Origin of the sequence: Culturomica massiliensis (assembly GCF_900091655.1) — a bacterium.
GTDB classification, from domain to species: domain Bacteria; phylum Bacteroidota; class Bacteroidia; order Bacteroidales; family Marinifilaceae; genus Culturomica; species Culturomica massiliensis.
Genome location: NZ_LT594621.1, coordinates 3,307,933 through 3,365,603, shown reverse-complemented (window position 1 = coordinate 3,365,603; position 57,671 = coordinate 3,307,933). Strand labels below are relative to the sequence as shown.

General features: G+C 42.3%; 49 protein-coding genes, 1 tRNA gene and 1 pseudogene (2 of these 51 only partly in view). 27 read left to right on the top strand and 24 right to left on the bottom strand.

The window, feature by feature from the left end; genetic code table 11:
• Together BN8908_RS15050 and speA are read left to right on the top strand one after the other, a co-directional pair.
• On the top strand, positions 1-663 hold the 3' portion of the coding sequence (locus BN8908_RS15050; protein WP_021987824.1) for a hypothetical protein. It extends 798 nt beyond the left edge of the window; only the last 663 of its 1,461 coding nucleotides appear in the window; its start codon lies off the left edge, out of view; it ends in the stop codon at positions 661-663.
• Positions 664-863: 200 nt separating this feature from the next.
• Positions 864-2,759 (top strand): biosynthetic arginine decarboxylase, encoded by a 1,896-nt coding sequence (speA, locus tag BN8908_RS15045; RefSeq protein WP_021987823.1) that lies wholly within the window; start codon positions 864-866, stop codon positions 2,757-2,759.
• Positions 2,760-2,876: 117 nt separating this feature from the next.
• Here speA and BN8908_RS15040 read toward each other — a convergent pair whose 3' ends face one another.
• From BN8908_RS15040 to BN8908_RS15005, 8 genes are all read right to left on the bottom strand, one after another.
• Entirely contained in the window at positions 2,877-3,740 is an 864-nt protein-coding gene (locus BN8908_RS15040) for an AraC family transcriptional regulator (protein WP_021987822.1), read from the bottom strand.
• Positions 3,741-3,831: 91 nt separating this feature from the next.
• Positions 3,832-4,431: a rhomboid family intramembrane serine protease gene (locus tag BN8908_RS15035; RefSeq protein WP_021987821.1), complete on the bottom strand. Its 600-nt coding sequence runs from the start codon at positions 4,429-4,431 to the stop codon at positions 3,832-3,834.
• A 75-nt stretch (positions 4,432-4,506) separates the two neighbouring features.
• Positions 4,507-5,106, bottom strand: coding sequence for a TlpA family protein disulfide reductase (locus tag BN8908_RS15030; protein ID WP_161945886.1), 600 nt, complete (start codon positions 5,104-5,106; stop codon positions 4,507-4,509).
• A 136-nt stretch (positions 5,107-5,242) separates the two neighbouring features.
• Positions 5,243-5,527: a YciI family protein gene (locus BN8908_RS15025; protein WP_021987819.1), complete on the bottom strand. Its 285-nt coding sequence runs from the start codon at positions 5,525-5,527 to the stop codon at positions 5,243-5,245.
• Positions 5,528-5,600: 73 nt separating this feature from the next.
• On the bottom strand, positions 5,601-6,623 hold the full coding sequence (locus BN8908_RS15020; protein WP_021987818.1) for a 1,9-bis(guanidino)-5-aza-nonane synthase: 1,023 nt from the start codon (positions 6,621-6,623) through the stop codon (positions 5,601-5,603).
• Positions 6,624-6,737: 114 nt separating this feature from the next.
• Positions 6,738-7,592: an agmatinase gene (gene speB, locus BN8908_RS15015; RefSeq protein ID WP_021987817.1), complete on the bottom strand. Its 855-nt coding sequence runs from the start codon at positions 7,590-7,592 to the stop codon at positions 6,738-6,740.
• 179 nt (positions 7,593-7,771) lie between these two features.
• Positions 7,772-8,650, bottom strand: coding sequence for a DUF3078 domain-containing protein (locus BN8908_RS15010; protein WP_021987816.1), 879 nt, complete (start codon positions 8,648-8,650; stop codon positions 7,772-7,774).
• Positions 8,651-8,723: 73 nt separating this feature from the next.
• Entirely contained in the window at positions 8,724-10,028 is a 1,305-nt protein-coding gene (locus tag BN8908_RS15005; protein WP_021987815.1) for an amidohydrolase family protein, read from the bottom strand.
• 110 nt (positions 10,029-10,138) lie between these two features.
• On the opposite strand from BN8908_RS15005, the gene BN8908_RS15000 reads away from it, so the two are divergent.
• The 5 genes from BN8908_RS15000 (at position 10,139) to BN8908_RS14980 (ending at position 16,945) form a co-directional block, all read left to right on the top strand.
• A complete protein-coding gene (locus BN8908_RS15000) occupies positions 10,139-11,647 on the top strand; it encodes a discoidin domain-containing protein (RefSeq protein WP_068691455.1) in 1,509 nt (502 codons plus the stop codon).
• Positions 11,648-11,658: 11 nt separating this feature from the next.
• Positions 11,659-12,834, top strand: a complete 1,176-nt coding sequence (locus BN8908_RS14995; RefSeq protein ID WP_068691453.1) for a M24 family metallopeptidase — start codon at positions 11,659-11,661, stop codon at positions 12,832-12,834.
• 45 nt (positions 12,835-12,879) lie between these two features.
• The gene (locus tag BN8908_RS14990; RefSeq protein ID WP_068691452.1) at positions 12,880-13,935 is read left to right on the top strand and encodes an OmpA family protein; all 1,056 of its coding nucleotides are present in this window, start codon (positions 12,880-12,882) and stop codon (positions 13,933-13,935) included.
• A 43-nt stretch (positions 13,936-13,978) separates the two neighbouring features.
• Positions 13,979-15,343 (top strand): MFS transporter, encoded by a 1,365-nt coding sequence (locus BN8908_RS14985; protein WP_068691451.1) that lies wholly within the window; start codon positions 13,979-13,981, stop codon positions 15,341-15,343.
• A 234-nt stretch (positions 15,344-15,577) separates the two neighbouring features.
• On the top strand, positions 15,578-16,945 hold the full coding sequence (locus tag BN8908_RS14980) for a TrpB-like pyridoxal phosphate-dependent enzyme (protein WP_021987810.1): 1,368 nt from the start codon (positions 15,578-15,580) through the stop codon (positions 16,943-16,945).
• A gap of 87 nt (positions 16,946-17,032) precedes the next feature.
• Here BN8908_RS14980 and BN8908_RS14975 read toward each other — a convergent pair whose 3' ends face one another.
• From BN8908_RS14975 to lepA, 3 genes are all read right to left on the bottom strand, one after another.
• The gene (locus BN8908_RS14975; protein WP_068691449.1) at positions 17,033-17,752 is read right to left on the bottom strand and encodes a gamma-glutamyl-gamma-aminobutyrate hydrolase family protein; all 720 of its coding nucleotides are present in this window, start codon (positions 17,750-17,752) and stop codon (positions 17,033-17,035) included.
• A gap of 27 nt (positions 17,753-17,779) precedes the next feature.
• Positions 17,780-18,412 (bottom strand): putative quinol monooxygenase, encoded by a 633-nt coding sequence (locus BN8908_RS14970; RefSeq protein ID WP_021987808.1) that lies wholly within the window; start codon positions 18,410-18,412, stop codon positions 17,780-17,782.
• Between the two features lie 299 nt (positions 18,413-18,711).
• The gene (lepA, locus tag BN8908_RS14965) at positions 18,712-20,499 is read right to left on the bottom strand and encodes a translation elongation factor 4 (RefSeq protein ID WP_021987807.1); all 1,788 of its coding nucleotides are present in this window, start codon (positions 20,497-20,499) and stop codon (positions 18,712-18,714) included.
• A gap of 410 nt (positions 20,500-20,909) precedes the next feature.
• On the opposite strand from lepA, the gene BN8908_RS14960 reads away from it, so the two are divergent.
• Positions 20,910-21,788: a YicC/YloC family endoribonuclease gene (locus BN8908_RS14960; RefSeq protein ID WP_068691447.1), complete on the top strand. Its 879-nt coding sequence runs from the start codon at positions 20,910-20,912 to the stop codon at positions 21,786-21,788.
• A 224-nt stretch (positions 21,789-22,012) separates the two neighbouring features.
• Complete coding sequence (gmk, locus tag BN8908_RS14955; RefSeq protein WP_021987806.1) at positions 22,013-22,579, top strand: guanylate kinase; 567 nt, start codon at positions 22,013-22,015, stop codon at positions 22,577-22,579.
• A gap of 180 nt (positions 22,580-22,759) precedes the next feature.
• On the opposite strand, the gene BN8908_RS14950 is transcribed toward gmk, so the two are convergent.
• The gene (locus tag BN8908_RS14950) at positions 22,760-23,368 is read right to left on the bottom strand and encodes a trimeric intracellular cation channel family protein (protein ID WP_021987805.1); all 609 of its coding nucleotides are present in this window, start codon (positions 23,366-23,368) and stop codon (positions 22,760-22,762) included.
• Positions 23,369-23,577: 209 nt separating this feature from the next.
• Between BN8908_RS14950 and nadD the strand changes: the two genes are divergently transcribed.
• The 3 genes from nadD (at position 23,578) to BN8908_RS14935 (ending at position 26,414) form a co-directional block, all read left to right on the top strand.
• On the top strand, positions 23,578-24,147 hold the full coding sequence (nadD, locus tag BN8908_RS14945) for a nicotinate (nicotinamide) nucleotide adenylyltransferase (RefSeq protein WP_068691445.1): 570 nt from the start codon (positions 23,578-23,580) through the stop codon (positions 24,145-24,147).
• Positions 24,144-25,103, top strand: a complete 960-nt coding sequence (locus BN8908_RS14940) for a hypothetical protein (RefSeq protein WP_068691443.1) — start codon at positions 24,144-24,146, stop codon at positions 25,101-25,103. Before nadD ends, BN8908_RS14940 begins: the two co-directional genes overlap by 4 nt.
• Positions 25,104-25,523: 420 nt before the next feature.
• Entirely contained in the window at positions 25,524-26,414 is an 891-nt protein-coding gene (locus BN8908_RS14935; RefSeq protein WP_068691441.1) for a YitT family protein, read from the top strand.
• Between the two features lie 181 nt (positions 26,415-26,595).
• On the opposite strand, the gene BN8908_RS14930 is transcribed toward BN8908_RS14935, so the two are convergent.
• Positions 26,596-27,963: a dipeptidase gene (locus tag BN8908_RS14930; protein ID WP_068691439.1), complete on the bottom strand. Its 1,368-nt coding sequence runs from the start codon at positions 27,961-27,963 to the stop codon at positions 26,596-26,598.
• A 401-nt stretch (positions 27,964-28,364) separates the two neighbouring features.
• Between BN8908_RS14930 and BN8908_RS14925 the strand changes: the two genes are divergently transcribed.
• The 6 genes from BN8908_RS14925 (at position 28,365) to leuS (ending at position 36,421) form a co-directional block, all read left to right on the top strand.
• On the top strand, positions 28,365-29,303 hold the full coding sequence (locus tag BN8908_RS14925; RefSeq protein ID WP_021987800.1) for a ribose-phosphate pyrophosphokinase: 939 nt from the start codon (positions 28,365-28,367) through the stop codon (positions 29,301-29,303).
• Between the two features lie 104 nt (positions 29,304-29,407).
• Positions 29,408-30,268, top strand: coding sequence for a VIT1/CCC1 transporter family protein (locus BN8908_RS14920; protein WP_021987799.1), 861 nt, complete (start codon positions 29,408-29,410; stop codon positions 30,266-30,268).
• Between the two features lie 82 nt (positions 30,269-30,350).
• The gene (locus BN8908_RS14915) at positions 30,351-31,718 is read left to right on the top strand and encodes a PCMD domain-containing protein (protein WP_021987798.1); all 1,368 of its coding nucleotides are present in this window, start codon (positions 30,351-30,353) and stop codon (positions 31,716-31,718) included.
• Positions 31,719-31,819: 101 nt separating this feature from the next.
• Positions 31,820-32,623, top strand: coding sequence for a porin family protein (locus BN8908_RS14910; RefSeq protein WP_021987797.1), 804 nt, complete (start codon positions 31,820-31,822; stop codon positions 32,621-32,623).
• A 157-nt stretch (positions 32,624-32,780) separates the two neighbouring features.
• Entirely contained in the window at positions 32,781-33,497 is a 717-nt protein-coding gene (locus BN8908_RS18855) for a hypothetical protein (protein ID WP_021987796.1), read from the top strand.
• A 155-nt stretch (positions 33,498-33,652) separates the two neighbouring features.
• A complete protein-coding gene (gene leuS, locus BN8908_RS14900) occupies positions 33,653-36,421 on the top strand; it encodes a leucine--tRNA ligase (RefSeq protein ID WP_021987795.1) in 2,769 nt (922 codons plus the stop codon).
• Between the two features lie 98 nt (positions 36,422-36,519).
• Here leuS and BN8908_RS14895 read toward each other — a convergent pair whose 3' ends face one another.
• The 4 genes from BN8908_RS14895 to BN8908_RS14880 form a co-directional block, all read right to left on the bottom strand.
• Entirely contained in the window at positions 36,520-37,974 is a 1,455-nt protein-coding gene (locus tag BN8908_RS14895; RefSeq protein WP_021987794.1) for a SusD/RagB family nutrient-binding outer membrane lipoprotein, read from the bottom strand.
• 16 nt (positions 37,975-37,990) lie between these two features.
• Positions 37,991-41,194: a SusC/RagA family TonB-linked outer membrane protein gene (locus tag BN8908_RS14890; protein ID WP_068691437.1), complete on the bottom strand. Its 3,204-nt coding sequence runs from the start codon at positions 41,192-41,194 to the stop codon at positions 37,991-37,993.
• A gap of 372 nt (positions 41,195-41,566) precedes the next feature.
• Complete coding sequence (locus BN8908_RS14885; protein ID WP_021987792.1) at positions 41,567-41,941, bottom strand: YbaN family protein; 375 nt, start codon at positions 41,939-41,941, stop codon at positions 41,567-41,569.
• Positions 41,942-41,973: 32 nt separating this feature from the next.
• Positions 41,974-42,918: a tRNA-dihydrouridine synthase family protein gene (locus BN8908_RS14880; protein ID WP_068691435.1), complete on the bottom strand. Its 945-nt coding sequence runs from the start codon at positions 42,916-42,918 to the stop codon at positions 41,974-41,976.
• Between the two features lie 121 nt (positions 42,919-43,039).
• Here BN8908_RS14880 and BN8908_RS14875 point away from each other — a divergent pair, with 121 nt between their 5' ends.
• Positions 43,040-43,558: a TlpA family protein disulfide reductase gene (locus BN8908_RS14875; protein ID WP_021987790.1), complete on the top strand. Its 519-nt coding sequence runs from the start codon at positions 43,040-43,042 to the stop codon at positions 43,556-43,558.
• A 245-nt stretch (positions 43,559-43,803) separates the two neighbouring features.
• Here the strand turns inward: BN8908_RS14875 and BN8908_RS14870 are convergent, their stop codons facing one another.
• Genes BN8908_RS14870 through BN8908_RS14860 form a run of 3 tightly spaced genes read right to left on the bottom strand, consistent with a single transcriptional unit; the run spans position 43,804 to position 46,850 of the window.
• Positions 43,804-45,378 (bottom strand): S41 family peptidase, encoded by a 1,575-nt coding sequence (locus BN8908_RS14870; RefSeq protein ID WP_235837444.1) that lies wholly within the window; start codon positions 45,376-45,378, stop codon positions 43,804-43,806.
• A 53-nt stretch (positions 45,379-45,431) separates the two neighbouring features.
• Entirely contained in the window at positions 45,432-45,869 is a 438-nt protein-coding gene (locus tag BN8908_RS14865; RefSeq protein WP_021987788.1) for a deoxycytidylate deaminase, read from the bottom strand.
• A 6-nt stretch (positions 45,870-45,875) separates the two neighbouring features.
• Entirely contained in the window at positions 45,876-46,850 is a 975-nt protein-coding gene (locus tag BN8908_RS14860; RefSeq protein ID WP_021987787.1) for a polyprenyl synthetase family protein, read from the bottom strand.
• Positions 46,851-47,015: 165 nt separating this feature from the next.
• Here BN8908_RS14860 and BN8908_RS14855 point away from each other — a divergent pair.
• The 5 genes and pseudogenes from BN8908_RS14855 (at position 47,016) to BN8908_RS14835 (ending at position 51,247) form a co-directional block, all read left to right on the top strand.
• Positions 47,016-47,087: transfer RNA gene (locus BN8908_RS14855), tRNA-Arg, on the top strand.
• 451 nt (positions 47,088-47,538) lie between these two features.
• Positions 47,539-47,799: pseudogene (locus tag BN8908_RS14850) on the top strand (Fic family protein); the annotation flags it as partial.
• A gap of 143 nt (positions 47,800-47,942) precedes the next feature.
• A complete protein-coding gene (dtd, locus tag BN8908_RS14845; RefSeq protein WP_068691429.1) occupies positions 47,943-48,395 on the top strand; it encodes a D-aminoacyl-tRNA deacylase in 453 nt (150 codons plus the stop codon).
• Between the two features lie 57 nt (positions 48,396-48,452).
• Positions 48,453-48,776 carry a nucleotide pyrophosphohydrolase gene (locus BN8908_RS14840; protein WP_021987783.1) on the top strand — a complete coding sequence of 108 codons (324 nt, stop codon included), beginning with the start codon at positions 48,453-48,455 and terminating at the stop codon, positions 48,774-48,776.
• 68 nt (positions 48,777-48,844) lie between these two features.
• A complete protein-coding gene (locus BN8908_RS14835; RefSeq protein WP_068691427.1) occupies positions 48,845-51,247 on the top strand; it encodes an efflux RND transporter permease subunit in 2,403 nt (800 codons plus the stop codon).
• Positions 51,248-51,279: 32 nt separating this feature from the next.
• Here the strand turns inward: BN8908_RS14835 and deoC are convergent, their stop codons facing one another.
• Together deoC and BN8908_RS14825 are read right to left on the bottom strand one after the other, a co-directional pair.
• Positions 51,280-52,149, bottom strand: a complete 870-nt coding sequence (gene deoC / locus BN8908_RS14830; protein WP_021987781.1) for a deoxyribose-phosphate aldolase — start codon at positions 52,147-52,149, stop codon at positions 51,280-51,282.
• A 27-nt stretch (positions 52,150-52,176) separates the two neighbouring features.
• On the bottom strand, positions 52,177-52,533 hold the full coding sequence (locus BN8908_RS14825) for an MmcQ/YjbR family DNA-binding protein (RefSeq protein ID WP_068691425.1): 357 nt from the start codon (positions 52,531-52,533) through the stop codon (positions 52,177-52,179).
• Between the two features lie 123 nt (positions 52,534-52,656).
• Here BN8908_RS14825 and mutS point away from each other — a divergent pair, with 123 nt between their 5' ends.
• Complete coding sequence (gene mutS, locus BN8908_RS14820) at positions 52,657-55,272, top strand: DNA mismatch repair protein MutS (protein ID WP_068691423.1); 2,616 nt, start codon at positions 52,657-52,659, stop codon at positions 55,270-55,272.
• Between the two features lie 22 nt (positions 55,273-55,294).
• On the opposite strand, the gene BN8908_RS14815 is transcribed toward mutS, so the two are convergent.
• The gene (locus tag BN8908_RS14815) at positions 55,295-56,107 is read right to left on the bottom strand and encodes a peptidylprolyl isomerase (protein WP_021987778.1); all 813 of its coding nucleotides are present in this window, start codon (positions 56,105-56,107) and stop codon (positions 55,295-55,297) included.
• 2 nt (positions 56,108-56,109) lie between these two features.
• The gene (locus BN8908_RS14810) at positions 56,110-56,904 is read right to left on the bottom strand and encodes a peptidylprolyl isomerase (protein WP_021987777.1); all 795 of its coding nucleotides are present in this window, start codon (positions 56,902-56,904) and stop codon (positions 56,110-56,112) included.
• Between the two features lie 152 nt (positions 56,905-57,056).
• Between BN8908_RS14810 and BN8908_RS14805 the strand changes: the two genes are divergently transcribed.
• Together BN8908_RS14805 and BN8908_RS14800 are read left to right on the top strand one after the other, a co-directional pair.
• Entirely contained in the window at positions 57,057-57,461 is a 405-nt protein-coding gene (locus BN8908_RS14805; RefSeq protein ID WP_021987776.1) for an SPOR domain-containing protein, read from the top strand.
• Positions 57,462-57,543: 82 nt separating this feature from the next.
• Positions 57,544-57,671, top strand: the start of a protein-coding gene (locus tag BN8908_RS14800; protein ID WP_021987775.1) for an SPOR domain-containing protein. Its footprint extends 325 nt past the window's final position; only the first 128 of its 453 coding nucleotides appear in the window; its start codon is at positions 57,544-57,546; the stop codon falls past the right edge of the window.

Sequence of the window (57,671 nt, the reverse complement as noted above, 5' to 3'; positions counted from 1 at the left end):
CAAATGGCAGAGCAGGTTTATTACAGCATTGCCGCAGGTATTTCGATGATATTCGCTACCGCTATCGCATTCTCATTCCAGCAAAAATACGGAAACTTTACGATGCCTTTGTTTGTCGCTCTGGTCATCAGTTATATGTTGAAAGACCGGATCAAAGAGCTGGCCCGTTTTTATTTTGTACATCGGTTAGCTAAAAAATATTTCGACAACAAAACGGTTATCAGTATAAAAGACACCCCGGTAGGATGGATAAAAGAAGGCGTCGACTATATCACAGAAGACCGGGTTCCGGATGAGGTCATGGCCATGCGTGACCGTTCGGATTTGCTGGAAGCAAATAACCGGCACACGGCTGAAAAAATAATTCTTTACCGTAAACTGGTCAGAATTAACGGACAGGTATTAGACGAAAATAACCAATACGACATATCGGGAATAAACGATATTCTGAGCTTCAACATATCCGGATTTATTTTAAAAATGGACAACCCTGAAGTGCCGTTAGCCGTACCGAAAAAAGACAAAGGATATGAAATCATACGAGGAGAACGGATCTATTATCTGAACTTTTTAATTCAGCTTCGGTATGAAGACAAAATCGATTACAAACGCTTCCGGTTAGTCATGTCGAGAAACGGAATCGAAGGCATTGAAAAATTTTAAATACGCCGGGAGAGACAAAAGCCCGAAAAGAGACTGTTTTACAACAAATCTCATAATCGATAGTCGCCCACGCATCTATCGGGTAACTTCCTGAAACTGAAATATTAATAAATTTCGGATTCCACTTTCAATTTTCAATTAATTCCCGTAGATTTGCATCGATTTATAAACACAAATATTATCGATTTCAACACACAGAAATGAGAAAATGGAGTATTGACGATTCAGCGGAACTGTACAATATCAACGGTTGGGGGCTGAACTATTTTTCTATCAATGAAAAAGGGCATGTTGCAGTTACCCCGAAAAGTGACGGACCTTCTATCGATTTGAAAGAATTGATGGAAGAGTTACAGGTTCGTGACGTAGAAGCCCCGGTATTATTACGTTTTCCGGACATCTTGGACAATCGTATCGAAAAGATTTCCAATTGTTTTGAATTTGCAGCCCGTGAATACGGTTATACGGCAAAAAATTTCATTATCTATCCTATAAAAGTCAATCAAATGCGACCTGTGGTTGAGGAAATCGTCAGCCACGGCAATAAATTCAATATCGGACTCGAAGCCGGCTCGAAACCGGAACTCCATGCCGTGCTTTCCATTGACATCGACGATGATGCAATGATCATTTGCAACGGCTATAAAGATGAAAGCTACCTTGAGTTAGCCCTTCTGGCCCAAAAAATGGGAAAACGCATTTTTCTGGTGGTGGAAAAACTGATGGAACTGCGGACAATCGCCAAATTATCCAAAAAAATGAATATCCGTCCCAACATCGGTATCCGTATCAAATTAGCCAGTTCAGGCAGCGGAAAATGGGAAGAGTCAGGGGGGGATGTCAGCAAATTCGGTGTCAATTCGAGTGAACTTCTCGAAGCTCTGGATATTCTCGACAAACATAAAATGAGAGATTGCCTCCAACTGATACATTTCCATATCGGTAGCCAGGTAACCAACATACGCCGCATCAAAACAGCCTTGAAAGAAGCTTCCCAATTCTATGTACAGTTACAAAATATGGGATTCAATATCAGCTTTGTAGACATCGGCGGCGGACTCGGAGTAGACTATGACGGTACCCGTTCGGCAACCTCAGGAAACAGCATGAACTATTCCATACAGGAATATGTAAATGATGCCGTATCTTCCATTGTCGATGCCTGTGAGAAAAACGAGCTTCAGCAACCCAATATCATTACGGAATCCGGTCGTTCATTGACGGCACATCACTCGGTATTGATATTCGAAGCATTGGCCAGTACACATCTTCCGGTTTTCGATGAAAATGAAGAGATCTCCGAAGACGCTCATGAATTGGTCAAAGAATTGTACGACTTATGGGAAAATTTAAACCAACCCCGTTTGCTGGAGACCTGGCACGATGCCGTACAATGCCGGGAAGACGCTTTAGGCTTATTCAATCTCGGACTGATAGACCTTCATACCCGCGCACAGGTAGAACGGTTGTTCTGGTCGGTAGCACGGGAAGTATACAACATGGCCGAAGCCACGAAACATGCACCCGATGAATTAAAAAAGATTTCCAAGATGTTACCGGATAAATATTTCTGTAACTTCTCATTATTTCAATCTCTTCCGGATTCATGGGCCATCGATCAGATATTTCCGATCATACCGATCAGCCGGTTAAATGAACAACCGACGAAATCTGCAACAATTCAGGACATTACCTGTGATTCCGATGGAAAAATCGACAATTTTATCTCTACCCGCAATTTTTCATACCATTTGCCGGTACATGAACTGTCAGGGAAAGACCCCTACTACTTCGGTGTATTCCTGGTGGGTGCCTATCAGGAAATCCTGGGCGATTTGCACAACCTTTTCGGAGATACGAATGCCGTACACATCAAGGTAAAAGGAAACGAATACGTCATTGATAAAATCATCGAAGGGGAAACCGTTGCCGATGTCTTGGAATATGTACAATTTACGCCTAAAAAGATGGCCCGTACTGTCGAAGTATGGGTAACCAGTTCTGTTAAGAAAGGCATCATTTCAGCAGAAGAGGGCCGCGAATTCCTTTCCAACTATCGTTCAGGCCTATACGGTTACACTTATTTGGAACAATAACCTCATATCACACTACCGCTGCGATTTTTGCAGCGAGCGAATAAAAACAAAGTCGTTGATTTGAAAAGTACAAAGTTACTTCCAGATCAACGACTTGTTACTACAAGGATACCCGTTTTAACTTTCTATAGGAATATAAAGTTCTGTCTTTAGTTTCCCGGGCTCTGTCTTATCCGGATGATTCAGGTATTTTTCAAATCCGGGAGTCATTCCCAGGGTATATCCGCTTTCAGGCAACCATTTCCCATATATCGTATCATACACAACCCCCAAATCAGCATAAGGTCCCTGATAAGAGAAAACGGCATATTTACCACCTTCGATACATTTTACGCCGACTTCTCCTTTGGCTACAGCCGGTTTCCGGACAACCAGGCATACATCTGTTCTCAACTTATCCGCTTCCGTCACTTTGGGATCGTCATGATACACACAAAGATGCTCTATGCCGGCAGAAAACAATTTGTGCTCTTTTACAAAAGCCCATAAACGGGTCCAGGCACCGGCATAGTCGATATTCATATAAGCACCGGTCAACCGGAGATAGATCACACTTTTCGGCTCCATCTCTATGATCTTGGGAGCTTTTAATTTTAAATCGGGATTCAATAAAACAGGTCTCATAATCGTATAATTTTTATTGTTACGGTAATCATTCGGCGTAATGGCATAATATTGCCGGAAAACTTTCGATAAAGAGGATGGTGCATCGTAACCAACCCGCCAGGCAATTTCCTGAACCGGGAGTTCCGTATACCGCAACAAACGGGCAGCGGTCTCCAACCTCATCCGTACAATAAAGGCACCGATCGGCTCACCCAAAAAAGCTTTTAATATACGATGAAAATGGCAGGGGGAAAAATGAGACATTTCTGCCAAGAATCCCAAATCAATCGTTTCATCCAAATGATTGTTGATGTATTCAACGATTATATTGATTCGTCTTTGATATTCTTCTCTGGTAGATTGTTTAGGTTGCATACACTCTCTTTTTATTTCGAAACAAAAATACAGGATGTAACCTATCCTCTCTTTTCCGATCTTGCTATCTTAAAAAAATGATATGATATTTTTATCTCTGGAAATGATTTAAAAAAACAGAAAACAACCCGGGGTTCATAAAAAGCGGAAAGATAAAGCCGTAAACGGCTCCGTAAAAGTGGGCATTATGATTGATGTTGTCCCCACCCCGCTTAGCCATATACTGACAATAAATCAGATAAACCACCCCGAAAAGAATTCCCGGAACAGGTATTACCGCAAACAATAGTATCTTATCCCACGGATTCAGGAATATGGAGGTAAACAAAATGGCCGAAACAGCACCCGACGCCCCGATAGAACGATACCAGGAAGCATTGCGATAGCGTATCAAATCCGGAACGGATGCTATCACCATCGCACCGAAGTAAAGCAACAGATAATATCCCGTTCCCCAATCTGCGACCTCAAATACCTTCTCAATATAAGTACCGAATGACCAATACGTAAACATATTCACGAAGAGATGTGTTCCGTCGGCATGCACGAAGCCATGCGTAATAACACGGTACCATTCGTGAGCGTGGACAACCCGGTAAGGATTAAGCGCCAATTTCTCAAATAACTGCCGGTTATTGAAGCACAGGAAAGATACCACAACCGTAATGGCAATAATAGCATAAGTTACCATCGTTTCAAATTTTGTATTTCTACAAAGTTTATAAAAATTATCCTGGCAAAAAAATCTGCCGTAAACAAAAGTGCATTATTCCGCATTCATCCGGTCTAACGCATCTTTCAAACGCTTATGCGTTTCTGCATCTCCCCCATACAAAACGAAACGCACAATTCCCTTTTTATCGATGATTAAATCGACAGGAAATGCCGTAAGGTGATTGTCATCTAAAAACTGTTTTCCTTCCGTCAACTGCGTAAAATGAAAAGGTGTATTTTCTACAATCTCTTTTATTTCCCGGGAAGTATTGGGAGAAATAGCCCAAAACTGGTAATCGGGATAGTTTTTCATCAATTCATTTAAAGCCGGCATCTCCTTTTTACAAGGTCTGCAAGAGATTTTCCAGGTATTGATCAATGTTACCTTCCCTTTCAGATCTGAATTTTTCCAGACTTTTCCCGAAGGATCCGGCAAAGCAAAATCCGGAAATGGCTTCCCGACGAAAAAAGCAGAGAGCTGTTGTTCATACTGAGCTTTATACGTCCGTGCAGCTTGCTTAAATTGAGCCGTATCTATCACCGTGCGCCCCTGCGCATCCTTTTTCACCTCTATCTTTATGTTAGGCATCCGAAAAGTATCAGCAACAAACAAATCCGCAGGCATATCGACGGTTTGTCTTATTCCGTTCATCCCGGAAATCATTTCATCCGGTAAACGATTCCCGGTCACCCGGGTCACAAATACGAATCCACAAAATACCGGCAATAAAAAACATATCCCCGCTTTTCATAAATCTGGTTATTACAGTTAAACAATATAAACTACCTTAAAGAAATTTTTCAAATCCTTCGGCATATTTGGTCAATGTAACATCTATCACCTGATAATCGGCTATCCCTTTATAATAAAAAGGATCCTCTTTTATGATTTCATTCACTTCTGCCTCACTAACCGCATTACAAAGAATACAACCTCCGGTACGCGGGTTTCTCCTTCCTGAGAAAATAAATTTACGAAGAGCATAATATTTATCCAAATACGCCCTGTGCGCGTCCAGATTTTCCTCCACATCCCGAAGAGTTTTTTTATAATTGACTAACAATACAAACATCACACAATAATATAAACCACAGAATTAACTCATATACACAAACAAAAAAAGGGCTTTATAAAGCCCTTTTTCATCATTTCTTCTCGTACAACTTCGCCCAGTTTTTATATTCCCGGTCTTTCCAGGCGTTACTGTGATATACATAACTGGCGATCAGCGGAATAACTGTCGTACCTTCTGCATATACCATCTGTTCGTAAGTTACGTCTACCTTACCCCAGGAACAAGCTTCTTTCAAAGTAGAAGAAGAACAGGCTCCGTCACGCACATCTGCTACCGTAATCTGTACGGCATATTTGTGCATCGGTACTTCGTGACCTAAAATTTCAGCACATACAACTGTATCCTGAGCAAAATTTTTCGGCGTACCGCCACCGATCATAAACAAACCGGTTGTCGGGGCATTCATTTTAATCATCGTCAATTCGATAAAATCTTTTACAGAATCGATCGACAAATGTTTATCCGGATGTTCCCATTGGTGTTTGCCGATACCGAAACCGGCACTGCAATCTGAAAATGCCGGACAGAAAATGGGCACTCCGCATTCGTAGCATGTCTGAATCAGGCTATCCTTTTTCTTGGAATGTTTGGTCAGCCATTTACCGATTTCCCATATAAACTCACGGGAAGAATACGGACGCGGCTCTAAATTATTAGCAATCTCATAAGTCGTATGATCGCAAACCTGCAATTCTTCTTCATCGATAAATGTATCGTAGATACGGTCGATATACAAATCTCTCAACTGCATGTCAGGAACGTCCTGATGTCCCTTGTAGTGCTTAAAGCCCAAAGCTTCAAACAAATCCATATCGATGATGGAAGCTCCGGTAGCCACCACAACATCTATCATCTTGTTGCGGACCATATCCACATAAACCTGCATACATCCGGCTGCACTCGTACTACCGGCAATGGTAAGAATATTAGTACACTCTTTTTCCTTCACCATTTTCATCAGGATATCGGCAGCACGGGCCGTATCGCGGGAGGTGAATGACATATCGCGCATAGCGTCAATCAACTGGGTTGAGTCGTAAGACTTAATGTCGATGTGCTTAATCGTGTCTTTTAATAAATCTTTCTTTTCCATTTTTATATTTAAACAATGTAAGGTACAGATATGAGGACCTTACTGACTCAATCAGATTAATGTATAGCATCCGGCAACAACGTCACCCCTTCCGGATGAGACTGGATTTACAGATCATCGATTATTGAATTTCATACTCAAAATCTGATAAATCAATTTAGATGCCAGAAAATCCGGGGCTTTATTCGTTTCATTCGGACACAATTCCACAACATCCAGACCGATGATATTGTGACGTTCATTGATCAGTTTCAAAAAATTCATCACTTCCCGATAGGTCAAACCGTCCGGTTCAGGCGTACCGGTCGAAGGCATGTACGCCGGATCAAAAACATCCAGGTCTATCGTCACATAAACATTATCACTCAACTTTTCAGATACATCGTACATCCAGTTCGAAGACTCTTTAATTTCATGTGCATAAAAAATCCGGTCCGGATCGATGTTGTGTTTTTCTTCAATACAGGAACTGCGGATTCCCACCTGAGCCACAGACGCCATTTCTTTAGCGCGTGCCATAATACAGGCATGATTGTGATCGGACCCTTCGTATGAGTCACGCATATCCGAATGTGCATCTAGTTGTAACACCGAAAAATCTTCATAATGCTTGGCAAAAGCACGGATAGAACCGATACTGACAGAATGTTCCCCACCCAACAAAACCGGAAATTTCTTATCTTTCAGAAGGGTATCCACCTGCATTTCAACGGCATCCGACATGGCTTCCGGAGAAGAGGACTCGGTTACCGGGTCCAGAGTAGCTATTCCCTGCGTATAAACTTCCGAATCCGTTTCAATATCATACAATTCCATGTTAGCAGAAGCTTCCAAAATAGCGTCCGGCCCCTTATCAGCACCCTTCAGCCAGGTACTGGTACCGTCATAAGGAACAGGCAACACTACAATTTTAGCATCTTTGTAGCTTGTAAATTCATTATCCAATCCTCCGTAATTCTGTTTTTCCATATCCATTACTTTTATAAATAAAGTCCGACAATCGCTAACCATCAAAATCTCTACGACTTACAGACCAAATAACGATACAAAACTACGCTATTTAATTGAATTTAAAAACGACTGTGTAAAAAAATTCAGAATAGATACGCTATCCCCCGAAATATTTCGGTAAAAATACCGGTCGAATCTTAGAAATTCACTTGAAAACCGACACCCAAAACCTCCTTGAACTGGAGGCGTGGTCCCTTGGAACCGTCTTTTTGTACGATTTTCGTATCGTTATCATAAATCATATTTGTGGAAATATTGGCAGAGAACCATTTATTCACTTTCATATTTAACAACACATCCCAACGGACATCCACATTTTTTGTATCTTCCAGATAATTTGAGAAAAAATCAACCCGGGAATAAATTGTCATATTTTTCATGAATTCATAATTTACCTCTAGCTTCAAATTACCTCCCATCTCCGAGAACAAATGCTCTCCGGGCTTTACTCCATAAGCTCCTTGTTCAGAAAGCACATCGCTGGTAACAAACGTTCCTCTCCACGATATCGCCGATAAAGTTGCCGTAAAATAAACCTTCGGATTCCAGGTCAGACCAAGACCTCCCATCAAATAACCGGGTGCCATAAAGCGGGAAATCAATACTCTCGGGTCCGGCTTATAGTCATAACCTTTTGCAAACTGCGAATTAAAACTCACCATACTGCTGACATACAAACTTTTTGTCAGCCCATAACCATAGGTTGAAGAAATATAAATTTTATCATTCGTCTTTTTCGATCCGTCTGTTTCTGTCCGGTTCAACCCGTAAGCCAGCTCCAGACGATTTTGCCAAAGATGTTTTGCTTTTTTATAGTCTGCATTGTATGCAAACTGTACATTAAAACCGATAGCGTCCTCACCTCCCGCCGACCAATTGCTGAGACTGACCTGCGATAAAGTCAAAGCCGACATTCCGGAGAGGGACCAACTGGAATCTTTTTTGACAGTCTCTTCTCCCCGAAGAGACAAACACACCGTATTCAACACCAAACAAACGATTATTAATTTTCTCATAACTGATTTATTTATAAGATTTAGCTAAAAAACTGCCTATGCAGCTTAATCATTTATGAGACAAAATTAAGGTTTATTTGTTATTTTTTACAATGATATTTTTTAAATCTTCGATAGCCTCGTCTTTATCAATACGCAGAACGACACGGTCCAACATGATCCATTCTCCATGTACCATGGAAGAACGAATATTTTTACTGTTCATGGCATAAACGACAGCCGAGTAATCGTTATATACTGGTATCATATTACTGGCAGCTATATTCACCGTTATCAGGTCGGCACTTTTTCCGACTTCCAAAGAACCGGTTACATCCTCCAAACCCAATGCCCGGGCTCCGTTTATAGTTGCCATTCGTAAAGCCTGCGCAGCATTTACTGCTTCCGGGTCATAATGCATGGCTTTAGGAAGTAAAGCTGCAAAACGCATTTCTTCCACCATATCCAACGTATTGTTACTGGCCGTACCGTCGGTACCGATACCGACCGTTATACCTGCCTTCAAATAAGTATCCGTATCGGCAATTCCACTGGCCAGCTTCAAATTACTTTTCGGACAATGGCCGATAGAAGTCCCGCATTCTGCCATCAGTCGCACCTCACGGGCATTCAACCATACACAATGCGCAGCAATAACGTTCCGGTCGAGCAGGCCGATCGAATACAAGTATTCGGCAGGAGGCATTCCGGTACGGGCAGTAATATCTTCGACTTCTTTCCGGGTCTCCGCAACATGAATTTGCAGCAAAGTAGTATAACGATCGGCCAGACATTTAGCTTTCTGTAAAGTTTCTTTCGAACAGGTATAGGGAGCATGCACCGTAACAGAAGGATGAATAAGAGGATCTCCCTGCCATTCCCGAATCAGTTTCTCGGATATTGCCAGTCCCTCATCTACAGACTTAAAGCTGGAGGTCGGGAAATCGATAACCGACTCGTTCATAACACCCCGTATTCCAGCCTTTCTAGCCTCGTCCGCAATCACATCCTCAAAAAAATACATATCGTTAAAACAAGTCGTTCCCGACTTGATCATTTCCACAAAAGCCAAACGGGTAGCGATCCTTACATTTTCAGGCGTCACCAATCTGGCTTCCGCCGGAAAAATATGTTCCGTCAACCAGGTATGCAAAGGCAAATCGTCTGCGTATCCCCGCAACATCGTCATCGGCACATGTGTATGTGTATTCACAAATCCCGGCATTACCAACATGCCTCGAACATCCTTTATTTCTCCCGGAAAATTCTCTACATGACATTCTTCCATCGGGCCGATAGCCTCAATCTTTCCGTCTTTAATCCGGATATATCCGTCAGCAATAACATCCATGCCGGCATTCATCGTCAGTATCCGGGCATTACAGATTAATTTTTCCATTCAGTCTTTCTTTTGATACCTTAACAAAGGTACATAAATTACAGACATTCCCCCGCCATTTCCCTACTTTTGGTTTAAATTTATAACTTTGCCCGCCAAACTAAAAGACCATGAAAAGACCGTATCTGAAGCCCCTTTACATTCTCATATTATTACCCTTATTGGGGTATGGTTGCAAAACCGCAAAAAAAGAATACCAACCTGCTTACGCCTTGAACATCGTATATTTTTTACCCAAAGACAAACTACCGATAGAAAACTACCGGCAACGGTTAAGCGATATCCTGCTTTATACACAGGATTTCTACCGCCAAGGGATGAAAAATAACGGTTTCGGAGATAAAACCTTCGGACTTCGAAAAGATTCCGACGGGAAAGTAAAGATATCAGTCATTCCGGCACAGCAGAATGCAGACTATTACCCATATGAAGGAGGTGGATGGAAAGCGGTCCGGGAAATCGACGCCTGGTTCGCAGAACACCCGGAAGAAAAAAGCAGCGAACATACTCTTGTTTTTATGCCGACCATCACGGAAGATACAAATCCGGGCGGGGTTCCTTTTTACGGACTGGGTAAAATTTGTTTTGCCTTGGATTATAAATATTTTGATTTAAAACACCTGGGAGATCCGCTGTTAGCCAAATGGTTGGGCGGCATGGCCCATGAACTCGGGCATGGCCTGAATTTACCCCACAACAGCGAAACAGTATCCACGCGGCAAAGTCACGGTACAGCCCTCATGGGGAACGGTAACTACACATTAAGTATAAAACCGACCTTCCTGACAAAAGCCAGTTGTGGGATTCTCAACAATTGTCAGGTATTTTCTTCCGTTAAGCAAGACTTTTATTCCCAACCGGATACGGCGGGCCCTGTCATCCGGAACTTACACATCGAATTCAAGGAACATACCATAGATATTCGTAGCGGATTCAATATACCGCTTCCGTTTAACGGCATCAATATTTATTACGACAATGCACCCTACGGGGAAGTAAACACGGACTACGATGCAGAATCATTCTTTGTAAAACCACAGCAACAAGACAGCCTCGCTTTCCGTATTCCGAAAAACGAACTTTTTAACTTTGCAGGAGCGGATTTTCAAATCAGAATTATTTTTCTTTGCACCAATGGCTCCACATATTACATCACAGTTCCTTTCAACAAAAACTCCCCGGCAGATTTTCATTTTATCAAAAAAACAGAACTAAATAAATCAAAATGGTCTGTAACGGCATCAGATATGCAACCCGACTCTCCAGTTTCAAATATTTTAGATGGAAATATCCAAACCTTTTGGCATTCATCCTGGTTTCCTTATAAAAAAGATTTTCCGCACAACCTGACCATTACGCTGGACAAAACACAAAAAATCCGGGGTCTAACCTTTACGCAACGAAATAATTTACACGGAGCGATAAAAGAAATCCTTATTCGTATCCGTACAAAAGGAAAATGGAAAAAGATCGGGTTATACACCCTCAAAGCCGAACACTTCCAAGAAATTGATTTTCCACAACCCGAAAACGTAGAAGCATTTTCGATAGATATTCTATCCAATCATACAGAAAATGATCCGAAAATTGCAACGTTGGCTGAAATCGGAGCATACTAAAACGCAACAACATGAGAAATACACAGCAACAGGACCTGCAACTGAAACAGGAACGACTTCAGAAAGCCATACGAAATGCAAAAGCAGACGGCTGTTTAGTAAGTACAAATATCAACCTGTACTACCTCTGCGGTTGTGTATATAACGGCTATTTTTATATGCCGGCAGAAGGAGAACCTCACTTTTTTGTCAAACGTCCGAACGATTTTTCCGGTAAAAATATCCACAATATCCGAAAACCCGAACAACTGCCGGACTTATTCAAAGCCGCCGGTATACCCCTGCCGGAACATCTCCTGCTGGAAGCCGATGAGTTAAGTTATACCGAATATATACGGCTTCAACACATCTTCAATCCCCGGATAACAAGTAATGCCACCCGTTTGCTCCGGGAATTGAGAACCATCAAAACACCATGGGAAATCGGACAAATGCGGATAACGGCAAAAGCCCATGCTTTGACATACAGTCAGATCCCCGAATGCTACCGACCGGGCATGACTGATTTGGAATTACAATACGAAATTGAATACCGGATGCGAAAAAACGGCTCGGTCGGTTTTTTCAGGGCATTCGGGAACAACATGGAAATCTTTATGGGGAGTCTTTTGGCCGGAGAAAATGCAGAAATACCTTCTCCTTTCGATTTTGCGCTCGGAGGAGCAGGTATACATCCCTCTTCACCTCTGGGAGCCAACGGAACGCTTTTAACTCCGGGGACTTCTGTCATGATCGATATGTCCGGAAACTACACGGCTTATCAAACAGACATGACCCGGGTATATGCCATCGGGAAACTACCGGAAAAAGCTTATAAGGCCCATGAAACATCCCAGCAGATACAAGAGAAAATAATCGGTATGGCCCGCCCCGGAACCCCCTGTAGCCAAATATATAAAATAGCAGAAGAAATTGCTGTCCAAGCCGGTCTCTCGGCAAATTTTATGGGAACCCGGCAAAAAGCCAAATTCGTAGGCCACGGTGTCGGATTACAAATCAATGAACCGCCGGTATTGACTCCGCGATCTGTAGAAATACTGTCCCCCGGCATGACATTCGCATTGGAGCCTAAATTCGTCATTCCGGGAACCGGAGCCGTAGGAATCGAAAATACATTCTTGGTCACAGAAAACGGATTAGAAAAAATAACCCGGTTTCCGGAAGATATTGTAGAACTGACAAAATAAAATTAACCTTTTTTTTTATTTCCCGTTTATATCTGAAAAAAAGATATGAAACGGACATTTATAATTCTATGCATTTTTCTATCCATAGCATGGTACGGATATTCCAGTGATAGTCTAAAATTTACGGCTATTCCGGAAAAACTGGAATTATTCGTCAATCAAAAAACCGATCCCTATACAATTCACGTCGAATATACATTGAATATTCCTCAGGGATTTATCGGGGACAAACAACGTTTAATCTATATTCCCCGTTTTACAACGCCTGAACACGAATATTTACTTCAACCCCTTGTAATCACCGGAGAAAAATTCCGGGAAAAAGACAGCCGGACTCAATTACCGGAAGAAGATCAGACAGCCCTCGCTAAAGCACGGAAAATTCAATATACAAGAAAGGCTATGCAGATCAAGATCAATGAAGATGTTCCTTTTCAACTCTGGATGCCGCAGGCCCGTTTGACCGCAACCAGTGTGTTACAAAGCCGGAAAAGCGAACAGACTTTCACTCAAATACTGGCTGAAGGAATCGTTTATTTGCCTTTAGGCCCCGGTCCGGTAAAAGTCAAATATGTAAAAAAAGAAGTCTCCATAGAGAAAAATACCGATTTCCGTTTTTTATACCCGGCAAATGTATCTTATCTGCGTCCGGAGTTCTCGGACAATTCCTCTCAATTGAAAAAAATGAACAATTTCCTACAACAGATTTCAAACAATCCGGATTATAAAATAGAGCAAATCGTCATTACCAGCTATTGTTCTCCTGACGGTTCCTATACTTACAACCAACGGTTAGCCAATAAAAGAGTACTCAATTTCATCCACGATTTGGGATTTCCGGACATGAAAATTGAATTCAAAACAGTTCCTTACGATTGGCAAGGCCTGGCAGCAGCAGTTGAAAAATCAAATCTTTCCGACAAAACGACCGTTCTTTCCATCATCCGGAGCAACCGTAACGATATACAACGGATTAGCGCACTCCGGCAATCCCACAATTACCACTATCTCCTTACTTACATATATCCCCGGCTACAACGTACTGTTTGTGACATACAGTATACAATCAAAGAAATGCAAACTGTACCTGTCCCGGAATAAACACATGAATCAACTGTAATTCAAAATATCCCTATCAGCATTTATGGTAACCACACAAATACCTGACGGACTCCCCAAGCCCCAACGTAAATGGGCGATGACAGCAATTGCCATCGGTATCTCTGTCGCCGTACTGGACGGTGCCATTGCCAATGTAGCTCTGCCGACCATCGCCCAGGACCTGAATGTGAACCCGGCCAGTTCGATATGGGTGGTCAATGCCTTTCAACTAGCGGTTACAATTTCCTTATTGGCTTTCTCTTCATTGGGCGACCTCTGGGGATATAAAAAAGTATACGTCGGCGGCCTGTTACTATTCAGCATCACTTCACTGATCTGCGCCCTGTCCGACTCTTTCTGGACACTCGTCCTTGCCCGTGGCCTGCAAGGATTCGGTGCTGCAGCCATCACCAGCGTAAATACGGCCTTATTGCGCATCATTTATCCGGGCCGGCTTCTTCCCCGGGGAATGGGTACCAACGCCCTCATCATCGCCGTTGCTGCCGCAGCCGGCCCGACCGTTGCAGCAGGAATCCTCTCGGTAGCACCCTGGCCCTGGCTATTTGCCATTAACGTCCCTATCGGATTGACGGCCTTTATTCTAAGTGCCAAGTTTTTACCCCACAATCCGGTAAAAGTCGAAGGACAACGTTTCGACGTTCCGAGTGCCATTCTCAACGCATTAACTTTCGGCCTCCTGATTTCATGCATTGACGGATTCGCTCACGATATCCGTCTGTATATCCTGATTCCCGGAATTCTAGTTATGCTCTCTTTCGGATACTTCTTCATCCGGAGACAATTGCATCATCCGTTTCCCCTGCTTCCGGTCGATCTCATGAAAAACCGGACATTCTCGCTTTCAGTCGTCACTTCCGTCGTTGCTTTCATCGCTCAAATGCTGGCTCTGGTATCCGTACCTTTCTTCTTTCAACGGATATTACACCTCAATGAAGTGGAAACCGGACTTTTACTGACACCCTGGCCCATTGCCACTATGATTTCCGCTCCATTGGCAGGCCGGCTCATGAGTCGTATGAATGCAGGGCTATTGGGAGGCATCGGTCTCGCCATTTTCGGTGCAGCCCTCTTTCTGCTGGGAAACATCCCGGATCATCCCACCAACTTCGACATTATATGGCGGATGGTATTGGGAGGCATCGGTTTCGGAACTTTCTTAACACCCAACAACAGTACTATCATCGCCTCAGCTCCCCCTAACCGCAGTGGAGGAGCCAGCGGTATGCTGGGCATGGCCAGGCTCTTAGGACAAACCATAGGAGCAGCGGCAGCAGCCATTATGTTTGCCGTTTTCCCTACAAACGGAATGCGGATTTCTTTGACTTTCGGAGCCGGATTTGCTATTCTGTCCGCCATTATTAGCAGCCTCCGAAGAAAAAAGACCTAAAATTATTTTGAGTTTTCAAAGTTTTTCACTTGCTTTGCTTCCACATTTCAGAAAAAAAGCATGAAACAGATGTTAAATATATGGTGGTGGCGTAATTCATTTGTCAAAACAGGTGGATGGGCGTAGCTATTGTATTTAATTAAATAGTCTAAAGACCGCAGGTAATCCGCCTGCGGTTTTTTATTTATCCGAATTTTTACACAAAAACAATAGAAACATTAAAATCACAGAATTATGGACACAAAAAACAAAAGATTTATCTTAACAGAAAGCGAAATTCCTACAACATGGTATAATATCGTGGCAGATATGAAAAACAAACCACGCCCGATTTTACACCCCGGAACCAAACAACCGATGAAAGCCGAAGATCTTTACCCGATTTTCGCCAAAGCCGTATCCGATCAGGAGATGAACCAGACCGATGCCTTTATCGAAATACCGGAAGCTGTTCGCGAAGAGTACAAAAAATATCGGTGTACCCCCCTCGTTCGCGCCTATGGCCTGGAAAAAGCACTGGATACTCCGGCTCACATCTATTTCAAAAACGAAAGCGTTAGTCCCGTAGGCTCTCACAAACTGAACTCGGCATTGGCACAAGCCTACTACTGTAAACAAGAAGGTATTACGAATATTACGACAGAAACCGGAGCCGGTCAATGGGGGGCTGCCCTATCTTATGCAGCCAAAGCATTCGGCCTGGAACTGGCTGTATACATGGTAAAAATCAGCTACGAGCAAAAACCTTACCGCCGTTCCATCATGCAAACTTTCGGCGCACAGGTAATTGCCTCCCCGAGCATGTCCACCAAAGCAGGAAGACAGATACTGACCGAACATCCTTATCACCAGGGAAGTCTGGGAACAGCAATCTCGGAAGCCATCGAACTGGCGACACAAACCCCGAACTGTAAATACACCCTGGGAAGTGTACTCAACCATGTATCGCTCCACCAGACTGTCATCGGACTGGAAGCCGAAAAACAGATGGAAATGGCCGGCGAATACCCGGATATTGTCATCGGATGCTTCGGCGGAGGTTCTAATTTCTCCGGCATCTCTTTTCCCTTTATGCGGCACACCATTCTGGAAGGACGTCAAACCCGCTTTATCGCAGCAGAACCGGCTTCCTGTCCCAAACTCACCCGGGGTATACTCCAATACGATTTCGGGGATGAAGCCGGCTATACCCCCCTGTTGCCGATGTTTACCCTCGGCCATGACTTTGCACCTGCCAACATTCATGCAGGCGGATTACGGTATCACGGAGCCGGAACCATCGTCAGCCAACTGAAAGAAGACGGATACATGGAAGCCGTAGACATTCCGCAATTGGAATCTTTCAAAGCAGGAACACTCTTTGCCCAGGCAGAAGGCATCATTCCCGCACCGGAATCCTGTCATGCCATTGCATCCACTATCCGTGAAGCTTTAAAAGCCAAAGAAGAAGGGGTAAGGAAAACGATACTTTTCAATCTCTCCGGCCACGGCCTGATCGACATGGCAGCGTACGACCAATACAATGCCGGCAATCTCGTCAACTACGAACTACCGGACTCTACCATTCATGAAAGTATCGACAAATTGGAAAAGTTAATCTGAAATTACAAAAATCAGAAAAGCAAAGGGGGCATAATAGAAACTGCCCCCTTTTTCATTCAACGCCCCGGGCTCCGCCCGAAGTAGATATCATTTACAGGAATCTATAAACTTACAAAATAAAGGTAACATTTCACCAGAAGCAACCAACATCATTTCCGGATGCCATTGTATGCCCAATACGAAAGATTTTTCATCCGATTGCACAGCCTCGACGATACCGTCAGAAGCAACGGCAACTACCCGCAATCCTTTTCCCAACTCTTTAATAGATTGATGATGAAAACTGTTCACCCACAACTGATGTCCGAACAAACTACCGGGGATAGAATCTTCCGTCAGGGCAACAGCATGAAACCGATCGCCCCGGGGAGCAATCTGACTATGCAACATGACCGGAAACGGCACCTCGCTCATGTCCTGGTACAAAGTACCTCCCAAAGCGACATTCAACAATTGAGCCCCGCGGCAAATCGCTAATAAAGGCTTATCCGTCTTCAATATCTCCGACACAAGTAACAATTGCAGCTGATCAAGCCCGGTATTGACAGCTTCCAGTTTAGGATGCGGCGTACATCCGTACAGAAGCGGATTAATATCCCCGCCACCCGAAAGAATAAACCCATGACACAAGCGGACATATTCCTGTATAGCCTCCAAACCGGATACCGGGGGTAAAAGCAGAGGAATTCCTCCGGACTTTTCAACCGCTTCGATATAGTCCTTATTGACATATACCTGTTCCATGCCGATGAATTTACCTCCATCCACCGTCCGGAAATTCGTACTGATACCTATCAAAGGTTGCATACAATATATAAATAAAAACCTCTGAAATCAGGCTATCGGTCTGGTTTTGATAACCGTAATACCGTTCACCGTATAATCATTGATAATCTCCAGTAAAGCGGTCAAATGAGGAGCAACCATGTGGTCGTTCCAGGTCCCGACTGTTTTCCAGGTTTCGTGAAACATAAAATCCAACGGGTCTTCCTTGCTGATATGCAATTCATAATGTAAAGCCCCTTTCTCCGCCAGAGTCGGAGCAATCAAGTCTTCCAGTATCTTTTGCCACTTTTTTTCTACTCCCGGTAACGAGCGGTTATAGGCAAACAAAACCAACGAATCGGGCTCGATAACCGGATTCGGAGCCACAGAACGCTGCCAACGCTGAATAACCGGTTCTTCGGCGAACAGTTCATCGGCAGCAGCCAGTAAATGAACGATATGTTCACTCTGCATATGCTTCTTCCACAGAGTCTCATTGGCCCAAATTTCATGGAAAATAAAACGATCCGCATCTTCACGGTCTTCATAAAGATGATAACTCACCGATCCTTCTTCAGCCCGGGTCTTATCGATCAAAGATATCAAAGCTTGTCTCAGGACATCCCTTTTACCCGGTTTGGCTTTAAAAACAGCCACCAGAGTCAATTGTTCCGCAGTTTCTTTATTGAAATATTCCATCATAAAAAGATTAAATTTATAGCGAATGGGTATTATCTATACTTCTCACCGGGCATTTCGATCGTCCGGTTGAGAAATTGTAATACCGTACAATGGTCTCCTCCGTTTGCTTCGATCTGCTGTATGCCCTCAAACCAACTCTTTATCCCGGACTTGCTGAATCAAAAAAGAAGCCTTCAGCATTTCCAAAGTATCATCTGTACATTCCGTATATGAAAAGGAACTTTAAAACATAATCACCTGCCCTCCCGGTCATCAACTTTCTTATCGTTTTTTCATACACGGCTTGTCAGAAATTATCATTAATCGAGTTTCAACACAGCCAGGAAAGCTTTTTGGGGAACCTCGACATTACCGATCTGTTTCATCCGTTTCTTTCCTTTCTTCTGTTTTTCAAGTAATTTACGCTTACGGGAAATATCACCTCCGTAACATTTGGCCGTCACATCCTTCCGGACAGCCTTTATCGTTTCACGGGCAATGACTTTTGCACCGATAGCCGCCTGTACCGCAATATCGAACTGCTGGCGGGGAATCAATTCTTTCAGTTTTTCACAAATCCGCCGGCCGAAATCATAAGCATTGTCGAAATGGATCAAAGCCGAAAGGGCATCGACCGATTCCCCATTCAGCAAAATATCCAGTTTGACCAGATTTGCCTTCCGGTAGCCGATCTGATAATAATCGAAAGAAGCATATCCTTTCGTTATACTTTTCAACTTATCGTAAAAATCGAATACGATCTCTCCCAACGGCATTTCATATGTAATCTCGATCCGGTTTCCGGTATGATATTGCTGATTGAGCAAAATACCCCGTTTTCCAAGACAAAGGGTCATAATCGGGCCGATATACTCCGTAGGCGTAATGATCTGGGCCCGGATAAACGGCTCCTCAATAAAATCCAGGGCATTGGCTACCGGCATATCCGACGGATTGTGCATCTCATATACTTCTCCTTTAGTCGTATGAGCAATATACATTACGTTGGGAACCGTCGTAATGACATTCATATCGAATTCCCGGTCAAGACGCTCCTGTACAATTTCCATATGAAGCATACCCAAAAATCCGCAACGGAAACCGAAACCAAGAGCTGCCGACGATTCAGGCTCGAAAGTCAATGAAGCGTCATTCAACTGCAATTTCTCGATCGAAGCCCGTAAATCTTCATAATCTTCGGCATCTATCGGATAAATACCCGCGAAGACCATCGGCTTTACTTCCTCAAAACCGTCAATCGCCACATCACACGGTTCATTCACATGCGTAATCGTATCCCCGACTTTCACTTCCGAAGAAGTCTTGATACCGGAAATGATATAACCCACATCTCCGGTTTTTAACTCCTTGCGGGGCTCCGGCTTCAGACGAAGCACCCCGATTTCATCCGCTATATATTCTTTTCCGGTATTGACGAACTTTACCTTATCCCCGGTTTTCAAACTCCCGTTGACAATACGGCAATAGGTAATGATCCCCCGAAAAGAATTGAACTCCGAATCAAAGATCAGAGCTTGTAAAGGCTGGCTCGGAAAGCCCTCCGGATGCGGGACACGCTCCACAATTGCGTGCAAAATCTCTTCTACCCCCAATCCGGTCTTTCCGCTGGCTTCAATAATATCTTCCCGCTTGCATCCGATCAGTTCCACAATCTGATCCTTCACCTCCTCGGGCATGGCATTCGGCATATCCATTTTATTCAATATCGGAATAATCTCCAGGTTATTCTCTACCGCCAGATAGAGATTGGATATGGTCTGGGCCTGAATTCCCTGAGTAGCATCGACAATCAACAAGGCCCCTTCACAAGCAGCGATAGAACGGGAAACCTCATACGAGAAATCCACATGTCCCGGAGTATCAATCAGGTTCAATACATATTTTTGCCCCTTATACAGATAATCCATCTGTATGGCATGACTTTTAATCGTAATCCCTCTCTCTCTTTCCAGATCCATATCGTCCAGCACCTGCGCCTGCAAATCTTTTCCCGTCACAGTTCCCGTATACTCCAGCAAACGATCTGCCAGTGTACTCTTCCCATGATCGATATGTGCTATAATGCAAAAATTGCGGATATTTTCCATATATTCTATTTAAATTTTAAGCGACTCCTTTGTTCATGTGAATATCCCGGACAGCCATTTTCCATACTTATCCGGCTCTTTTTAACCGTAATCCTTTCTCCCTAAACGACAAAAGAATTTTCAGACCGTAAAGATAATGATTTTTATTTTACAGAAATATACCCCTAAAATCAACTTCCCTAACCGTTATCCGATATAGAAAATCATAAATTCAACCGAAAGCAGTTCCCCCGCACCCGTCAATAACATAATTTCCAATCTCCGGCAGTTTATCCGGCAAAAAAGTTATTTTTGTGTTTCGAAACAAGTCTATTGACTGATTCGGAAATTTTATAATCTTTTTAATCAAAAATTATAAAAGTCTTTAAACGGAAAACTAATTTAATAAAGTACATAGAAATCAATACATTATGATAAAATCCATGACCGGTTTCGGTAAAGCGACGGTTGAATACAATCAGAAGAAAGTCGTTATCGAAGTAAAAAGCCTGAATTCCAAACAATTGGATATCAACCTCCGGATGCCGAATCTTTATAGAGAAAAAGAAATGGACATCCGTAATCTTGCGAAAACTTACCTCGAACGGGGCAAAGTCGATGTGAGCATTTATTTCGATAATTCGGAAACCGACAAAACGGTTGCCCTCAATCGCCCGGTAATAGAACAATATTTCCGGCAAATGACAGAAATCGCTGGTACATTAGGCATAGATACCGATAACAACGAATTACTCCAAACCATTATGCGCTTTCCGGATACCTTAAAGCAACAAACTGAAGAGTTGAACGAGGAGGAATGGCTGGCTTTAAAAAGCGGTATCGAAAAAGCATTGAAAGCTCTCGATACTTTCCGGATTCAGGAAGGCGAAGTACTGATCCGGGATATTCTGCATCGTATCGATCTGATCAAAAGTTTTGCTGCCGAAGTGCCTCAATACGAAGGGCGCCGGATAGAGAGCGTACGTCAACGGCTTATGGAAAAAATGAAAGAATGGGAGGAAATCCGTAATGTCGATCAAAACCGCATGGAACAGGAAATCATTTATTACCTCGAGAAACTGGACATTACCGAAGAAAAAGTACGTTTGAATAACCATTGCAAATATTTTATCGAAACGGCAGAAAAAGAGGAAGCTCCCGGACGTAAGCTCGGATTTATTTCCCAGGAAATCGGAAGAGAAATCAATACGATGGGTTCAAAAGCCAACGATCACGACATACAGAAATTGGTTGTACGTATGAAAGACGAACTTGAAAAAATCAAAGAACAAAGCTTGAATATTTTATAAAAACACGGTTATTAATTTCAGATTTACGATCAGACATACAGAGCGGCCTGTTAAAGATTTTTGATTTACAATTTTTAATAGATATATAAAGTCGCTGAGTCATGGAATCAGAAAAAGACGTTGAGCAAAAAATAAAAATGAATCAAGTTCGAACAGAATCGTAAATCAAAAATCAGAAATCGTAAGTCAAAAAATCGTAAGTCAAAATAAATGGGGGTCTATCTATGGGAAAAGTAATCATATTTTCAGCACCGAGCGGAGCCGGGAAAAGCACCATCGTCAAGTATTTATTGGATAAAAACCCGGAGCTGGAATTTTCAATATCGGCAACCAGCCGTCAACCGAGAGGCAAGGAACAACATGGAAAAGAATATTATTTCTTCACCCAGGACGATTTTAAAAAACGAATTGCTGCCCATGAATTCCTCGAATGGGAAGAAGTTTATCCCGGCTGTTTCTACGGTACCCTTCAACAGGAAGTCGAGCGTATCTGGGCAAAAGGGCACACAGTTCTCTTTGATGTCGATGTCAAAGGAGGTATCAATATCAAACAAAAATTCGGAAAAAATGCGCTCTCCATTTTTATACAGGCTCCTTCAATCGAATGCCTGCGCCAACGGTTAATCGGACGGAATACCGACAGTCCTGAAAAAATTGAAGAACGGGTAAACAAAGCCGAATACGAAATGAGCTTTGCCGATCGGTTTGATACGATCATCGTTAATGACAATTTAGCGGAAGCACAAGCCGAAGCAGAAAAAAAAGTCAGAGATTTCCTGACAAACGCCTGAAACAAATCCGGCGTTTTAAATGCAGATTGTAGATTTTAAATTTCAGACGGGCTACACAAGCCGGACTGAAAAGGATTTTTAATTTACGATTTTTGACCAATCACACAAATCGGCGGACTGTAAATAACGAATCGAGTTAAACCAGAATCGTAAATCTAAAATCGTAAATCCAAAATCTATTTACAGTCCCTTCAATACCGGTAAACTGATGTGATACTTTACAGCCAATACACGCGCCATAATCACACCTATCGCAGCAACCAATTGGGTAAATGCCGGCGGGAAACCGATATGCATGCATACATAATAGACGAAACCGCCGAAAATACAGGCAATAGCATATATTTCTTTACGAAAGATCAAAGGTACTTCATTGATAAAGACATCCCGAATCACTCCTCCGGCAGCACCCGTCATTGTTCCCATAATGATGGCTACCCAAAAATCAAACCCGCAAGCCAGACTCTTCTCTATTCCGACGACAGCAAACAGCCCTAAGCCGATAGCATCGAAAATAAAAAACGTATTATTCAAACGAATAACGTATTTTCCAAATGCGATCACAAACAATACGGCTACTCCGGTAACGATCAGATAAGCCGGCTGGGTCATCCAAAAAGGAGTCACGCCGAGCAATATATCACGAATCGTTCCGCCGCCGATAGCTGTAGCCAAACCGACAACGTAGGCACCGAACCAATCGAACTGCTTGGCCGATGCCAGACGAATACCACTGATCGCAAAAGCGAATGTCCCGATATAATCGATAATTGTTATAAAATCCAACATATTATTTATGATTTGCCTTTTTTACTTTGTGATTCTATTGTCCTGCTTCTCTTTAAAATCAAAAATCATTCAATCTATGAAATCGGTAAAATCTACAGGCATAAAAAATCCTCTTTACACTTAAAATTTATACGTATCAATTTTTTTTTGCGGGCGCAAAAGTAATAATAAAATCATATATTTGACCGTTTATTCCAACATTGAATTTCATGACAGGACTTTTTTTCGGTTCATTCAACCCGATTCACAACGGGCACATCCAGATAGCAAAATATTTGCTGATAAATCATTTATGCGACGAAATCTGGTTCGTCATCAGTCCGCATAATCCATTGAAAAAAAATGATACCTTACTCACAGAAAACAAGCGTTTGGAAATTCTGGAAGCCGCTTTGACCGGAGAAAAAAATATACAGGCATGTGACATCGAGTTCGGAATGCCCAAACCGTCCTATACAATTGACACATTAAACAAACTATCGGCAAATCATCCGGAGAAAACATTCGCCCTGATCATCGGAGCCGATAACTTACGTAATTTCCATTTGTGGAAAAAACACGAAGAAATCACCGCCCGGTGGCCGGTTTTTGTGTATCCACGTCCCGGTATTGACATTTCGGCCATTTCACACACACACATCACAAAAATAGATGCTCCTCTTTTCCCGCTGTCTTCCACCGAAATCCGGGAAAAGATCGAAAAAGGCGAAGACATAACCGATTTCGTTCCGGCACATGCAATAAAATCAATTTTAGAATATTACCGCCAATTTTTATGAAAATCATATTATCGATTCTGCTTTCTTTTTTATTTTATTCTCTTCCCGCACAAGAAAGCAAAGACGAAAATCAATGGCTGCAACGGAATATTCCGGGGAAAAGCAAAGGCCAGCCGGTTACTTCTTCCTGGCATACGGGAACAGCCGGAATCATCAAAAGCGATGGGGCAGAATTGAGTCTTTTCAATACCTCCCGCATCGGAATGACAAAATCGACGGAACTCTTGCTGCATATAGGCGAAGAGTGGATTATGCCCAACCTGGGAATCAAACATCGCTGGCTACACGGCAATCGCATTTCTTTCAGCAGCGAACATACGTTATACTGCCCCTGGCCGGGATTAAAAATTCTTCAATCGACAGGTTTTAAAGACCTCATTGCCGATTCTGTAAAATTGGATCCCGGTATAGCCATGCGTCACGAATTGATTCTCTCCTGGCTCATAAATCCGCAGGTATTGGGATGCCCTAATCCTGCACCGGAAAAGATTCTCAGCTTCCGTTTGGGAACTGAATTTTATTTAAGCAGCGGAAAAAATACAATTCCCCCGTTCGATTACTTTCACTCACTTTATCATACGCAAATCCTGAACAAAAAAGTATTGTATTACGGAGGCCTGCAATTCGACTCGTATTTTTCCAACCGTTTCCATTATAGTTTAAACGCTCTCTTATACAGTATCGACCTGTCTTCGGACTATGCTCTGGAAGGCAATGTCAGACTCACTTACTACATCAGTCCCCGGGTCGGAATTTCAGCCGCCTGTAAAGCAGCCTATATCCGGATATCCGAATGGATCGGACAGACAACACAACCGGATGGTACCTTTGTAAATTCATACGATAAAGCCCCCCGTATCAGTATCCTTCCTTTTATCGACTTAACTTTACTCATCAATCCCGACCGGGGCCAAATCCGGCATGGATTATTCAAAAACCGAAAAAGACACCGCTGATATACTGTAACCGAATGTAATTATTTTTGATTTATGATCTTAGATTTACGATTCTGCCGCAACTTGATTCCTTATCTGCAATAAGCTGATTTGTGCAATCATAAATCCTCCTCAAGCCAGCTTATATACCCAATTTAAAATTTTTTCAAAACGATCCCGTTCCTCCGGATCATAGTCATAAATCATCAAATCCGCGAAATCTGGGGTACATAAAAATTATTAATCAAAAAATTCAATCGTTTTCAGATTGAAAAAAGGTTTTTGTATAAATATGCCGACAAGTGTATGAATATGCACACCCATAAACACATAAAACACTGATCATAAATAATATAACAATATTACCAAACGATCAGAAACGGAAATTAATGCTGAAAACAATTTATACATTTGCCATCGTCAAATTATAAGTTGTATGTTATGGCTTTCGTTACAAAAGAGAAACTATTTTCTAAAGATTTTTTTGTTACTTATTCCTGGTTGATAGGAGGATGTTTTATTTTCGCCCTGGGAGCGGTTCTATTTGCCGAACCCAATCGGTTCGCCCCGGGAGGTACTTATGGGTTGTCTATCGTATTACACCATCTATTAGGATGGCGTACCGAGTTAACGGCTTTGTGCATGGATATTCCATTACTGCTGATCGGCATTTATTTCCTAGGACCCAAATTCGGCATTAAAACGGTTATATGCACTTTTGCTATTCCGCTCTTTATGGGTCTTATCCACGAAATATACGGGTACAGAGCTTTACTGGGAGAAAACCAGGAACTACTCTCTGCTATTTTCGGAGGAATCGTATATGGAATCGGGATCGGGATGATTTTCAAATCCCGGGCAACTTCCGGTGGATCGGATATCATCGCTATGATTCTGAACAAATACACTCACATTTCCTTAGGGCAATTAGTCATATTAGTGGATTGTACCATCACATTGACTACCGTCCTCGCATTCGGAGAATGGACACTGCCGATGTATTCCTGGATCGTTGTCTTTATCGAAGGAAAGGTTATCGACGTCGTACTGGAAGGAGGATCTGTCTACAAGACCATGATGATTGTAACCAAACAAGTCGATATGGTAAAACAAGTCATCATAAACGATATCAACCGGGGAGCCACTTTATTGCCTGCCGTCGGAATGTACCAGGGCGAAGAGCGGAATGTTATCTATACGGTTTTAACCCGTCGCGAAATGATGATACTGAGACACCGCATACAGGAAATCGATCCGGATGCCTTTATTAACGTAATCGATTCTAAAGAAATCCTGGGCCATGGATTCAAACCTTTGAAAGAGGAAAATTAATTCACCCGCAATCTTTTTTTGAGTATCTCCTGACAGGATGCTTTAGTGGTATACGGCTGCAATTACAGCAAGTGGAAACGGTAATATACTACAATAACCGGGAAGCGCTTCCCGGTTATTGTAGTGTATTACCCTTCCGGAAAAAGCAGATGATACCGAACGGGCTTTATTATTCTGGCAATTAATGCTGTTCCGCAAAATATTTATAGAACAGAGGAATTGTCTTGATACCGTTAAAAAATTGCTCCAACGGATAATTTTCATTCGGAGAATGAATGGCATCCGATTCCAAACCGAATCCCATCAATACAGATTTGATTCCTAAAATCCGTTCAAAAGCGGCAATAATAGGAATACTGCCTCCGGAACGGAAAGGTACCGGATTTTTTCCGTACACTTCTGCATACGCCTTCTCTGCTGCCTTATAAGCCGGTAAATCAATCGGACAAACATAAGCCGGTCCTCCATGCAAAGAAGTTACTTCTACCTTCACATAATCCGGTGCTATCGATTCAAAATACTCCTTAAACAATACCGCAATCTTCTCGTGATCCTGATTCGGTACCAAACGACAGCTTATTTTAGCGAATGCTTTAGAAGGCAATACGGTTTTTGAACCTTCGCCGGTATATCCTCCCCAAATTCCGCAAACATCGAATGTAGGACGAATTCCCGTTCTTTCATTGGTCGTATATCCCTCTTCGCCGAATACATCATCCACACCAAGTGCTTTTTTATAAGCCTCCGGATTGAAAGGCGCTTCTGCCATTTTTGCTCTTTCGGCAGCACTCACAACCAACACATCATTATAAAATCCGGGAATTGTAATATGACCTTTATCATCCACCATCCGGGCAATCATTTTAGCCAGAACATTGATCGGATTAGCCACAGCCCCACCGAACAATCCCGAATGCAAATCCCGGCAAGGTCCTGTCATTTCCACCTGCCAATAGGCCAATCCCCGCAAACCCGTTGTAATGGAAGGTATATCCGCAGCAATCATGCTCGTATCCGAAACCAAAATAACATCTGCCTTCAACATATCTTTATGCTCCTGACAAAATTTAGGCAGGCTGGGCGAACCGATCTCTTCTTCTCCCTCTATCATAAATTTCACATTACAAGGCAAATTTCCGGTTTGCACCATATATTCAAAAGCCTTGGCATGCATAAAACTCTGCCCTTTATCATCATCCGCTCCCCGGGCCCATATTTTACCATCTTTTACAACCGGCTCAAACGGCTTCGTATTCCATAAATCAAGCGGATCAACAGGCATCACATCCATATGTGCGTATACCAACACCGTCGGTAAAGCCGGATTTACAATTTTCTCTCCGTAAGCTACCGGATTACCTTCCGTCTCAAACACTTCAGCTTTGTCTGCGCCGGCTTTTAACAATATATCACACCACTTCTCGGCACATTTATACATATCCGGTTTGTGTTCGGCTTCCGAAGATATCGAAGGAATTCGTATCAATTCAAATAATTCTTCCAAAAAACGTTCTTTGTTCTTCTCAATGTATCCTTGTAATTCTTTCATAAATTATGAGTTTAAATAGTTATTTGGGGTAAAGATAAAAAAAATCGTCCAGTTATCGGTAATTTAAAGAACAAAGCAAAAAACCAATCTTTTTCTGATTTACAATTTCTGATTTTTGATTTACGATTCCGTTTCAACCTGATTCGTTTTCATTTTTTGCTCAACATCTTTTTTGTGATTTAATGACTCTGCAATTTTATAATATCAATCAAAAACCCCTCTGAAAACCGGTCTGCAACTCCAATCAAAAACCGTAAATCATAAATTTTTATCGGACCGACCTCTGTGCCACACTTAAAATTAAAATCTAAAATTTTCCTCCCGGCTTTATAGATTAAATCTTTCGGTATTTCCGATTAATTATATACTTTTGCAGTAGTGTAATCAAGAACAAAATTTATATGTCAGATCTTTCCGAAGTCAAGATTTTTACCGGAGAAAACAGCAGATATATTGCTGACAACATCGCTAAATCTCTCGATTTAGAATTAGGTAAAAAAACCTTATTGCATTTCAGCGACGGGGAATTTGCAACCGCTTACGACGAAACCGTGAGAGGGGACCATGTATTTATCATACAGTCCACATTTCCGCCCAGTGATAACCTTATGGAGTTGCTTATGATGATCGATGCCGCTAAACGGGCATCCGCCTACAAAGTCATAGCCGTAATTCCGTATTTCGGTTTTGCCCGTCAAGACCGCAAAGATCGGCCCCGTGTAGCCATCGGAGCAAAATTGGTTGCCAATATGCTCCATGCAGCAGGTGTTGACCGGATCATGACAATGGATTTACACGCCGACCAAATTCAGGGATTTTTTGACATTCCGGTAGATCATCTGTATGGCTCAACCGTACTGGCTCCTTATATCCAATCCTTAAAACTGGATAATCTGGCGATTGCTTCTCCGGACATCGGCGGTTCAAAACGGGCTAATTCATGGGCAAAATTCTTCAATTCAGGATTGGTTATCTGTCATAAAACACGGGAGAAACCGAATGAAGTGGCTGAAATGAAAGTGATCGGTAATGTCGAAGATAAAAATGTCGTTATCGTCGACGATATGATCGATACAGCCGGAACGATCTGTAAAGCAGCCGATATGCTGAAGAAAATGGGTGCAAAAACAGTAAGAGCTGTTGCAACACATGCCGTTCTTTCAGGTGAAGCCTATGAAAGGATCGAAAAATCGGCCTTAGAAGAAGTGATTTTCACCGATTCCATCCCATTGAAAAAACAAAGTTCCAAGATCAAAATCATCTCTGTAGCCGATATGTTTGCGGAAACCATCCGGAACGTTTTAGAACACAGATCCATCAGTGATCATTTTATTCTTTGATGAATAAAGTAACTTCACCATATTTCATGTCGTTAATCTAAACGACAGTGATTAAAAGAGGCCGTCAAAAGCCTCTTTTATTTTCATCTTAAATTTAATACACCATGTCTTCTGAAGAAATCAAACAACTTAAAACCTTTCAGGTAAATGAAATTACAGAATATCACATTTACAACCGTCTGTCACGGATACAAAAAAATGCACACAACCGGCAGATTCTTTCTGAACTAGCCGAAGAAGAGATGAAGCATTACCGCTTGCTCGAAAAATACACCGGCTGTACACCGGCTCCCGATCGTTGGAAAATCCGGCGTTGTGTCTGGGTTGCCCGTTTATTCGGCCTGACATTCGGAATCAAACTGATGGAAAAGGGGGAAGTCATCGCCCAACATGTATACAAAAACTGGGACAACGTTGATCTGCAGACGATGGCAACGGAAGAAGAAAAACACGAGATCAAGCTTATCGGTCTGATCGACGAGGAAGGGTTGAATTATATGAGTTCTGTGGTATTGGGGTTGAACGACGCCTTAGTCGAATTTACAGGAGCCCTGGCCGGTTACACATTTGCGCTGCAATCTCCCAGACTGGTTGCTCTTACAGGCGGAATCACCGGAATCGCTGCTGCACTCTCAATGGCAGCCTCGGAATACCTGTCTACCCGGGCAGAAAAAGACGGAAAAAATGCAATAAAAGCATCCATTTACACCGGAATTGCGTATATAATCACTGTTATTGTATTGATAGCACCGTTCGTATTTATGCCGAACGTATACGGAGCTTTGGGTGTTTGCCTCTCCGGAGCCTTGCTCATTATCGCTGTCTTCAACTATTATTATGCTGTTGTACGTAGCGAAAGCTTTAAACGGCGTTTCTCCGAAATGGCTATCATCAGTCTCGGCATTGCTGCGATCAGTTTCGGTATCGGTTATGCCTTACGAATATTTACCGGAATAGAATTATAAATCCGACAAAGTATTTTTGGCATTCATTTTGCTGAATATTTAAATCTCGGACATAGACAAATTATAATTTAAATAAAATTTTATGCAAAAGCGTATTCTTTACTTTTTATTGACAGGATTGTTGGGGCTGGCTTCGTGTACGAAAGTCAATGATCTGAGTGACGATGCTGAAATTATTTCTTTTGCTATTACAAATATTTCTCCGGGTATAGAACTGGACCGGGAAAATATAATTATCAATGACAATGTGGTTTTAATTCCGCTGGAATTCGGAAGAAAAAATTTTCCCTTGACGATTTCTACAGATATCCGTCTTTCCAAAACGACGGATGACGCCATCAGTGCAAATGATCAAAAATTAAATCTCAAGGAATTTACTTTTGAGAATATATATGACTCACACAATTTTTACCTGATCTCCGAAAGCGGAAAACCACATCCGGCAGAGATCAAATTGGTAGATAAACTGAATGCCGAGATAGAATTAGAGTCCATAAATCTGACGGAAGAAGAAGCTTCGGTTTCCAAATGGCGGAACAACATCCGCATCATCTTGAAAAAGAACCTGAGCTGGCCCCTCATCATCACCCCTGTTTTCACTAAAACAGAAGATGCTGAATATGTGGATTATAATGACGGAGACTCTTTCACGTTTACCTCACCTTCGGATACTGAAAAACACATCACATTAAAAGCAGCAAACGGAGATGAAAGAACCTGGAACATCCAACTCGTTTCTTCCATTGAAAATTCTGATTTCGAATTGTGGATCAACGAAGGAAGCAAAAGTGTAAATATCGATCCTACTCCGGGAGAAGGCCTAGGCTGGGCAACAGCTAACAACAGTTTTGTACAAGGTACCAAACCGGTTTTGTACAATGGCGGAAAAGCAGCAGAAATGACAACCGGGTTGCAGAACCTGAACAGCTTGGGTATCGGAGAACTGATTACGGCAGGAACTATCTTTACCGGGAAATTCAAAATGAAAATTTCAGCCCTGAACAATCCGCCGGCTATGACTCATTTCGGAATTCCCTTCACGTTAAAACCGATATCCATCAGTGTCGACGCCAAATATATAGCAGGTAGTCAATTACAACAATCTGTAAAAGAAAGCGGGAAATATAAACTTCACAACCTGACCGGAACAGATTCCGGACGAATCTGGGTAAAAATTCTACATTGGGGTGGAAAAGGCGCACTGGAATACCACGAAAAACCGGTTCCGGATCTGACAATACTCGGGGAAGGAGAACTCATATTCGACGGAAAAAACCAAACGCTAAAAAACTGGCACACGTACACGATTCCCATCGAATACAACAGCGCCTACAACCATATCGAACCGACACACATCGCTATCGTCATGACATCCAGCCGGAAAGGAGATATTTTTATCGGTGCTGTCGGAAGTAAGCTGACTGCTGACAATGTCGTCATAAACTATTAAATATTCTACAACTGATAATACACAAAAGGTTTTATAATCTTTATACAAAAAGAAACCCGAAACGTAAAATCAACTAAGCCGACAGACTTAAAAAGCACATTATGAAAATAGCATCCTATATCGTTATACTATTCTTATTGATCGGTTTATCAGTACAGGCTCAACAAGATACGATCCCTTCAACTCAAAATGTAGAATATCGTTTTGCTTTGGGAGTACAATTGGGAACGGATATCGGAGGGGCGATACCTTTTCCGTTCAGCAACGTCCCAAGCCCTTTTAATCCCTATCCTCAACTCTATCCCTCCCTGGGAGCAAAACTGAGCTTTCCGATTACAAATAGGTGGGGTATCGGCGCAGAAGTTTCCTATAAAAAAGTATCTATCGATGCCGATGCCCGAATCGAAAACCAACGGTTCAACGACGAAAAAAACGACGTCATCGCCCGGTTTACAGGATCTGCCGAAATGGGAATGAATTTCACCATGCTGGAAATTCCGGTATATGCCAAGTATACGTTCAGGAATCAAAAAGACCGGTTGATATTCGGTGCCTATTTCGCTTATATCTTACAAGGGAAATTCGATATCAAGGTAAACAAAGGCTTTATGATGACCGATGAAGGTATTTACAACGGAGCCATAGATGACGAACCTCTGAATATCAACTTCAACGATATTCTGGATAACTGGGATGCAGGCATTATCCTGGGATACGAACGAAAATTATTTTCCCGCATCGAAATCGGACTGCGTTTCAGTTGCGGTATGAAAGATATTTTTAAACCGGATAACCAGTATTTCGATTATAAAATGCTCCACATGCGGGGGACATTAGCTTTAAGTTACAACCTATTCGACATCAAACCACCGAAACTAAACCCTTTCCGTCATAAAAACGACTGAAAATAAAAATTGAAAAAAGAACACTTTGTTTTTCACAAAATGGCATTCTTTTTGCTTTTTTATATATTATAATCAAAAAAATGGCGCCATTTTTTACACCTCAATAATAATAAATCAACACCGATTTATTTTGTCTAACAACTAATTAAAAACGAAAATGAAAAAAGGATTACTTTATTTATTCATGCTTGCCTTAAGCTGTGCAGCATTCACCTCTTGTAGTGACGATGACGACGATGTATCTCCGTTGGTAAACACCTGGAACACAGCAACCGGAGATGAGAACGACCCGATAATCAATGTTCGTTTGGAAAACGCCACCGACTCTGTTATGTTCATCGAAAATCACATTTCCAACAAAGACTTTGGAAATGTCATCAATGAATTAATGGGGGCTTATGTAAAAGAATACCTGTTCAATGTCACGTTCAAAGCCGACGGTGAACTGGTTGCTTCCATCAAAGGGGAGGACGGTCAACCCACCCAATCTCCTGCCGGAGCAGTTTCTTACAAAATCAAAGGGGACAAAGTTTACCTGATACCGCACTTAGACGTGATGTTTCCGGACGGATTGCCTTCACTGACATCCAGAGCCTCAGAGAATCCGGCCATCGACCTGGACAAAATTCTGAAAGAAGGCCTTCCTCTTAACTACAAAATTACAAACAACAAATTGGAAGCCTACGTGACCCGGGATATGATGCAGCCTTTTATGGGCCTGATTAACGAAATTGTTCAGGGTATGGACGCAAACGGCGATTTCATGATTATGATGATGAAAATGGCTATGGCCGATATGGTGGTTATCGTCAATGAAAGTACCAAATTCGAAATGGGATTGAATTTCAATTTAGCTCCTTCTACACAGAAATAAAAATTTGCGGACATATTAAAACGTGCAGGCGGTAAATCTGTCTGCACGTTTTTTATGTCTGTTTTTTTATTTCCTTCTCTCCGTTTCAGCTTTTGGTTTTTCCTTTATATCTTTGTGCCTCAAAATGAAATCATAAATAAATATCACATAGCGTTATGGAATATAATTTCAAGGAAGTCGAGAAAAAATGGCAAAGCTACTGGAAAGAACACAAAACCTATCAGGTAGACACAGATCCTGCCAAACCGAAATACTACGTATTGGACATGTTTCCTTATCCTTCGGGAGCAGGCTTGCATGTAGGACATCCGCTCGGTTATATCGCTTCCGACATATACTCCCGTTACAAACGCCTCAAAGGTTTTAACGTACTTCATCCCATGGGATACGATGCCTATGGCTTGCCGGCAGAACAATATGCCATTCAAACCGGCCAACATCCCGCTATCACAACGGATAAAAATATAGCCCGTTACCGGGAACAACTGGATAAAATCGGTTTTTCATTCGATTGGAACCGGGAAATCCGCACTTGCGATCCCCACTATTACAAGTGGACACAATGGGCTTTTATCCAGATGTTCAATAGTTTTTATTGCAACGACGAACAAAAGGCAATGCCTATTGCAGAATTAGTGAAAGCTTTTGAAAATACAGGAACTGAAGGATTAAATGTAGCTTGTGGGGAAAACCTTCAATTTACGGCAGAAGAATGGAAAACTAAAACTGAAAAGGAACAACAGGAGATTCTGTTGAATTATCGTTTGGCTTACCTGGCTGAAACCATGGTCAACTGGTGCCCCCAACTGGGTACCGTACTGGCAAACGACGAAGTGAAAGAAGGCCTGTCCGTGCGGGGCGGCTATCCGGTCGTACAGAAAAAAATGCGTCAATGGTCGCTACGCGTTTCTGCCTACGCACAGCGCCTGCTCGACGGATTGGACCGGATCAACTGGTCGGATTCCCTCAAAGACATCCAACGCAACTGGATCGGACGCTCACAAGGTGCCGATATCATTTTCGATGTGAAAAACAACGACTTGAAATTACAGGTATTCACCACCCGCCCCGATACGATTTTCGGTGTCAGCTTTATGGTACTGGCTCCGGAAAGTGATTACGTAAAGCAACTGACCACTCCGGCCCAGCAGCAAGCCGTGAATGAATACCTCGACTACGTAGCAAAACGTACCGAACGGGAACGTCAAAGTGAAGTCAAAAAAGTAACCGGAGTATTCACGGGTTCATATGCCGTCAATCCTTTTACACAACAGGCCATACCCGTATGGATCAGTGAATACGTGCTTGCCGGTTACGGAACAGGAGCTATTATGGCTGTTCCGGCCCACGATAGCCGGGACTATGCCTTTGCCCGTAAATTCAATCTGCCCATCGTACCGGTCATTGACAACGGCCAGCCGATCGACCTTTCTGAAAGTTCCTACGATGCCAAGGAAGGAAAAATGATCAACAGCGGTGTAATCAATGGCATGGAGGTCAAAGAAGCGATTAAATACATCGCCGAAGACGTAGAAAAGCGGGGGATCGGCAAAAGCAAAATCAATTACCGTTTGCGGGACGCTATTTTCAGCCGCCAACGCTATTGGGGAGAACCGTTTCCGGTTTATTACAAAGACGATATGCCTTATATGCTGGATGAATCGAAATTACCGCTCGAGCTACCGGAAATCGACAAATACCTACCGACGGAAACCGGAGAACCGCCATTGGGACGGGCCCAAAATTGGCAAACAGAAGAAGGTTATCCGCTGGAATTAAATACCATGCCCGGATTTGCAGGTTCTTCAGCTTACTACTTACGCTACATGGATCCGCACAACGACAAGGCATTGGTAAGCAAAGAAGCCAACGAATATTGGAAAAATGTCGATTTATATCTGGGAGGAGCCGAACATGCCACCGGCCACCTGATCTATTCCCGTTTCTGGAATCACTTTCTGTATGATCTGGGGTATGTATGCGAATCCGAACCGTTCAAGAAGCTGATCAATCAAGGGATGATACAAGGACGCTCCAACTTCGTTTACCGGATACAGGGCACCAATAAATTCGTTTCCTACGGGTTAAAAGACCAATACGAAACAACGGAAATCCATGTCAACGTCAATATCGTACACAATGACGTTCTCGACCAGGAAGCCTTCCGCAATTGGATGCCGGAATACGCCAACGCGGAATTTATCCTGGAAGACGGAAAATACATCTGCGGCTGGGCGGTGGAAAAAATGTCCAAATCCATGTACAACGTCGTTAATCCGGACGATATCATTGAGGAATTCGGAGCCGATACCCTTCGTCTTTACGAAATGTTCCTCGGACCGCTGGAAGCCCATAAACCGTGGGATACACAAGGTATAGACGGTGTTTTCAAATTCCTGAAAAAATTCTGGAGATTATACGTCAACGACGACAAACTGATCATTACAGATGAAGAACCGACCAAAGAAGAACTGAAGACATTGCATAAGACCATCAAGAAAATCGAATCCGATATCGAGAATTTTTCATTCAACACTTCGATTCCGGCTTTTATGATCTGTACCAACGAACTGACAGGCTTAAAATGCAGCAAACGGGCCATACTCGAACCTTTGGTTATCACCATCGCTCCTTTTGCTCCCCATATCGCCGAAGAATTATGGCATAAACTGGGACATGCCGATAGTGTTACGACGGCAGTATTCCCCGAATGGAACGAAAAATTCCTGGTAGAAGACAGTTTCGAATACCCGGTATCGTTCAACGGAAAAGTCCGTTTTAAACTGGCCTTGTCTCTGGCAGCAGATCATGCGGAAATCGAAGCCGCCGTAAAAGCTGCTCCGGAAACCGCCAAATACCTGGACGGAAAAGAAATCCGGAAAATGATTATCGTCCCCAAAAAGATCGTAAACATCGTTGTCTGATCCATCCGAATAAGGCTGTCCGATCAAGTCGGTTTCGACTCTTTCGGACAGCCCATCTATCAATACCCAGGTGGAATATTTACAGCCTTTCGAATATGTCATTTATTCCACCATACCCGGGTATCGAAATTATCCGGCCCCTGTAAAGCGATAGCGGCCTCGTAATTTGCCATATTGGGAGTAAAATCGTCCGACGCATAATGACGGCGATAGGGAATATGGGTTACGTCCGCATTCGGACCCGGCTTCAGATCGGGAACGCCCAAACGTCTCCAGTCCGACCAGGCTTCGATTCCGTCCTGCATAAAATTAGCCAGCCAGCGCTGCATAGCGATTTTAGCAATTTTCTGTTCCTCCGTACCGGCAAATTCCACCTCCTGCTGCGCACAATAAGCATCCAGATCATATTCCAATTCATGCTGACTGAATGAAGCTTCTATACCGGCTTTATAAAGCGATTCTGCATCCGCACCAATCCATCCCCTTACAGCAGCTTCTGCGCACAACAACAGAGCGTGGGAAGGCGAGATAATTGTAATCGCCGCATCCTGTTTATAATATTTCGGATGAAAATTGCAATAACTTCCGGTCTGCCAGGAAGGCAGGTCGTCCTTCCGCAACCCGTAAGGCAATCCGATATACTCCCCGTTCTCATTCGGAACTGTATAAGCCTTTAAACGCGGATCGTGATAAGCTTTCAACTGATCGATAATTGTAGCTGAAGGAACAAAATCCCATCGCCCGTCTAAAATCATATTCTCCCACAAAGGATTGGCATTCGCATTTTCAGGCAGATAGGCATATTTGAACAAATCTGTATTTGCAGTAATTCCACCGTCGGCATAAGCCTTGGCAAAACGGGTTTTCCCGATGGCTGGAGCGACCTTCGATAATTTAATCGCCATCATCATACGCAAAGTTGCATTCAATCTTTTCCATTTATTCATATCCCCCTTGTAAAATATATCAAATGTCCCGTCCAGCCCCGCAGAAACATCGAATTGAGTAAAAGCTTCGTTCAGCTCTTTGTCAAGATCGGTATAAATAAATTCCTGGGTATCGTATTTAGGGGTATACAAACCTTCCAAAGCTTTATTGGCTTCCGAATAAGGAATCATTCCCAAAGCATCCGTCAAATGCATATAGGCATAGGCCCGCAATGTACGGGCTACAGCAATCTGGTTTTCAATCTTACCGAACGCCTGTACCCAGGTTGCTCCTTTCGTTTTTTCATCCGAACAAAGCTGGATAATATCGTCCAGATTACGGATCATCCGGCGGTAATAACCACTCGTATTGAATTCCGTCATAGCATAATTCGAATACTGAATATTCAACCGCTCGGCAATATACTGAGGATACAACTGATTCCAGGGATCGTAATTGCCCACCCAGGCAAAATTAGGAACATAGAGCGCAGTATACATAAAGAGATAACGGGTATCCGGAGTCGATACCTTATTGGGATCCACATTTACACTTCCAAAATCGTCGCAACGCGAAAGCAATATCATTCCGGCGATAATCAGTATCAATAATTTTATCGTTTTCATAATCCTGTTGTTTTAATTAAAATGTCATATCTATGGTAAAACCGAAACTCCGGGTACTTGCAACCTGTCCCTGCTCTATATAGCTGTTATAAGCATTACCGACCTCCGAAACATCTACATTGGGCATACCCGAATAAATCAACCAGGGATTCTGGGCCACAAATGACAAACTGGCTGATTTGATTCCTCCGCCCAAACGTTTGAGCAAACTCACCGGTACGGTATACGTCAGCGAAATTTCACGCAATTTCAGATAACTGGCATCATATACATAGTCTTCCCAGATACTCCCTTTTTTATCAAAATAATAATTGGCGGCAACATGAGTAGACACAGGTGAGTATGTCCCATCCGGATTTTTGACGACACCTTCCACTTTTATCCCTCCGTTCTGTTCCAACGGCATACGGATGTCCACTCCCCGGTCGTTTTTACCGACGGTTGTTTCCAATAAACCGGCCATTTCGCCGAACATATTACTGACGGAAGCCACATTTCCACCGATCTGATAATCGAAAGACGCCCCGAAAGCCAGATTTTTATACCGGAGCGAAGTCGAAAATCCTCCCGTAGCATCCGGCTGTACGTTACCCAGTTTTTCTTTTGCATTATTGACCGTATTCAAGGTATAGTCTCCGTAAGGATGGCCTTCATTCGACCGTTTACGCAAAATCTTATTACCCTGCCCGTCCTTTTCCCAGACAGATCCCTGAATCACACCGATCGGTTGACCTACCTCCGCTACCAGATACAAACGGGTACTATAACTCAGCCAGGCCCAATTGTATGTTTTCAAATTTCCATCCAATTCAATCAATGTATTTACATTCCGGGCGATATTGAAATTCAAATCCCAAATCCAATCCTTTGTTTTAACCACCGAACCGCCGATAGCCAGCTCAACTCCCCGGTTCCGGATTTTACCGGCATTTATCGTACGTGAAGAATACCCGGAAGCAGGGGTCAAACCGATATTAATGATCTGATTTTTAGCATCCCGGTTATAGAAATTAAAATCTCCCCAAATCCGGTCTTTAAACAAGCGGAATTCGGTACCGATCTCATAAGCCGTGGAAATCGTGGGTTTGATATTCGGGTCCTTCATCCGGTCGTCATGCCTCATCGCCGTCAATTGTCCGTATTTCGTCGTCGTATACACTTCCGAAATATTATAGGCACTCGTCGATTTACCCACCTGTGCAACGGAGGCACGCAATTTCCAGAAACTCAGCCACTCGGACTTAAGCCAATTGCTGGCAATAACAGAAGCAGACACACCCCCGTACAAATAACTGTTTTTATCTTTGGGCAAGGTCGAACTCCAATCGTTTCGCAAGGAAAGATCCAAATAATAGGTATTGTCCCAACCGGCCGTTACCGTCCCATACACACTTCTCTCCTTCATGCGGGTTTTACTGTTCTCTCCTCCCGGAAGTCCGGAAGAAGCACTGACATTGAAAAATTTATCGATAATCAGTCCGTCCCGGGTAAAAGCACCCACCGATTCATACCGGTAATTCCGGTTTTCAAGGAAAAAAGCCGCATCCAAAGCCAACTTATTAGCGAAAAACTGATCGGACCAAGTTACACGTCCCTGTATCTGCATATCAATCAAACTATTCTGACTGGTTGAGTAACGCGATGTTTCTCCCAGCAGATTCATCGGGATAGCCGTATAACTGTTATAATTACGTAAATTACCGTTTACCCGTATACCGGCTTTCAGGTTACTAAGGATTTCATAGGAAGCATCCGCACTGAAGACATTCCACTGATAGACACTCTGCCAGTTTTCCTCGTAAAAAATAGCGAAAGGATTGTTATGATAAGTAGGCTTTAAATTTGTCGGAGAATTGATGTTCCAGGAACGGAACGTACCGTCCGGACGTTTGTAATCTTTCAAGTCCCGGACATCTACATTCCGGTGAAACCACTGGGTAAAGGTATAAAAAGCATTTCCCGTATTTCCGTATCCTTCCTGAGCATTATTGTGATTCCGCCGGTATGAATATTTATAATCCAAAGCAATATTCAACCGTTCGGAAGCTTTAAAATTCGTCTTGATGGACAGGAAACGGCGGGCCGCATCACTATTGGGCATAATCCCTTTCCGGGATATATTCGTAAAAGAAACACGCGACATGTAATTTTTCCCCGAATGAGCTACCGATACATTGGTTGTATTTATCATCCCGGTTTGGAACAATTCTTCCAGGTTATCTTTCGGAGGCGGACTGAACCGGGCCAACTGCCCGAATTTTGGATGAGTAGGATCCCAGGCATACCAGGGAGCATACATACGTCCGTCCATCCTGGGGCCCCAGCTTACGTCAGAAGCGTAATCATAATAAGGAGCTCCGTCCATGATACTCAAATAAGCCGGATGTTTCGACGGATCATACTTAAAAGTATACATCTCTGCCGTAGCACCCAAATTTCCACCTCCGTATTCATTCTGATAATCTCCATGCAGGTATACTTTTTCAAAAGCAAGTGTATGACTAAGATTTATAGCCATACGTTGCCCTTTCAACCCCTTCGTTTTAATAATAATCGCCCCGTCACCTCCACGGGAACCATACAAAGCGGTCGCAGCAGGTCCTTTCAGCACATTTACCGACTCCACATCATCCATGTTGATCGAATTGGCACTGGTAATCACCCCATCCACCACATAAATCGGCTCACTCCCTCCGGCATTCAATGAACTGGTTCCCCTTAAAACAATTTTTCCGGCATCGAAGGTAGCTCCCGAACTTCCCCAAAAACGTACCCCGGCTACTTTTCCGACTAAAGCATTATTCAAGTCCATCTGACGGGTTTGCATCAACTCTTCCGATTTCAGGTTCTGCACCGAATATCCCAAAGCCTTCTGCTGACGGGTCATCCCCTGAGCCGTCACCACCACTTCTTCCATTTTCAAGGAAACCGCTTTCATTTGCACGTCAATCACGTTTTTATCTCCGACGGGAACTTCCACCGTTTCCATCCCCACGAACGAAAATTCCAACACATCTTGCCGGTTCACAGGTAAAGTATATTTCCCGTCGATATCCGTTGCCACCCCGACCGAACTACCCTTTATTCTAACACTTACTCCGGGTAAAGGCGCATTATCCGCAACATCCGTTACCCTTCCGTTTATTGTAACGGTCTGGGCAAAAATCGTTTGCATTCCTATAAATGACAGGAATACGAAAAGTCCGATTCGTTTTTTCATAAATACTCAATTTTAGGTTAAACATTAAACGCCTTTATGGACTACAGCCAAAAAAAACGTTCGTTTTTTAATGTCAACTAAACTTGAAAATTCTGAAAACACAAAACATTGATTACCAATAATGTATCCTACGAAACAAAAACAGAAGAAAGTTAAGATTTTTTTAACAATCAAAAGGAAGGTATTTTTTCAGGTAAAAATCCTGAATATCAATATATTTATCCCAAATATAGATCGTACACACAATTCTTTAAGAGACGGGAAATTTAAATAATATTTACATATTATCCAACAAATCAGCTCTCAAAAATTAAATAATTCTTAAAAAATAACGATTCAAAAGCCAAAGACTGACTTTATTTATTTCAGAAATTACCGGTCTTTTTTAGAAGTAGGAACAATAAAAATTACGCTTACCGTACCGATCAGCCCTAAAACAAGAAGCAGGATACGAAAATGCCAATTTTCCAGAACAACAAAAGCGGAAATAGAAATCATCGTCCACATACAGCCGATTGAAATCAGCTTTGAGGTCCAACTTACTCCCTGTTTCGATTCATAACGCCGGATATAATCCCCCAGCCACTTCGAACGGTGTAAAAAATCGTGCATTCGTTTAGAACTTTTGTAAAAAAGCCAGGAACTCAACAATAGAAAAGGGGTTGTCGGCAGTCCCGGGACAAATATCCCAATGATACCCAAACACACGGAAAGAATCCCGATACTGATATATAAAACTTTTCGCATCTTTTATAAAACCGGAGGTAATAAAGCCTCCTTTAATTTGTTCTGAACAGTTCTTTTATTACGATCTGATAGTCGTCCCGGCGACCGGCTTTGCGTATTCGTTTAAGCCATTTACGGTCGGTTTCAGGTAAAAAATAATCCCATACCGATTTCATCTTTTGTAAAAGCAATCTTTCATCGTTAAAATAACTTTCATAAGCAGAAAAAAGGGCCTCATGAAAATCAAAAAAACGCTTTTTACGTAATTCTTCCGAAAAAGTTTCATTTCCTTGAAAATCGGCGGCCAATAAAGGCGAAGACAATAATCCACGTCCTACAAAAACACCCCTGAGCAGGGGGTATTGGGCCACAATATTCTGAATCTGCTCAACCGATATCAAATCTCCATTATAAAAAAGAGGACGGGTACATTGCCGATAGAATGAAGCGAATCCTTCCTCGTCCACCGTACCCTTATATTGTTGTTTTCCTGTTCGTGCATGAACCGTTATCCAGCAAAGGCGAAGATTATTAATTACAGATAACAAATCCATACATTCACCTGCCGATTCCCACCCCAAACGCATTTTTAATGAAAAATCCAGATCGGGAAATTCATCTATAGTCTGTAAGACCGTTTTCACCCGTTCCGGATAAGGTAAGATTCCGGCTCCTTTTTTCTGATGGGCTATCAACGGAAAAGGACAACCGAAATTAATATCCGCCTGCCGATATCCCATTTCCCGGATTTTTCCGGCCAATATACGGAATTCTTCAGGAGAGCCCGGTAATATCTGAGGGATAAGACGGGCAACCGTATTGTTTTTCGGATCTAAATCACGCATATCCCGGTTACGGAAAGCATTCCCTTTTTCCAACCGTATAAAAGGGGTATAATAAGCGTCTACACCACCGAAAAAGCAGGCGAAAGTATTTCTATATATCCAGTCCGTATACCCCTGTATCGGCGCAAAATGTATCTCAAAACGGTTTTCCATGCCGCAAAAATAGGTTTAAATTTCGATTTATGGCTGCATATATTCCTAAAACCCTTTTCCGGCTCCCAATTTTAAAAACAAATTGTAACTTAGCAGCATAAACCATTATCGTTCACGTCCTATGAAAACTTTATTATTCTTTTTATCTTTTATTCTCTTATGTCCGGTATTGAAAGCGCAGAATGACGACCGCGGGTATTTGGTTAAAGTCGGAGATATGGCGCCGGACATCGATATTCATTACCTCGACGGCAGTGTAAAAAAACTGTCTGATTTCCGGGGCAAAATCGTCATGCTGCAATTTACAGCCAGTTGGTGCGGAGTATGCCGGAAAGAAATGCCTTTCATTGAAAAAGACATCTGGCAAAAACATAAAAACAATCCGAAATTTGCCCTCATCGGCATCGATCTGAAAGAAAATGCAGAAAAAACAAAGAAATTCGCCCAGGACCTAAAAATTACTTATCCCCTGACATTAGATTCAGAAGGTAAATCTTTCTATGCTTTCGCAGCCAGAAATGCCGGTGTCACCCGCAATATAATCATCGACAAAACCGGAAAAATCGTCTACCTCACCCGGCTTTACGATCCGGCAGAATTCAAAGAAATGACCGAAGTGATCGACCGGTTATTGCAGTAATATATGTTTTTGATTGTTGATTTACGATTCTGGTTCAACCTGATACGCGGCTACGATTCAGTTCCGAATTCACCAATCGTAAATCATAAATTAAAAATCCTTTTACCCCGATTCCAAATCTTTCCCAGATCATTCCGCCCCCCTTACTCAAAATCACAAATGAGTAAATCAGCGAAATCGGCGGGTAAAAAGATCGTAAATCAAAAATCCCCTGAAACCAACCGTTTGATTTCAGGGGATCAACATCATTCTTTCACGGCCCGTTGTAAGGTTGTGTCTATTCTTCCGAAAACGGGATAAAGACCGTCATTATCCAACACATCCCGGGCAATATAAGCCTCCAGATTGGTCCGGATAATCTCGTAAGATTCACGCATCCCTTTATTATCCCGCTTCAATCCGTTCTTTGCAGCATAATCGGCCATATCTCCGACAAGATCAAACTTTTTAAGATAAGCCAATATTTCCTTGTAATCTTTCATATCCTTCAAATCCGCACGGTGACGATCCATAAAATCAAAGGTGTAATCATACAACAACATCGTACGCCGTAAATCAATCAGGTATTTCGAAACTCCATTCGTATCGACGGGAACAAATACATCAGGCATAATTCCACCGCCACCGTATACGGTTCTTCCTCCAAGTGTCTGGTACTTGAGTTTTTCATCGAAATGAATACTGTCCTTTTCTTCCAGTTCACCGTGTCTGATCCGATTGCTAAGATCACCGTAATACTCATTCTTTCCTTTATCGTAAGGCCGTTGTATTGAACGCCCGGAAGGAATATAATAACGGGCTACCGTCAACCGCAATGCCGATCCGTCAGGAAGAATCCGCTGCTCCTGTACCAACCCTTTACCGAACGAACGACGTCCCACAATTGTACCCCGGTCGTTATCCTGAATGGCCCCGGCAAAAATCTCACTGGCCGAAGCACTGTTTTCATCAATCATAATTACCAAAGGTAATTGCTGATAACTGCCCTTACCGTTTGAATAATAGTCAGACCGGGGAGAAGCTTTTCCCTGGGTGTACAAAATCAAACTCTGGGCAGGCAGAAATTCATTGATCATTTTGATGGCTATGGGCAATATACCGCCGACATTACTCCGTAGATCGACAATTAATTTTTTCATACCCTGATTTTCCAGGCTTTTCAAAGCAGCCATAAATTCATCATAGGTATTCATCCCGAATGTATTTACCTTCACATAACCGGTAGTATCGTTCACCATATAAGCGACATCGACACTTTTTACCGGAATACTTCCCCGCGTAATGGTTTTCTCAATCGGCTGGCCCGCTCCGCGACGTACCAATGTTACATTCACATCCGTACCCAGCTCGCCCCGTAACATTCCCATAATCCGGCTGTCATTCATTTTAACTCCGGCAACAACCGTATCGTTCACTTTCACAATCCGGTCTCCGTCCTGTACACCGGCTTCCTCAGAAGGGCCTCCGGGCACAACTTTGATAACTGTCACCGTATCACGGAATTTATAAAACTGTACGCCGATGCCTCCGAAATTCCCTTGCATATCTTCATTCACCCGTTCCATTTCCCGGGCAGGAATATAAACCGTATGAGGGTCCAGATCCTTGATAATGCCTCCGATTGCTTCCTCTTCTATTTTCCGGATATCGACACTATCCACATAAGAATGATCGACCATATTCAGCACCATATCCAACTTACTGCCCTGAACCGGCAAAAACAATTCCTGCTTATTATGGAAATCCTTCCGGATAAAAAGAGAGTTGATAAACATCCCCGCAACAACAGCCAGTGCAATAATCACCGGTGTCAAAATCATTTTCAGATTATTTTTATACATTGTTCCAATCCTTAGTTATTCATTTCCTTTTATTATTCACATTCCTCTATTTCTACAAAATCAACCTGTATACCGGCCTTTTTCAAAAGTTCCAGACCATCTGCACAATGGTACACTTCCGAGTAAACCACCCTACGGATTCCGGCCTGTATGATCAGCTTTGCACATTCGATACAAGGAGAAGCCGTTACGTACAAGGTAGCTCCCTCACTACTGTTACTCGATTTCGCAACCTTGGTAATGGCATTGGCTTCGGCATGCAGTACATAAGGTTTTGTGCGGTTGGTATCATCCTCACAAATATTTTCGAAACCGGAAGGAGTACCGTTATATCCGTCGGAGATAATCGATTTATCCTTTACAATAAGTGCGCCAACCTGACGGCGTTTGCAATAGGAGTTCTCTGCCCATATACGAGCCATCCGCAAATAGCGTTCGTCCAATTGCTTTAATTTTCCCTGTTCGCTCATAGAATATTATTTCTTTCTTTCGCAAATGTAATCGATCATCTCATAAAAACCGGCTTTGCGTTCTTCAGGCACTTCCACTTTTCGTAAAGCTTCCCGGCTTTTTTCCAGGTACAAATCGATGGTGCACCGGGTCAGCTCCGGCACCTGAAGCCGGTTATAAATCTCTGTCACGGCTTTGATCTTTTCTCCGGGATCGGCATTTTTATTATTCAACCATTCCCACAAACGGGCTTTTTCTTCCTCTCCCGCCTGTTCCAAAGCCTTTATTAAAAGATAGGTTTTCTTATTCTCCAGGATATCTCCTCCGATCTTTTTCCCGAATTCAGCCACATCCCCATACACATCCAGAAAATCATCCTGCAATTGAAACACCAGTCCCAGATAGCCTCCGAAATCATACAAAGCATTGTATTCATGGGCCGGTGCCCCCGCTATTAAAGCCCCGTGCCGCAAACTACCGGCAATCAAAACAGAAGTTTTCAGATAAATCATATGGATATACTCTTCTTCCGTGACATCATTCCGGCTCTCGAATTCCATATCATATTGCTGCCCTTTACAGACATCCATTGCCACCTGGTTAAAACCGTCAATTACCTGCCGCAAATACTTATCTTCGCAATTCTCAATATATTTATAAGCGGTTATCGCCGCCGCATCCCCACTCAATATCGCCACATTACTGTTCCATTTCTTATGCACCGTAAGACGCCCCCGGCGCAACTCCGCATCGTCCATCACATCGTCGTGTAATAAGGTATAATTATGGAAAATTTCAATACCTATTGCAGACTTCAAAGCTTTCCCGATATCGTCACGATACAAATTATAGGCCATTAACGTCAACACCGGACGCAAGCGCTTACCTCCGTCTTCCAAAATGTATTTTATCGGTTCAAACAAAGAATAAGGTTTCTCCACATATTCCTGTCTGGCAAATTCTGCCTTAATGATTTCCCTGAGTTCTTCTAGTGTATACATCATCTTTCCTTTTATAAAGGGGCTAAATTATAAAAAAGTAGACTGTTATTTCAGATTTTGAATTTTTAATTTTAAATTCCGGCCCAATTTACCGGAATAACAGGCAAATTTTTAATTTTCAATTCTCCATTTTCAATTAATTTGTTACTTTTGCCCGGGAAAACTGGCTGAGTAGTTCAATGGATAGAACGGAAGTTTCCTAAACTTTAAATTCGGGTTCGATTCCCGGCTCGGCTACAAATCCTTGAAAACAAGAGAAAATAAAAACAAATAAACATCTGAAAAACAGCAAATCAGCTGAAATTTTCAAAAGGTGTTTTTGCTTTGTTTTCTCTTGTTTTTTTAATTTCCGTCCCTTATCCGTCCCCCGTTTTGAAAAGAATGTATATCGTTTACAGACGTCCCAATTGGCTACTTTCTAAAATATGAATGCTTTGGGAATGATTCATTGTATATAGGGAAATGACTATAAGCCTAATTCAAAATATAATATAGAATAAAAATAAGTATTCCTCTTCTTTTAATTTCGAATAGAATATTAGAATATATAAATTCGTTATTTTAATTTTTGCCTTAAATTTGGAATAAGGCATGCTTTGTTTAATTTTGGAGAATATATTGGAATTAGATATTTCAGTAATCAGATTATGAAAGATTTTAAAGCAGGAGCTGAGATAAACCAAGGTTATTATATATGCACTCCGAACATATCCTCAACATCGACCTTTTTATCGGTATGCACGTGATAAAGGAAGCGACACAATCTTCTAAAATAGAGGGAACACAGACTAGTGTGGAAGAAGCCTTATTGGCGAAACAAGATGCTCCTTTGGATAAACGAGATGAAACCATCTGTTTTCCTGAATTGTTGAAAATTGCTCTTATACATTACCAATTTGAGACCATACACCCTTTTTTGGATGGAAATGGCAGGACAGGCAGATTTATCCATCCCCGATTTTTCAAAACCGACATAAATAACAGAAAATAAACGGCATATAATCCGGTTTTATTTTCCGGTTTCACTACAATCGGAAAGAACCGGAAAACCCGGTTCTTTTTTATAAATTCAATCTAAAATCAAAACAGACAATGAAAGTAGTTATACAACGGGTATTACAGGCAAGCGTAACCATCGACGGACAAGTGTATTCCGCAATTAAAAAGGGTATGATGATTCTGGTCGGCATTCAGGCAGACGATACAGCCGAAGATATCGAATGGCTTTCCGGGAAAATCTGTAACCTCCGGATTTTCGACGATGAAAACGGAGTCATGAACAAATCCATCAAAGAAGACGGAGGGGAAATACTCGCCGTCAGCCAGTTTACTTTAATGGCCCGTACCAAAAAAGGCAACCGTCCGTCCTATATCGATGCCGCTCATCCGGATATATCCATTCCTTTGTATGAAAAATTCGTGCAAAAACTGTGCGAAGAAATGCAAAAAGAAATTAAATCAGGCGTATTCGGCGCCGACATGAAAGTTGAATTAATCAATAACGGTCCGGTAACTATCATTATCGATTCTAAAAACAGGATATAAAAATTTAAAGCTAAAAAAATCATTTGCAAATTTTCAGTTTTTCAAAACAACAATACGATGGAACTAAAAGAACTTCAGGAAAAAGTCGACCGATGGATCAAAGAATACGGGGTCCGGTATTTTAACGAACTGACGAATATGACCATTTTAACGGAAGAAGTGGGGGAACTGGCACGGGTGATGGCACGGAAATACGGAGAACAGTCGTTTAAACCGGGCGAAAAGGAAAATCTGGCCGATGAGATGGCCGATGTATTATGGGTACTTACCTGTCTGGCCAATCAAACGGGAGTCGATCTTACAAAAGCTATGGAAGAGAATTTCGCCAAAAAAACGAGCCGAGACATAAAAAGACACAAAAACAATCCTAAAATTCAATAGCTTTGATATATTCTTGTTAACTTTGTCAGTTCGATGCAGTATTTTTAATTTCGAATTTCTGAATCAAGATGTGGACTAAGATAGCAGGGATTATTCTTCGTAACCGGGTCGCTTTCATTATCGGCGTTCTGCTCGTTACGCTCTTTATGGGATTTCAAGCCAGAAATGTACAGATGTCCTATGAAAATGCAGACCTATTGCCGAAAACCGACAGTGCTTATCTGGATTATACCCGATTTAGGGAAAACTTCGGACAGGAAGGTAATGTCATGGTATTTGCCATTCAGGATTCCAATTTTTACGAATTGGAAAAAATCAACGACTGGATTGCAATGGGGGATAGCATCAAAGCCCAGCAAGGGGTAACAGCGCTGATGTCGATTACCCATACGTTTAATCTTCACAAAAATACGAACCTGCGGAAATTCGAAGTTTTTCCTATTTTCCCGAAACGTATCCAAAACAAAGCAGAACTCGACAGCCTGGCATTTATTGCTGAAAATTTACCTTTCTACGACGGTCTTCTCATCAATAAGAACAAGCACACTTATAACATGATGATTACCGTTTCGGCAGAAGTCATGAATTCCCCGGCCAGAGTTGAGCTTGTACGGAAGGTATTGGATATCACCCGGCATTTCACGGGCAAACACGATCTCAAAATGCATTATTCCGGTATGCCTTATATCCGGGTAATCAATGCGGAAAATATCAAAAGCGAAATGTATATGTTCATCCTTTTATCGCTATTGATTACGGCTGTCATTCTCTATTTGTTTTTCCGTTCTTTCCGAATCGTCGGTTTTTGTGTCGGTATCATCGGTATCAGCGTCATCTGGGCCATCGGTTTTATGGCGATATTGGGTACAAAAATCACGTTATTGACGGCCATGCTGCCTCCTTTACTGATTGTGATCGGGATTCCGAACTGTGTATATATGGTCAATAAATATCATGCAGAATATGTACGCCACGGGAATAAGATCAAAGCCCTGCAACGCATGATACAAAAAGTAGGCAACGCTTCCCTGCTTTCAAACTTAACGACGGCTGCCGGGTTTGCTACTTTTGTCATTACGTCGAGCCGCATATTGGTGGAATTCGGTCTGATTGCATTCATCAGTATTACCTGTGTATTTCTCATTTGTCTGATTCTGATTCCCAGTGTGTTCAGTTATCTTCCCAGACCGGACACCAAACAGACGAAACATTTGTACAATCCCTTCATCAACGAAGTGATCGACAAATTGGTGTTCATCGTCATGAACCGGAGAAATATCATATACTACATAACGATTGTCCTTGTCATCGCCGGCATATATGGAATTACCCGTATGAAAACAACGGGATACATGGTAGACGATTTGAAAGAAACCGATCCGATCCGGCAAGATCTTGCTTTCTTCGAATCGAACTTCGACGGTCTGATGCCTTTAGAAGTGACGATCGATTTTCTGAAACCGAATCAGGTATTTAAGCTTAGTAATCTGGAAAAACTCGACCAACTGAATACAGAACTATCCCAAGACCCGGACCTTTCGAAAGCGCTGTCTGTTGTTGAAGCCGCTAAATTTGCCAACCAGGCTTATTACAACGGTAAAGCTTCCTACTATAAGCTCCCGAGTAATATGACCAAAAATTTCATCATGAAATATGTGATGGAATCTACCGGAGGGATGAACGATATGGCCAAATCATTTGTCGATTCGACAATGCGCGAAGTCAGATTGAGTTTCCGGGTAAAAGACATTGGTACGAAAAAAATGGAAGCCAAAGAGGATTCCTTATATAAAATCATCGAAAAAATATTTCCACCGGACAAACACCACACCAGTGTCACCGGTTCCAGTGTTATTTTCTTCAAAGGCAATCAATACCTGATTAAAAACCTCTTTTCTTCCTTAGCTTTAGCTATCGTACTAATTGCCAGCTTTATGGCATGGATGTTCAGAAGCAAGCGCATGGTCCTGATTGCTCTCGTTCCGAATATCATTCCGCAAATTATAACGGCAGCCATTATGGGGTATGCAGGCATACCCATAAAGGCTTCCACCATACTGGTATTCAGTGTCGCTTTCGGTATTTCAGTAGACAATACGATACATTACCTGGCCAAATACCGCCAGGAATTGCAAGCCACGAACTGGAGCATCCGTTCTTCGGTCGTATTAGCGCTGAAAGAGACAGGACAAAGTATGATTTATACCTCTATCATTTTACTTTTTGGCTTCGGCATTTTCTGCCTTTCCAGTTTCGGAGGAACCTTTGCTCTCGGTTTACTCACATCCATCACTTTATTTGCAGCCATGCTTGCCAATCTGATTCTTTTACCATCCCTATTATTAACCTTGGAAAAAAGCATTACAAACAAGACATTCCGGGAGCCTTTACTTCAAATTTACAATGAAGAAGAAGACATCGACACAACCAAACTTCACATCGAACACGGAGAAGAAAAACTAACACAATAAAAAAGCCGGCTTTTCAGCCGGCTTTCATTTTATCATCCTTTGATGGATTTTATTTCTTTGACAATATCGTCGAATAGCTGTGAGGCTCCGATCCGGAAATAATAAGGCGTTAACCATTCACTTCCCAGCACATGATTGATAATTGTCAGATAACGCAAAGCATTTTGTGCTTTCGATACTCCTCCGGCCACCTTCAAACCCACCCGCTTTCCGGTACGTGCATGAAATTGTTTAATGGCTTCACACATGACATATACCGACTCGGGAGTAGCGTTTACCGGTACTTTCCCGGTAGAAGTCTTGATAAAATCAGCTCCGGCATACATACTGACCAGGGAAGCATTGAAAATACTTTCGATATCTTTCAACTCTCCGGTTTCCAGAATAACTTTCAATCTCACGCCTTCGCAAACATTGCGAATCGCTTTCAACTCTTTATATATCTTCTCGTAATTCTTTTCCAAGACATCGCCGATCGTAATAACGACATCAACCTCCTGTGCTCCGGCATTAATGGCCATTTTACACTCGGACAATTTCAATTCGGTAAATGTCTGTGAAAAAGGAAAACCACCGCAAACAACGGCAGTCTGAATATCCGTTGCTTTCAGTTCCTCACGTACAATAGAAGCAAAATTAGGGAAAACACACACGGCAGCAACACCTTTCAACTCGTTTTTCTTCAGCTTTTTAAGCAAGTCAGCCGTAAAAAGATGTACAGACTTCTCCGTATCTGTTACCTTCAATGTCGTATAATCCATACAAGACATACAAAATTCCAGGTTCTCTACACAATATGCCTGTTTCACTTCTTTTTCAACAACTCCATCTAAATCGAACTGGATCCGATCCTCCAGATTCAACCAACTGTAAGTTGCCAATTCTTCCGATATATTCTCCATTATATAAATGTTTATTTATCTTTATTATCAAGATTCAAATCCAAGTCTCGCCTTTTCCTTCCGGGGTAATCCTGCCACTACCAAAAGATAAGATTTACGAATCCAAACTTTCAGCATACTATCACTTATTGAACCATCTATTCTTACGGTATTCCAATGCTTTTTGTTCATATGGTATCCCGGAAGTACAGCCGGAAATGTTTCCCGCATCTCAATGGCCTCATCCGGATCACATTTCAGATTCATAACCAGTTCTCCGACCAAAGAAGTAAAACAAAACATCTTGCCTCCGACCTTAAATACCAAAGTTTCATCATCGAACGGCATATCTTCCGTCGTATGTTCTAAACCTAAACAATATTCCCGCAATTCTTCGATATTCATGACTGCAAAATTACACAATGTTTATGAGCTTTTAAACTTTTCTCCGACAAAATTATTTATATTTGCCTTAATAAATGAGTGTGATTAAATCCCTATTACCGCCAACCTTTTGATACAAGATATATGCCAAAAAATGAAGGTGAAGAAACACCGTTGATGAAGCAATACTATGAGATGAAAGCCAAATATCCGGATGCTTTGATGCTTTACCGGATGGGAGACTTTTACGAAACATTCGGAGAAGATGCCGTGACAACTTCCCGGATTCTAGGTATTACTTTAACAAAACGCTCCCATGGTTCTCCCGGGGATGTCAGGTTAGCAGGATTTCCTCATCACGCCCTCGATACTTATTTACCGAAACTGGTCCGTGCCGGACAGCGGGTTGCCATATGCGAACAACTGGAAGATCCCAAATTAACTAAAAAACTGGTAAAACGGGGCGTCATCGAATTGGTAACGCCCGGCGTTTCTTACAGCGAATACGCTACCGATACCAAAAGTAATATTTTTCTGGCCTCCGTCTATTTCAATAAAACAGAGGCAGGACTATCATTACTGGATCTTTCTACAGGAGAATTTCTGACGACAGAGGGTCCACACGGCACTATCGACAAATTACTCAACAGTTTTCAGCCGAAAGAGGTCGTATATCCCAAAGGACAGGAAGCCCGCTTTCACGAACTGTTCGGCGGTAAATTTTACATCTATCCGATTGAAGAATGGTTTTTCGACCGCGACGCCGCCCGGGATAAACTGAAAAAACATTTCGAAGTCAACTCGTTAAAAGGATTCGGTATCGAAAACATGAACTGTGGGATTTCTTCCGCAGGAGCCATACTGAATTACCTGGAGATGACCAAGCACGATATGATTTCCCATATCACTTCTGTCTCCCGGATCGATGAATCCAATTGTGTCCTTCTGGACAAATTCACGTTGCGGAATCTCGAATTATTACAATCCCCTTATGAAGAAGGCAGGTCATTGGCTGATATCATCGATCAAACCATTACGCCCATGGGAAGCAGGACATTGCGCCGTTGGGTCTGCATGCCTTTGAAATCCCCGGAAAAAATAAAGGAAAGACTGAACATCGTTGAAACCTATATCCGGCACGAAAACGAACGTCTGGAAACGGAGGTTTTGTTACGCAGCATCGGAGACCTGGAAAGACTGGCTTCAAAAATTGCCGTCGGACGTATCACCCCCCGGGAAATGATACAATTGAAAACAGCTCTTTCCTGCATTCCTTTACTGAAAGAACAATGCCTGAAAACAGAATCGGCGATCCTGAAAAAATTGACGGAAGGGCTGGAAGAATGCCGGGAACTCTATGAAAAAATAGGACGTAAAATCAAAGAAAACGCTCCGAACCAAATAAATAAAGGCGGAGTAATTGCCGCAGGCGTAAATACGGAACTTGACGAATTACGAAATATCTCGGGCCACGGCAAAGAACTTTTATTACAAATGCAGCAAAGGGAAATCGAAGCAACGGGTATTCCGTCCCTGAAAATCGGTTTCAATAATGTCTTCGGATACTACATTGAAGTTACAAAAACACATAAGGACAAGGCCCCCGATAGCTGGATCCGCAAGCAGACTCTGGTCAATGCTGAACGTTACATCACACCGGAACTCAAAGAATACGAAGATAAAATCTTAGGTGCAGAGGACCGCATACTGGAAATTGAAACAAGTATTTACAACAACCTGATATGTGAAGCTTCTTCGTATATACGAACCATTCAAAACGATGCCAAAATCATCGCTTCAATCGATGCTTTGATTTCTTTCGCAGAAGTATCAATTACGAATCATTACAATCGTCCGGAAATCGACGATACAGACATCATCGATATCCGGGAAGGCCGTCACCCGGTAATCGAAAAACAATTACCTCCGGGAGAGGAATATATTGCTAATAATGTGTACCTGGACACGGCGAAGCAACAGATCATCATCATAACAGGCCCCAATATGGCCGGAAAATCGGCTTTACTGCGCCAAACAGCCTTAATTGTCATCATGGCACAAGCCGGTTGTTTCGTCCCGGCTGCATCCGCCCGGATCGGTTATGTAGATAAAGTATTTACCCGGGTAGGAGCCTCTGATAATATATCACAAGGAGAATCGACATTTATGGTCGAAATGAATGAAGCAGCCAATATATTAAACAATATTTCGGAACGAAGTCTGGTGTTGTTTGATGAATTGGGAAGAGGGACGTCCACTTACGACGGAATATCCATTGCCTGGGCTATTGTTGAGTACCTCCACGAAAATCCGAAATACAAAGCAAAAACACTGTTTGCAACACATTATCATGAACTGAACGAAATGGAGCATTCGTTCAAAAAAATCAAGAATTACAATGTCTCGGTAAAAGAAGTCAACAACAAAGTGGTCTTCCTCCGGAAACTCGTAAAAGGAGGCTCAAACCACTCCTTCGGTATACAGGTAGGCCGCATGGCAGGTTTGCCTCAATCGGTAATCAAAAGAGCCACCGAAATACTCAAACAATTGGAAAACGACCGGGATAAAAACAATCAGATACAAAAGAATGTCGAAACACTGGCCTCTGAAAGGGAAGGAATGCAACTTAGCTTCTTCCAGCTGGAAGATCCCGTTCTCATGCAAATAAGGGACGAAATCGCAGGCTTGGATATCAACGGCCTGACCCCATTGGAAGCCTTGAACAAGCTGAACGAAATAAAGAAAATCACGGGGATATAATCAGATTATATCCCCGTTCTTACTATTTACGCGTAATTTTCGTTTCCAAAATCAAGATATCTTCTAACGGACGATCGCGGGCATCTGTCTTTTGTGCAGCAATCTTCTCGACGATATCCATACCTTCGATGACTTCTCCGAAAACCGTATACTCCCCATCCAGAAACGGAGTACCGCCGATCGTTTCGTAAATACTACGGGCATCGGGTGAAATTTTATTACCCTGGTAGTTTTCAAATTCTTCTTCTATTTTCTGGTTTATAGATTGAATCAGACTATCCGCTTTTTCCCGTTGATCGGTCTGCAAATAATTCCGGTACTCTTCCATTTTCGGCTGAAACAACTTATGGCCCAATTTATTTTTCTCTTTCCGGAGTTTCTCTGCCTCCATCCGCGTTAACTCCTCTTCGGTATATACTTTTCCGACAACAATATAAAACTGCTCACCTGAAGATAATTTTCCGGGATTCACCTCATCTCCCAACCGGGCAGCACATAAAGCTCCCTTTTTATGAAAATGGGTCTGAAGAATTTCCGGTTCAATCGTATACCCGATCTTCCCTTGACCCAACATTTTTCCCGGAGCCGCATTTTTGGAATCGGAGGATCCTCCCTGTATCATAAACTCCGGAATCACCCGATGGAAAAGCAGGCTATCGTAATGACCTTCCTTCGCCAATTTCAAAAAATTCCCGGCATGTTTCGGCGTATCGGCATACAACCTCAATTTTATATCTCCCAGGTTTGTCTTAAACACCACACATTTGTATTTTGCTCCGAAAGCCGAAAAAACCACCAACAAAAATACCATTGATACAAACAGAAACTTCTTCATTACTATTCCATTTTTAAAATAACAACATCTTTCAAGGGACGATTATTGCCGTCCGTCTTTAAAGCCGTAATTTTATCCACGACATCCATACCTTCGATGACTTCTCCAAATACCGTATAAGCTCCATCCAAATGAGGAATGCCTCCGACAGTGGTATAGGCCTTCCGCTGTTCTTCCGTCAATACCAACTTTTCTTTTTCGAATAATTTGCGGGTTTCCTCCGACAATTCCTTATTTATCTTTTCAAGGGTCTGATAATCTTTTTCCAACTCATAGGCCCGTATCTCCGGAGCCCGGTATTGCTGCAAACGCTCGAAAAGAGCCTGATGCCTCTTATTATTAATGCGATCCACCAAAGAGTCCAATTCAGCGGGTTGAAATACTTTTCCCTGAACAATATAAAAGTGAGAACCACTGGATTTTCTTTCGGGATTTACGTTATCTCCTTCCCGGGCAGCAGCTAAAACTCCCCTCCGATGAAAATACCGGGGTACGATTTCCGCCTCCAACTGGTAATTTATGCCATTGGCACCCAAGATCATTCCCGGACGGGCATTTCTGGAATCGGGATCACCGGCCTGAATGACAAAATCCGGAATCACCCGATGGAAAAGAATTCCCTCGTAATACCTCTCTTTGACTAACTTTAAAAAATTATCCCGGTGAACCGGGGTCTCATCGTACAAACGTACTTTTATCGTTCCCAAATTCGTTTCTACCGAAACGACATTCGGATCCTTTTTTTCACATCCTGCGAAAAACAAACAACACAAAAAGAATACACCATATTTTCTCATTTCCATAGGTATTTTTAATAAATCCGCTCTTACGGGAACAAAATTAACTTATCCCGACAAATAATAAGTAATTTTTTTACTAAATTTGTGACGTATAGTACTTTTATGCGTACAAGGAAGATAATTAACACATATTGCCAAAATTACGACCAATGAAAACAATCCTCGCTTTTATTACAGTATGCCTGATCTGTTCGGTTCTCTCTTGTAAAGAAAAAAAGCAACCGGCACCGGAACCAGCTCCGGCTCCTATGGTAGAAGATACAATAAAACCGGCACCGGTAGTTGAAAAGATCGAAACAGTAAAGCCGGTAAAAAATGAAGTGCAACATTATTTTTTAATTGCAGGATGTTTCGAATATAAAGAATTAGCCGATAAATTGTGCGATAAACTCCAAAAAGAAGGGTTTGATTCAAAGCTTATTCCTTATTTCGAAAATCTTTATCTGGTATCTTACAACGGTTATGCCACCAGAAAAGAAGCCCTGGAAGCATTAAAAGAACTGAGGCAGGAAAAAGGGAAAGAAAAAACATGGATGTATAAACTGAATAATTAAGCCGATACAATAGCTTTGTAAACAGATGACAAATCCGTTTCCCGATAAAAATTTTGGGTGTAATTTATTAACCATCAAATAGATGTACAAAACATTTACAATACTTGTGTGTGTGTGTTTATTGGCCGGATGCCAGACGAAAAAAATGGATCCGAAACAATTGACGAATGTCACGGTGATGCGAAATACAGAAGGGCAGAACACAAGCAC

Coding starts and splice junctions, on each gene's coding strand:
- speA (WP_021987823.1), top strand. CDS start 864: ATGAGAAAATGGAGTATTGACGATTCAGCGGAACTGTACAATATCAAC.
- BN8908_RS15040 (WP_021987822.1), bottom strand. CDS start 3,740: ATGCAACCTAAACAATCTACCAGAGAAGAATATCAAAGACGAATCAAT.
- BN8908_RS15035 (WP_021987821.1), bottom strand. CDS start 4,431: ATGGTAACTTATGCTATTATTGCCATTACGGTTGTGGTATCTTTCCTG.
- BN8908_RS15030 (WP_161945886.1), bottom strand. CDS start 5,106: ATGAACGGAATAAGACAAACCGTCGATATGCCTGCGGATTTGTTTGTT.
- BN8908_RS15025 (WP_021987819.1), bottom strand. CDS start 5,527: ATGTTTGTATTGTTAGTCAATTATAAAAAAACTCTTCGGGATGTGGAG.
- BN8908_RS15020 (WP_021987818.1), bottom strand. CDS start 6,623: ATGGAAAAGAAAGATTTATTAAAAGACACGATTAAGCACATCGACATT.
- speB (WP_021987817.1), bottom strand. CDS start 7,592: ATGGAAAAACAGAATTACGGAGGATTGGATAATGAATTTACAAGCTAC.
- BN8908_RS15010 (WP_021987816.1), bottom strand. CDS start 8,650: ATGAGAAAATTAATAATCGTTTGTTTGGTGTTGAATACGGTGTGTTTG.
- BN8908_RS15005 (WP_021987815.1), bottom strand. CDS start 10,028: ATGGAAAAATTAATCTGTAATGCCCGGATACTGACGATGAATGCCGGC.
- BN8908_RS15000 (WP_068691455.1), top strand. CDS start 10,139: ATGAAAAGACCGTATCTGAAGCCCCTTTACATTCTCATATTATTACCC.
- BN8908_RS14995 (WP_068691453.1), top strand. CDS start 11,659: ATGAGAAATACACAGCAACAGGACCTGCAACTGAAACAGGAACGACTT.
- BN8908_RS14990 (WP_068691452.1), top strand. CDS start 12,880: ATGAAACGGACATTTATAATTCTATGCATTTTTCTATCCATAGCATGG.
- BN8908_RS14985 (WP_068691451.1), top strand. CDS start 13,979: ATGGTAACCACACAAATACCTGACGGACTCCCCAAGCCCCAACGTAAA.
- BN8908_RS14980 (WP_021987810.1), top strand. CDS start 15,578: ATGGACACAAAAAACAAAAGATTTATCTTAACAGAAAGCGAAATTCCT.
- BN8908_RS14975 (WP_068691449.1), bottom strand. CDS start 17,752: ATGCAACCTTTGATAGGTATCAGTACGAATTTCCGGACGGTGGATGGA.
- BN8908_RS14970 (WP_021987808.1), bottom strand. CDS start 18,412: ATGATGGAATATTTCAATAAAGAAACTGCGGAACAATTGACTCTGGTG.
- lepA (WP_021987807.1), bottom strand. CDS start 20,499: ATGGAAAATATCCGCAATTTTTGCATTATAGCACATATCGATCATGGG.
- BN8908_RS14960 (WP_068691447.1), top strand. CDS start 20,910: ATGATAAAATCCATGACCGGTTTCGGTAAAGCGACGGTTGAATACAAT.
- gmk (WP_021987806.1), top strand. CDS start 22,013: ATGGGAAAAGTAATCATATTTTCAGCACCGAGCGGAGCCGGGAAAAGC.
- BN8908_RS14950 (WP_021987805.1), bottom strand. CDS start 23,368: ATGTTGGATTTTATAACAATTATCGATTATATCGGGACATTCGCTTTT.
- nadD (WP_068691445.1), top strand. CDS start 23,578: ATGACAGGACTTTTTTTCGGTTCATTCAACCCGATTCACAACGGGCAC.
- BN8908_RS14940 (WP_068691443.1), top strand. CDS start 24,144: ATGAAAATCATATTATCGATTCTGCTTTCTTTTTTATTTTATTCTCTT.
- BN8908_RS14935 (WP_068691441.1), top strand. CDS start 25,524: ATGGCTTTCGTTACAAAAGAGAAACTATTTTCTAAAGATTTTTTTGTT.
- BN8908_RS14930 (WP_068691439.1), bottom strand. CDS start 27,963: ATGAAAGAATTACAAGGATACATTGAGAAGAACAAAGAACGTTTTTTG.
- BN8908_RS14925 (WP_021987800.1), top strand. CDS start 28,365: ATGTCAGATCTTTCCGAAGTCAAGATTTTTACCGGAGAAAACAGCAGA.
- BN8908_RS14920 (WP_021987799.1), top strand. CDS start 29,408: ATGTCTTCTGAAGAAATCAAACAACTTAAAACCTTTCAGGTAAATGAA.
- BN8908_RS14915 (WP_021987798.1), top strand. CDS start 30,351: ATGCAAAAGCGTATTCTTTACTTTTTATTGACAGGATTGTTGGGGCTG.
- BN8908_RS14910 (WP_021987797.1), top strand. CDS start 31,820: ATGAAAATAGCATCCTATATCGTTATACTATTCTTATTGATCGGTTTA.
- BN8908_RS18855 (WP_021987796.1), top strand. CDS start 32,781: ATGAAAAAAGGATTACTTTATTTATTCATGCTTGCCTTAAGCTGTGCA.
- leuS (WP_021987795.1), top strand. CDS start 33,653: ATGGAATATAATTTCAAGGAAGTCGAGAAAAAATGGCAAAGCTACTGG.
- BN8908_RS14895 (WP_021987794.1), bottom strand. CDS start 37,974: ATGAAAACGATAAAATTATTGATACTGATTATCGCCGGAATGATATTG.
- BN8908_RS14890 (WP_068691437.1), bottom strand. CDS start 41,194: ATGAAAAAACGAATCGGACTTTTCGTATTCCTGTCATTTATAGGAATG.
- BN8908_RS14885 (WP_021987792.1), bottom strand. CDS start 41,941: ATGCGAAAAGTTTTATATATCAGTATCGGGATTCTTTCCGTGTGTTTG.
- BN8908_RS14880 (WP_068691435.1), bottom strand. CDS start 42,918: ATGGAAAACCGTTTTGAGATACATTTTGCGCCGATACAGGGGTATACG.
- BN8908_RS14875 (WP_021987790.1), top strand. CDS start 43,040: ATGAAAACTTTATTATTCTTTTTATCTTTTATTCTCTTATGTCCGGTA.
- BN8908_RS14870 (WP_235837444.1), bottom strand. CDS start 45,378: ATGATTTTGACACCGGTGATTATTGCACTGGCTGTTGTTGCGGGGATG.
- BN8908_RS14865 (WP_021987788.1), bottom strand. CDS start 45,869: ATGAGCGAACAGGGAAAATTAAAGCAATTGGACGAACGCTATTTGCGG.
- BN8908_RS14860 (WP_021987787.1), bottom strand. CDS start 46,850: ATGTATACACTAGAAGAACTCAGGGAAATCATTAAGGCAGAATTTGCC.
- dtd (WP_068691429.1), top strand. CDS start 47,943: ATGAAAGTAGTTATACAACGGGTATTACAGGCAAGCGTAACCATCGAC.
- BN8908_RS14840 (WP_021987783.1), top strand. CDS start 48,453: ATGGAACTAAAAGAACTTCAGGAAAAAGTCGACCGATGGATCAAAGAA.
- BN8908_RS14835 (WP_068691427.1), top strand. CDS start 48,845: ATGTGGACTAAGATAGCAGGGATTATTCTTCGTAACCGGGTCGCTTTC.
- deoC (WP_021987781.1), bottom strand. CDS start 52,149: ATGGAGAATATATCGGAAGAATTGGCAACTTACAGTTGGTTGAATCTG.
- BN8908_RS14825 (WP_068691425.1), bottom strand. CDS start 52,533: ATGAATATCGAAGAATTGCGGGAATATTGTTTAGGTTTAGAACATACG.
- mutS (WP_068691423.1), top strand. CDS start 52,657: ATGCCAAAAAATGAAGGTGAAGAAACACCGTTGATGAAGCAATACTAT.
- BN8908_RS14815 (WP_021987778.1), bottom strand. CDS start 56,107: ATGAAGAAGTTTCTGTTTGTATCAATGGTATTTTTGTTGGTGGTTTTT.
- BN8908_RS14810 (WP_021987777.1), bottom strand. CDS start 56,904: ATGAGAAAATATGGTGTATTCTTTTTGTGTTGTTTGTTTTTCGCAGGA.
- BN8908_RS14805 (WP_021987776.1), top strand. CDS start 57,057: ATGAAAACAATCCTCGCTTTTATTACAGTATGCCTGATCTGTTCGGTT.